Consider the following 55,816-nt stretch of genomic DNA (forward strand, 5'->3'; position numbering starts at 1 on the left):
GCCACCCCAGTGCAAACACGCAGGCCAAGGCCAACATGCCCCAGCGCCCGGCAGACAGCGCGCTGTAAATCCAATACGGCATGCCCCCCAGGCCGAAGAGGCAGGCCCATCGCCGAAGCGCGGCGGAACGGGATTGGGACAGCCAGACGGCAAGGGCTGCGGGGAGTGCGAAGGCGATCTGATCGATGCTCATGACTGCATCATACTGTACAAATAAACAGCATTGCACAGAAAAATCCAGACGCTTGCACAAGGCACGTCGACGGGACGGCCACACCCGCTGATTTGTTCGCATCTCATCTGGCAAGCAGCGTACAGACTGGACTTGAAGGATTCCGAATCCGCACCGGAGTTTGGGTAAAGCGCGGCCCTTGCATCGCTCAATACCAGCACCGCCGGCCATGAACCCGGAGTCACGGCTTATCCAGTTCCGCCCAGCCCGAAAGCGAGGGTGCACAGGATTTTGAAAACCCGCAGAACATACAGCGCCATACTGCGCAACGGCTCTTTACCCAAGGTTTACCTGACAGTTTGAACGCATTCGGGACGGGCAATGGTGGTCATAGGGGGAAATAATCGAAAGCATGCAAACCGGTTCTTAAAAAACAGTTAATATTCGCGCTTCAATCCATGAAAGGCAAACTACCGTGAGCAACACATACAAAGAACTTCTGGCGCAGCGCGAAGCACTTGAGGCCCAGATCCAGACAGCACGCAAGCAAGAAGTCAGTGATGTGATCGCCAAGATTCGCGGTCTGGTTCAGGATTACGGCCTGACAGCCGACGACATTTTCACGGCACGCCGCGCCTCCTCCACCGTGGCTCCCAAGTTCCGCAATCCAGAGACAGGTGACACCTGGACCGGACGCGGCAAGCCGCCCGCCTGGATCAAGGACAAGGATCGCGCCCAGTTCGCCATCTGAAGCCCTGGATAAACGCCTCCATGAAAACAGCCTGCAGTCACTTGCAGGCTTTTTTCATTCTGGCCCCACCTGGAACGTGCACCTGAATTGGCGTGCCTGCACTTCTGCAGGGCGGCATTGCCCTGGCCTGGCCCCGTGCAATCGCGGCAAGCACGCGCACATGCCCTTAGACATGCACTGTGGATGGATGCCGTGGTTCAATCAGTCGGCCTGATCTGCATCTTGAAATTTCTCGCTGTAGAGACCGGCCCCCGACGTTCGGCCTTACATGACAAAACAGATCTCCGCCCCGGACAGTGCCCCCACCGCACGCCGTCCTGACAAGCTACCGACCGCCTTTGGAACGACACCTGTCGCAGATGCACTCTTGCGGCCCCATCTGCCATTTTCAGGACAGCAGATTCTGTTCATCTCGTCATGCGACGACCAGCACGCCCATCTGCTCCCTTTGCTCAAGGAGTGGGGTCTGGTGACCACGGCATGCCGCCATCCCACCGCGATTCGCCAGGATCGGCTACAGAAGTTCCACGTTGTCGTGCTATGCGGGCCGAAGACCTCATGGAATCCCAAGGACGAAAACCGCCTGGTGGCAGGAGCAGCACGCATCATCGAATGTGAAGCCAGCCATCCCATGCAGCCCAGAGTGATCAATGCCCGCATCATCGCGGTATCCTGGCATTCACCGCAGGGGATTCTTGATGCGCTGACGATGGCGATCCATTCAACGCATCCCAACCCCGACAGCCTCCTGCCGACTGACGAAGTCGTCCATTTCGAGAAAATTGCGCCACCCATCAGAAATGCCTTCCTGGAATCTGCGCGCTCTTCTCTGGCAACCATCAAATCCAGCCCAAACTGCAAAGATGTGCAAAGAGAGCTTCACAACCTGTCTGGCTCACTGAGATTCTTTGATCTGGTCGAGTTGTCAATACGGTGCGCCGACCTGGAAAGCCGCATGGGCCATGATGGGCTGGCATATCACAGACATTCGCTCTCGCTGCTGGAGCTCCAGCTTGAAGCAGTCATCCAGGACATACAGGCACTGAAGGCGGAATGAACATGCATCATTGAGATCTCGATGATGTCACCCACCCACATTCCAAGGCATATTTCATAAGGTCTATGTCTCGCTCTATGCCGAGTTTTTGCATGGCCTTGACTTTTTGCGTGCTGATGGTCTTCTTGCTCCTGTTGAGCTTGGCTGCAATTTCATCAATGCGCAGGCCAGCAGCGTACAACCGGACTACCTCGGACTCCTTGGGGCTCAGCTCAGCAGGTACTCTTCTCTCCCCCTGCACTCCGCCCAACCCGCCTGCACCACCTCTTTCCAGCCGCTCGGCGATGGCTGGCGAAAAATAAACTCCGCCAGTGAATGCCGCGTGGATCGCGGGAACAAGATGCAGCACCGGATCGGCCTTGCTGACAATACTGATGTTCGAGACACGACCCAGAGCCTGCAGTATTGCCGAGTTATCCAGCATGGTCAGGACCACCAGACCCAATTTTGGGAATCTTCTCGATATATATCCGAATAGATGCAGTCCATCTCCATATTGCCCGGTCGGCATGGAGTAATCGGATACAAGCACATCAAAACCTCCCTCTTCCAGTTTTTTAATCAGATCGGTTGAATTTGAAACACTCCCATTCAATGCAATTTCTGACTCACCAGACAATTCATGCCTGACACCTGATATTATCCCAGGATGATCGTCCGCCAACAATACGGATATTTTCAGGTATTTTTTATAGTCCATGGCGCGTAAATATGAATAACCTGACACCAGCCGGCTTTCAACCTTTCTCACAAATCTTTCAGAACGTCCATGAAATTCACGAGCTCCCCATCGACCGCTCGAAAATCTCGCGCATTGACAAGAGAAGAAATCCTATCAAGCGCCTGGACTATGTCATTGAACCCTGCCACTGCAAATGCCCCCTTCATGGCATGAATTTCCCTATGCACAGCCACGAGATCTCTTTTTTCCAAGGATTTCTTCAAGGAGATCAAGGATGCTTGTGTTGTTGAGACAAGAATGTCACGGTAGCCAGAAATCTTGCTTGTTCTTGCCGGCAATGCATCCACTTGGCAAACCCCGGACTTGCCGATATTTCTATCAATGAATTCCTTGATGCTTTTCAGGGAGGCTGGTTTGACGATGATGTCAGATATGCCGAATTTGGCACATTTATCCCTTTCATGCTTGCCTGCGTTTGCCGTTATTGCCCCCACTCTAATCCCGGGGTAATCCTTACGGATGTGCTGTGCAAGCACATAACCGTTCATGCCGGGCATCTGCAGGTCGGTTAGAACCAGGTCATAGGCCAGCTGTGCCAGCATGCTCAAGGCAGATTCCCCTCCTTCTGCAGAATCGGCCTCATACCCAATGATCCTCAGCTGATCCAGCAACAGCATTCTGTTAACAGGGTGGTCATCCACCACCAGAATCCTTGCCGAGAAATCCTCTCGTTCGTCCTCCGAAAGCAGGACATCGCCATCCTCCCAAGCGACAGCGGATGATGCGGGCTGCGCATGGTATGCGGGCAGCACCAGCTCGAAAATGCTGCCTTTTCCAAGGACACTTGAAAACCGGATCTCCCCTCCCATGAGGTGGGCCATCCGCTGGCACAGCGTCAGCCCAAGTCCGGTTCCTCCAAACTTCGTGGCGATTTCCGAGCCGGCCTGCTTGAACGCATCGAAGATGAACGCATGCTGCGAATGATGAATACCTATTCCAGTATCGGATACCTTGATGTTCAGCTCGCCGGATCTGTCGGATGCATATACCTCTATTTTTCCACTCTTGGTGAACTTCAAGGCATTGCTGAGAAGATTGTTGAGTATTTGCTTGATGCGCTCAGCATCGCCAAGATATCCAGACTTCAGCGAATCATCGATGGTCAGGGAAAATTCAATTTTTGCCTCTGTCACCAAGGGTTTATAGATGGATGCCACCTGCCTGATCACAGACTTGAGATCGAATCCGGCCATCTCGACACTCATCTGACCAGACTCGACCTTCGAGAAATCGAGGACATCATTCAACAGAGACAAAAGAGAATGTGAGGAATTCGAAATGATGTCCAGCCGTGTTTTCTGCTCCATGGACAGAATGCTTCTTCCCAGTATTTCCAGATTCCCCAGTATCGCATTGAGTGGAGTGCGTATCTCGTGGCTCATTACGGCGAGAAAAGATGATTTTTCATGGTTTGCCTCTTCCGCAGCCTTCTTTGCATCCTCCAGGCTTCTTTGGACCTGCTTGTGAGCCGTGATATCGGCAAACCCGCACAACAGCACGTTCCGACCTTGGTATTTTGCCTTCACCATGATCATGGACAGCTCTGCAATGGTTCCATCGTTGGAAATCACCACCTCGCTGGACACGGGCACATAGTCACTTTTCCCGCCACCAAGATATTTCTCCACATAAACTCTGTGGAAATAGCCGATCAATAGCTCGCCAGGGACTGGGCCACGCAGTACTGCACTCTCCTTGTATTTGAACATCATGCTGTTCTCCAACAGCATCTTTTTCTCCTTGAAATCAAGAAGACCAAGTCCGTAAGGAGCCATGGCAATGATGGTTCGACTCAGCTGCTCGGTATCGAAAACATTCTTTGCCTTTTCATAGATTGGAATAAATACCTTTTCGTAGAAATATATCAAAAAGCACCAGAACAAGACAATGAATATCAACGAAAGAATCAAATATACGAACGATTTTCCCTTTAGAAAAACCGCATCCTTCCACGAAAACACGTGGAGCAGAATCATGTTTGTATTCGATATCCTGGAGTAGTAATGAAAAAAACCATCCTTGTATACAGTACCATACTTGAACAGAAGATAGCGACTCACCAGGTTGCCTTGGAATTTCGATGATTCAATATCAAAGAAATCCGCTTTGCTGTAGCCCTCTGGTTCAACACCCAGGGCAACGCTTCCCTGGGAGTCCATGATCAGAAAGGAACTTCTATCCTCACCTTGCTGCATCAGATTCTCAATATGCTGGGTAGGCATGTCACTCACCACGGTGAGAAATGGCTTACCCCTATGGAATGCAGAAACAACAACCTGGAACGACATTTCACCCGTCAGAATACTTTTGGTCGGGGGAAGCCAAATGGGGTGGCGCACTTGTCCGGAATGAAGTGGAACGCCTTTGTCTTTCGGCAGCCCGGCAATCTGTTGCTGAAGCTCCAAGAGCATCCGTTCCCGCTCAGGCTCATCTGGAATCTGAGGCAGGAGAGCACCGATGAACCCGCCATCCGGACTGAAGGCATATACAGATATGGCTCTTCCATCCTGAAGAAAACTCGAGTTTGCCAGGTATGCAAGCTCCTCCAGCATATCCCTGTATCGCCTGCATGCAGGCTTGTCGCCCTTATCCTCGAGCAAAACCACCGGACTCACACCCGTGATCATAGCGCCCGGCCTGCCAACTCCCGCCGGTTGCGATATATGCGCTTGCCCCCAAAGCAATTCTGATGCGATTATTCCACGCATCATGATGACCTGCTTTGTTTCTATCTCCACCAGAATTCTAGTTCTCTTGTTCTGAAAAATTGACCTTCTTTCCTCCATGAAATCATTGAACTCGAACGATGCCGCAAATAACGCGACAATGATCACAAGGAAAGAAAAGATCAGCCCCCCACCAAAAAGCAGTCTCTTGTTATATCTGGCCAGAAGCAGAAGATCTTCCTTTTCTGCAATTTCTTTTTTATGGATTTCCATCTGGACATCGATATACAGCCATTGCTCAGGCCAATGATCGCCTCATGTAGTCGATAAAATCTTTGCAGGAAAGTGCTCTGGAATACAAGAATCCCTGGGCGACATCGGCATCCATCCTCCTGATCATTCCCAGATCATCAACGTCCTCCACTCCCTCAACAACCACCTGTGCCCGAACATCTTTCGCAAGCGACACCGCTTTGCTCAGCACTCTCTTTGCATGGGCCTGGTTTCTTGCAGCATGCAGCAAAGCCTTGTCAATCTTGATCTGGTTGAAAGGAACGCTAAGCAGGCGCCCTAGGGTCGAGCCGCCCACGCCAAAGTCATCCATTGCGCACTGAAAGCCACTCATTCGTAAATTCGCAATGACACCGCCCAGGGACTTGTCGAGATCATCCGCCCCATCTTCCGTCACCTCAAAACCGATATTTTCAGGGGAGACACCTGCATCCCTGATCACGCGCAATGCCGAATCCATCCACTCCCAGGATGCCGCCAGGGAGGCGGATACATTGATGCTGCAGATGAACTGCCCTGAAGGTGCTGCCGATTTGATGAAAGAGATGGACTGCAGGAGCATTTGGAGAGTGAGCTCATGCATCAATCCATGGTCTCCGATGGCCTTCATGAACGCAGCAGGTGGCAACAGTTCCGTGGCCGAAATAGGCCACCGGGCCAAGGCTTCCGCCCCGATGATCCTGCCCGAGCCTGCATGATGCAAGGGTTGAAAATGGGCAACGATTTCGCCGCTGTGCAAAGCGTTCGTCAACCTTGCTCTCGGGATCGGCAAGATCGTCCTGGGCTGACCCTCCGTCTTGGTCCGCCCCAGGATACGCAGCAGGAAATCCCCGTTGACCGGCACCTCTCTTGCCATTCTGGAGCGAGATATTGCACAGACGATGTTGAGTGCCAGGCTCCGGGCATAGTCAGCGACCGCATGGAATATTCTTGGTTCGCAGCTGCTGACAAGGATGATGGGAACATCCACTTCAGACAGTGCCAGATCATTGAGGAACCTCATCAGCTTTTCGCCGATGAAATCCATATCCACAAAGGCCGCATCCGCATTGAATTTCTTCAGTTCCGCCAGAAGCTCATCCGTATTGCTGATCCATTGAATGCCGTGAAAAATTCCTTGCTGTTTGCAACATTGCTGTATCCAATATGGGGCCATCGGATCGTTTGTGCCAACGATCATTCTTTTGCCATGACCGGGACTATTTTCTGGCATCAATCCATCCCATCTCTATTCCATAGCGAATGAGGTCAATGTCCTTGCGGATGCCCAGTTTATTCATGACCGCCACCTTGTGCGTACTGACCGTCTTGATGCTGCGATAGAGTTTTTTCGCTATTTCAGACACTGTCATTCCAGAAATGAAAAGCAGCAGAACTTCCTCTTCACGCTTTGACAGTTCTATCGATGTTCGTACCGCCCCGAGCCATTCGCCGCCAAGCAGTTTGCTTGCGCTCGGCGAAATGAATTGACCATCTGTGTATGCCGCATAGATCGCCGGCACCAGGCTCCCCAAAGAATCTGTTTTATGGACTATCCTGTAGATCCCCTGATTGGCAAGCGACTTGATGATCCCAATATTCTCAATCATGGTCAGCATCACGATCTTGACGCCGGGAAATCGTCGCCGGATGACATTCAGCATGACCAGGCCGTCGCCATAGGTTCCGCCGGGCATTGAGTAATCAGTCACCAGCACATCGCATTCGTTCTGCCTGAGAAAATTGATGATTTCCGTGGAGTTTTTCGCTCGACCCACAATCTCTATCTCATTTTTTTCCTCCAAAACACTTTCTATGCCTGCCAGAACTGCCGGATGGTCATCGGCAATCAGTATCCGCAAGACGAAATTTTTCATGACTCAAAAAAAATAGCAAGAAGAACATTCCTATTCTAGGCAGTGGCGCACTAGGATTTAATTGGATTAATCTGATTTTTCCACTTCAAAATCTAAGATTTGTCTGATTTTTTGACCCAATTGCTGCGAATTCGGGCGTCAGTCCTAGGGAGCACTCCTAGAATTCAACAGATAGTTGAATCGGTGGTTGAATGCGTTGCAGGCCAAGCATCCGGACCAGACGGGAGTCTGTGGATGAGATGCACGCGCCCGGGCAGGAGCCCGCGACCGATGCCGGGGTGGGGCTGAAGCGACCTCACCCCATGGCCGAGCGCGTGAAGAGACCGCCAAATCCCGGCACAATCCGTGGATGCGAATCCTTCACACCATGCTGCGCGTTGGCAATTTCCAGCGTTCCATCGATTTCTACACACAGGTTCTTGGCATGCAGCTGCTGCGAACCTCAGAGAACCCCGAGTACAAGTACTCGCTGGCCTTCCTGGGCTTCGAGGGCGGCAACCCTGGCCAGGCCGAGATCGAGCTGACCTACAACTGGGGTACGGAGTCCTACGACATGGGCACGGCCTACGGCCATATCGCCATTGGCGTGCCTGATGCCTATGCCGCCTGCGAGAAGATCAAGGCGTCCGGCGGCAACGTGACGCGCGAGGCCGGCCCCGTCAAGGGCGGCACCACGGTGATTGCCTTTGTGACGGATCCGGACGGCTACAAGATAGAACTCATACAGGAGAACTCACGCGCCCATGCCGGCGTGCAGCCAGCTGGCGGCGAGAAGTTCGATCCCCTGCGCAATTCCTGATCCACGCAGCCCCAAAAACAAAGGCCCGGAGCGTTCATCGCTCCGGGCCTTTGTTTTTAGCTGCGGCTGCTGCCAGCCGCACTGCTGATCCGGTTCAATCCACCAGGATCACTTCCACCCGGCGGGCCTGGGCATTGCTGCCATCGGCCTGCAGTTGTTCGGGCTTCTTGAGTTCGACCTTTTCCTCGGCCACGCCCAGTGCCGACAGGGCAGCCTGGACTGCCAGGGCGCGCTTCTTGGCCAGTTCGGCGTTGAGTTCGGCGCTGCCGGTGGCGTCGTGGTATCCAGAGATCACGGCGCGCTTGCCGCCCTGCACACCAGCCACCACATCGGCCAGCGCTTCATTGGCGCCAGCAGCCAGCTCGGCCTTGGCCGATGCGAAGTAGAACTTGACCACGCCGTTTTCGACAACGACACGCGCCACGTCTTCCTCCAGGACCACAGGCGCCATCGCCGGCACAGGTGTGGCGCCGGTTGTCGTCTTTGCAGGGCCATGCGCAATACCGCGCTGGTAGACCACGACACCCACGACCGTGGAGACGACGAGCGCAATCAGCGCAAACAAAAAGCCCAGGGCAAAACGTTGTTGGCTGTCGTCGTCGGATTGACTGAAGGACATGAAGCACTCTCCGTGAATGAACTGTTGAAGGAAACCAGAAAGACTGCGAAAAACCGGCCGATTGTAGAGGGCCGCCGCCAACGGCCCTGCGCACCGCCCAAGCCCCGTGATGCCACCCGGCACGAACTGTGGCGCCGCAGAGACAAAAGGCCGGCCGTGCAAGGGCAACGCAGGCGCTTGTGCACCGTTTGGGCCGACAGGCGTTAAAACGTCATTGTTCCTTCACGCCACAGCGCCCATGTCCGCCCTGCCAGAATTCTCATTTGCCCGCCGAGAGTCCCAGCCCATGCTGGACGAGGCGCTGCACCGATGGGGCGGAAGCGACGACCTCTGGATCTTTGGCTACGGCTCGCTGATCTGGCGGCCGGATTTCGATTTCTGCGAACGCCGCACGGCCCGTGTCTTTGGCTGGCACCGGGCATTGAAGATGTGGAGCACCATCAACCGCGGCACGCCCCAGAATCCTGGATTGGTCTTTGGCATGCTGTCCGGCGGCAGTTGCCAGGGCATGGTGTTCCGCATTCCCCGGCACCACGGCCATGACGTCATGAGAAAGCTGTGGCAGCGCGAGATGGCCAATGCCGTCTATGACCCCCGCTGGCTGCCCTGCCGCACCGGCCAGGGCACGGTGCAGGCGCTGGCGTTCACGCTGTCCCGTCAAAGCCCCAATCACACGGGCGAGCTGGCGCCCGAAGACTATCGCCGCATCTTCAGCGAGGCCAAGGGCATCTATGGCAGCACGCATGACTATGCGCGCGCAACCTTCGATGAGCTCAAGCGCCTCGGCATCCGGGACCGCGCCTTGCAGCGCCTGCTCAGCTACGCGGGCCAGCCTGAAGCGGGTGCGCAAGCCGCGCGCTGACGCTTTGATGCGATTGATACGCTGATGCGCGCAGGCGCACAACGCTGCCCTCTCCGACATATCCACCGTATTGCACGCTGCAAGATGGCGGCTGCGCGCAATGCGCCTCACAACTTTTCCAGCACGGATATCAACCAGGAGATTGCCACCATGCGTTTGAACGCTTCCCCATCCACCCCGTCCACCGCCGTGAAGCTGCTGATGGCAACCGGCATGGTGCTGGCCCTTGGGGCCTGCGGCAGCCAGGCCAAGCCTCCTGCCGCAGCCGCAGCGTCCACCCCGGCAGCCGTCACCGCAGCCCCTGCCGCCCGCAACGTGGCCATGGCCCAGCTGCAGCCCACGCAAGGCAGCAAGGTCAGCGGCAGCCTGCAGTTCACTGCCCAGGCCGATGGCAGCGTGCGCGTTCAGGGCTCGGTTCAGGGGCTGGCGCCCAACAGCGAGCATGGCTTTCATGTCCATGAGAAAGGCGATTGCTCCAGCCCTGATGGCCTGAGCGCGGGCGGCCATTTCAACCCCACCGGCCACGCCCATGGCCGCTTCGATTCCGCTGTCCACCACGCAGGGGATCTGCCCAGCCTGCGGTCCGACGCGCAAGGCATGGCCAGCATAGATTTCGTTTCGCGCGGCCTGGCACTGGATCAGAGTCCCAACAGCGTGGTGGGCCGCGGCCTGATCGTGCACAAGGACCCTGACGACTACACCACGCAGCCCACCGGCAATTCCGGGGCGCGCCTGGCCTGTGCGGTGATCACGCGCGGATGATGTGCTCGGCCGGGTCTGCGTTCAGCGCAGGCAGTCGCGCAGCCACGCCGCGCACTGCTCGGCGCGCGCGCCCGGCCATTGGACGCTGACCGTGGTATCGCCACGGCGCAGCTCGACATGAATGGTGTCGGCAGCGCCCGCGCTGCCCTCACCGCTCAAGCTGCCGATTAGCCGTCCCCACCAGCCACGGCCCCGCAGGTCTTGGGCCGTGGAGGAGAGCTCCGAAGCTGGCGCTGGTGCTGGCGAATTCCGGGCTTGCACCACCGTTTCCCCGGCTGGCTCGGAGGCCGGCGCGGGCGCGACAGGTGCAGGCGCCTGCATGGTCGCCTTGCCCGCAGCGGGCTCCCCTCCCCCGCCTTCGAGCCGCGCGGCCAGACTGTTACCGAACTCCTCCCATATTCGGTCGGCCTTGGTCTTCATCACGCTCAGGCCGAAGGCGCCCAGACGGCCCAGCAGGTCCACGTCGATCTTGATGCGCAGTTCGGTGCCTCCATCCGGCGTGGCGCTCAGGAAGATTTCACTGCGCTGCTTGAGCGAGCTGGCCACCGAGGTGTCTTCTCCCGTTCCTTCCACGCGCAGATACTCGGGAGCGCGTTGCTCGACGATGCGTGTGCGCAGCTTGAATCTGGCGCTGATGAAGGAGATCTTCTGGTGCATCACCGCCACGTATTCGGTAGGGCTGACCACTTCGATGGACTGCATGCCCGGCACGGCACCTCCCATGACCTGGGGATCGAGCAACAAGGCCCATACCCGCTCTCGCGAGGCCGAAACAGTCAGGGTTTTCTCAATTTCCATGCATTTTCTCCGCGGCCACAAGGACCGATTCCACGATCTGGGTGTAGCCCGTGCAACGGCACAGGTTGCCGTTGAGGCCATGGCGAACTTCGTCCGTGCCGGGAAGGGGGTTGCGCCCCAGCAGATCGCAGGCGGCCATGATGAAGCCCGGTGTGCAGTAGCCGCACTGCAGGCCGCCGCATTGCATGAAGCTTTGCTGCAGCGGGTGCAGCCGTTGTGACGGGTCTGCGCCCGCACCCCCAGCAATACGGTCGGCCAGGCCTTCGATGGTGGTGAGCGCGCGGCCCTGGACCTGCACGGCCAGCAGCAGGCAGGACTTCACCACTTCGCCATCCAGCAGCACCGAGCAGGCGCCGCACACGCCCGTCTCGCAGCCGCGCTTGGTGCCCGTCAGGTGCAGGTCATCACGCAGAAAATCCGACAGCAGCCGGCGCGCAGGCACGTCCACGCTGCAGGGCTCGCCGTTGACGGTGCATTCGATGCGATGTCGGCTCATGCCAGCTCTCCTTGTTCCAGGGCCAGGTCCAGGCCAAACAGTTCGGCCACGGTGCGCCGCACGTTGACGCGCACCATTTCTCGGCGGAAATCCGCCGAGCCGCGCAGGTCCGAAACCGGTGTGATGTCGGCCGCGACGATGTCACCCGCCTCGGCCGCCAAGGCCCAGGTGAGGGCACGGCCTTCAAGAAAGCCCTCGGCGCGCCGCTGGCGCACGGGTATGGGCGTAGAGGCGCCCACGACGAGACGCGCGTCGCGGCAGATGCCCCCGGCGGTGTGCGCCACCAGGGCCACGCTGGCCAGCGGCCGGTGTTCGGCCGCTGTGCGCAGAAAGCGCGTGTACACACCGCTGCGCCGGTCGTCTCCTTGCCCCATGGGCGGCACGCGGATCTCGCTGACGATCTCGTCGCCTTCCAGCGCCGTGGCGTAGTAGTCGACCAGGAAGTCCTCGATGTCCAACAGGCGCTCGCCTCTTGCGCTGGCCAGCACGATCTGGGCGCCCAATGCCATCAGGCAGCCGGGCGGGTCGGTGGAGGGGTCGGCATAGCAGAGATTGCCACCCACCGTGCCCTGATTGCGCACCTGCGGGTTGGCCATGCGCTGCGCCATGCCGGCCAGGACAGGATAGTGATGCGACACCAGCGGCGAGGCCGCCAGTTCGGCATGGCGCACCAGGGCGCCGATACGCAGGCCACGCACCGGGTCGAAGTCCAGGCCGCGCAACGCATCGATGCCAGCCAGCGAGACCAGGTGCGTGGGCGCGAGCATGCGCTGGCGCATGCCCAGCATCAAGGCCGTGCCGCCGGCGATCACGCGGCAGTCCTCGCCCAGTTCGGCCAGCAACCGGCTGGCCTCCGCCACCGAGGTGGGCTCCAGGAAGTCGAAGTCATGCATGACGGCCCTCCTCGGCGCGTGCGCGCAGCGCCGCCAGGATTTTTTCGGGCGTGATCGGCAGATCGCATATGCGCACGCCGATGGCGTCGTACACGGCGTTGGCGATGGCAGGCGCTCCCGGCAGGATGGCGGTTTCGCTGGCCCCTTTGGCGCCATAGGGGCCGTTGGGGTCGTTGGACTCGACAAAGCCGCCGCGCAGCAAGGGCACGGCGTCGGCCGTTGGCATGGTGTAGTCGGCGAAGTTGCCGTTGGCCAGGCGCCCGCCTTCCAGGTGCAGTTGCTCGTAAAGGGCCCAGCCCATGGCCTGGACGGTGGCCCCGTTGGTCTGCCCATGGATGGCGACGGGGTTCAGCGCCTTGCCGCAGTCGTCGGCCACATAGCTGTCAAGCACCCGGACCTGGCCGGTTTCCGTATCGACCTCGACCTCCACTGCCTGGGCCGCGAAGGAATAGGCCGGCGCGATGTTGCCGTGCAGCTGGGCGTCGTGCATCTGCGTCTGGGCATCCCAGGTGTGGCTGACCTGTATGCCCTCGCCGCCATGGCGCCAGATGTGCTGGCGAGCGAGCTCGGCCATGCCTGCCGCACGGTCGGTGCCGCGCACGCGCACCTGACCATCGGCCAGCTCCAGGTCGTCGACCTGCGCCTCCAGCACGACGGCGGCCAGGGTCAGCAGCTTGCTGCGGGCCGCCTGCGCGGCACCTATGGCGGCATTGCCTGCAGCCATGGTCACGCGCGAGGCCAGCGAGCCTATGGCGAAGGGCGTGCTGTCCGTGTCGGGTGCGGCCACGCGGACCTGCGACAACGGCAGCGTGAGTTCATGGGCGACGATCTGGCTGAGCATGGTGGCCGCGCCCTGGCCCATGTCGCACTCGCCACTGAGCACAAGCACCTGGCCATCCTCATGGATGCGCACCACCACGGTGGAGCCGTCCCAGTTGCCCATGGTGCGGTTGCCGCTGACATGCATGGCCGCAGCCATGCCCACGCCCCTGCGGCGGGCGCCAAGGGCCTGGCGGGGGCGGGCGCGCTTGCCGCGCCAGTCGATGGCATCGGTGGCCTGGTCTATGCACTCCTTGAGGCCGGCGCTGCCGATCTTCCAGCCATGCACTGTCACGTCGCCGGCTTGCACTGCATTGAGCTTGTGGACTTCGGCCGGATCCAGCCCCAGCTGCTCGGCCATGATGTGGATGTGGCTGTTGAGCGCGAACAGCATCTGCGTACCGCCAAAGCCGCGGAACGCGCCGTGCGGCGGGTTGTTGGTATAGACCAGGGTGGCGTGCGATCGGACGTTGCCCTGCCTGTGCATGTTGTCGCTGCGCATGGCACTGACGTGCATGACCTCGGCCGACAGACCCGCATAGGCACCGCACTCGGCAACGATGTGCACCTGCTTGGCGAGGATGCGGCCATCACGCGCCATGCCCAGCTTGAGCGTGATGCGCTCGGGGACGCTGGAGCAGCAGGCCAGGAAGTCCTCCAGCCGGTTGTTGACCAGGCGCACGGGCCGCCCGGTGCGCAGGGCCAGCAGGCCCGCCACGAGCTGGTTGTCGTCCTCGACGATCTTGCCGCCAAAGCCGCCGCCCGTGGTGGCCTGCACCACGCGGATGGCGGACACCGGCAGCTCCAGCGCCGCCGCCAGCCGGGCACGCGCCAGGAAAACCGACTGCGTGGAGGTCTGTACCAACAGGCGGCCATCGGCGTCTATGGAGGCCAGGGTTGCCATGGGTTCCAGGTAGCCCGGGTACTGCGCATGCGTGGTGTACGTGGCTTCATGAACCAGATCAGCTGCGGCGAATCCGGCATCGGCATCGCCGCGCTCGAAGCGGATCTCGTGGGCGATGTTGCCCCGGCCCGGATGAACGCCGGGCGCTTCTTCATCCAGGGCTTCCTCGGGCGACAGGATGGCGGGCAGTTCTTCGTACTCGACCTCGATCAGGTCCAGCGCATCGCGGGCGATCTCTTCTGTGGCGGCAGCCACGGCTGCCACCTCTTCCCCCGCAAAGCGCACCAGGCCGTCGGCCAGGATGCGCCGCTCCTTGTGGCTCACGCCCCAGGGCGTGCGCGGTGCATCTGCCCCGGTCAGCACGGCTTTCACACCGGGCAGCGCACGCGCTGCAGCAATGTCGATGCGCACGATGCGCGCATGCGGATAGGGGCTGCGCAACAGCTTGGCATGCAGCATGCCCGGCAGCTTGAGGTCGCCCGCGTACTGGGCACGACCTAGTACCTTGGACAGCGCCGTGACCTGGGCCGTCTCGCGGCCCAGCGTGGAATTCGAGGTATTCATGTCATTCAGCGGTGATGCCGAGTTCGCGGATCACCCTGCCCAGGCGCTCGTAGTCGGCAGCGTTGACATCGGCCAGCACCTGCGGCGACCCGCCCACGGGCACGGCACCGAAGGTGGCCATCTTTGCCGCCACCTCCGGCATCCTGAGGATCTCGTTGAGATGGGTGTTCAAGGTCTGCACCACGGCGGTCGGCGTGCCCTTGGGCGCGAAGAAGCCATTCCAGGCACCCGCGGCGATGTCCCTGTAGCCCAGTTCCGCCAGCGAAGGCACATCGGGCAGCAGGGGCGAACGCTTCGGGTCGGTCACGGCCAGCGCGCGCAGCTTGCCCGCCTGGATGTACTGGGCCACCGGCCCCAGCGTGACGTAGGCCAGTCCTACATGGCCCGCTGCCACATCGTTGACGGCCGGTGCCACGCCGCGATAGGGCACATGCTGAATGCTCACTCCGGCAGCGCGGTTCAGCCACTCGGCACCTATGTGCATGGGCGAGCCTGCGCCGGGACTGGCGTAGCTGAGCGTCTTGCCGGCCTTGGCCGCAGCCACCATGTCGGCCACGCTTTTGAATCCCGTGGAGGGATGGGCCACGAGCAGCACGGCCTGGCTGGCGGTCTGCACCACGGGGGTGAAACCTTTCAAGGGGTCATAGGTCGCGGCAGGAGGAAGCCTCATCACCATGGGGGCGATGGTGAAGGGGTTGGGCGTGAACAGCAGCGTGTAGCCATCGGGCACGGCCCGCGCAACCAGGTTGTTGCCCACGGTGCCGCCCGCCCCGGGCCGGTTGTCCACCACCACGGGCTGGCGCAGACGCACCGTGAGCTTTTCGGCGAACAGGCGCGCCATGGCGTCCGTGTCACCACCTGCGGGATAGGCGACCACCACGGTGATCGGCCTGGCGGGGTAGTCCTGTGCAAATGCCGGACCACAGACAGCGGTGGCAAAAGCCAATGCTGCAATGGTCAGGCCTTGCCGACGATGGGGGGTCATCACTGGCTCCTTTGAAAGCGCGGACATGCATCGGTCAGATACGGGCATGGCAGCTGGGGCTGGCTATGGGGTGAATTCATAAAATTCACCCATGAAACATTGATCCTCAAAAGAATCAATGACGATTTTCTCCGGCAAGTTGATGAATCAACTTACTGAAAACACCGATTGACCTCTATTGATTTCTCTAAAGAAATTCCACAAGACAAACGTCAGGCAGCCTGTGAAACAATTGATGGGAACATGTCCATCCCACCTTCTCCTCTCCCTGTGCCCAGCACGCCCGCAGGCAATCCCTGGACCCACCTTGACGAGGCAGGCAGCAGCCTGACCGTCGATGCCTTTCTGACCACGCTGATGAGCCAGGTGGGCAATGCGCTGCGGCGCACCATCACCGTGCCCTATGCCGATACGGCGGGCTTGACGGTTTCGGAGTGGCGGCTGTTGGCCCTTGTCGCGCATGCAGGCGAGTTGCCGTTCAGCGCGCTGGTGGTGCAATCCACTTCGGACAAGGCCCTGGTGAGCCGGGCGCTGCGGCTGCTCGAGGAACGCGGCCTGGTGGCCCTGCTGGCGCAAGGCTCCACTCCACGCAAGAAGATCCTGTGCTCCATCACGCCTGCGGGCCGGCAGTTGCATGACGAGGTGATGCCCGTGGCCCGACAACACCAGGCCGCTGCTCTGCTAGCGCTGACGCAGGAGGAACGGGAGGTGATGTATCGGGCCTTGCTCAAACTGCGCGGTTATTGCCAAGGCAGCCAAGCCGACCCAGCGACCGAAGGCGGCCCCGCTACGGCAGACGGCGAAGCCTGAATTCAGCCCACTTCAGGCCGGTTCTGCAGCAACACCTCAGCGCGCGCCAGATCGTCCAGCGTATCGATGTCGGTGAGCACACCAGCATCGTCCACATCGACCTGAACCACATGTCCGGCTTTGCGCAGCGCCTTCAGCACAGGCGCCCCGCCCTTCTCTCCGCTCAACGCCATGAGCGCCGCGCCGCATGCGGCGCCGAAACCCACGGGATGTCCACGCTCGCCTTGATGGACAGGCTGGGCGGCTCGGGCACCCGCATGCAATGCATCGGCCACTTTCAGCAAGGTCTGTGGACTCACCAGCGGCAGATCGGCCGGCAAGACCAGCCAGCCTGGCGCATCGGCTGTGGCACGCACGGCCGCAGACAGCGAATCGCCCATACCGGGGTGGCCCGCATCTTCCAGATGCCAGGGCAGGCCGCTGGCGCGGACGGCGGCCAGTGTGTGTTCCAGCACGGTGCTGCCGCCCAGCGGCGCAGCGAGCTTGTGCATAGTGCCGCCCGACGCGCGGAAACGCTCGCCACGGCCCGAGGCGAGGATGAGCACGCAAGGCCGGCCTTTGAAGTCTCTGAGCATGCGCAACTCTAGCGCAGCAAATGGGAGGTCGGGCGCAGGCACAATGCAGGCCATGAGCAGCATTTCCACCTCGATCGCCGATCTGCGCAAAAGCTACGAGCGCGCGGAACTCAGCGAATCGGCCTCCCTGGCCGATCCGCTGCAGCAGTTTGACCAATGGCTGCAGGAAGCCCTGAGCGCCCAGGTGCCCGAGCCCAATGCCATGACGCTGGCCACCGTGGGCGGCGACCTGCGGCCCAGCACACGCATCGTGCTCATCAAGGGCTATGACGAGCGCGGCCTGGTCTGGTACACGAACTACGACAGCCGCAAGGGCCAGCAACTGGCGGGCAACCCCTTTGCCGCGCTGCAGTTTCACTGGGTGGAGCTGGAGCGCGTGGTGCGCATCGAAGGTCGGGTGGAAAAGGTCAGCGAGGCCGAAAGCGACGCCTACTTCAACAGCCGTCCGCTGGACTCTCGCATTGGCGCCTGGGCCAGCCCGCAAAGCCAGGTCATCAGCGGGCGCAGCGTGCTGGTGGCCAATGCGGCCAAGTACGGCGCGCAGTTCCTGCTGAACCCGCCACGCCCGCCGCATTGGGGTGGATTCAGGCTGGTGCCCGAGCGCTGGGAATTCTGGCAAGGCCGCAAGAGCCGGTTGCACGACCGCCTTTGCTACCAGCTTGAAGCTGGAACCTGGCTGCGCCAGCGCCTGGCGCCCTGATCCCCTCGATTGCTGGCGCTGCTGAAACCCATCAGCCCGGCAGGCGCTGGGCCAGCCACAGCATCAGCGGCACGGTAAGCAAGGCCAGCGCAGTGGACACCGCGATGCTGGCGGACACCTCCTCCTGCATCACGCCATAGCGCTGCGTGAACAGGAACACGTTGGCCCCCACGGGCAATGCAGCCGCCGTGAACATCACGGCCACGGGCAGGCCACCCAGGCCGAAGGCCCAGGCCAGCGCAAGCATCAGCAGCGGATGCACCAGGTTCTTGACCAGCGCGATGCCAGCAGCCTCTCGCAAGTTCTGGCCCACCCTGGTGTAGGCCAGTGTCACGCCGACCAACAGCAGCGCCATGGGGCCCAGCGCCTGGCCCAGGACCTGCAGGGACCGGTCCACCGCTTCGGGCAGCACCAGCCCAGTCTGAGCGAACAGCAAGCCAGCGAGTATGGGCAGCGGCACAGGATGCACGATGCCGTTGCGCACGGCCTGCAGCACCGTGCGCCACATGGGGCGCGGTGCGCTTTGGCCGCAGCGCTGGCGTTCGTGGGCCTCGGCCAGCTCGAACACGATGGTGGCTGCGGTCAGCAGGATCAGCGCATGCAGCGAGACCAGGGTGAACAACGTGACAAGCCCTTCCTCCCCGTAGACCAGCCCCACCAGCGGCACGCCGATCATGACGGTGTTGCTGAACATATTGGCCAGCCCCCGCGCGGCCGAGCGCGTGGAAAAACCGCCCAGCACCATGGACACCACGAAGATCAGAGCAGTCGCCAGGAAATACAGGGCCACGGGCTGAAAGTCCAGCTCCTGTACCCGCACCGCACCCATGGTGCGAAACAGCAGCGCCGGCGTAAGCACCAGAAACACAAGGTTGGACAAATCCTTGATGGCTGTGGCACGCACCCAGGCCAGCCGGGCGGCAAGAAAGCCTGCTCCTATGCAAAGAATGACAGGGATGAGGGAGGCAAAGACGGGAGAGTTCACTGAAGCAGGACCGGGAAGCTGCGCCTGCGCAGGCTTGCGGCGCGCGCAGATTATGCGCCGCAGACCCGGCCCTGCCTCGTTCAGGCGTCGTCCCGGGCCTCGAAGGCCCGGCCAGCCTCCACGGACGTGCCAAGGCTCAGATTCATGCCGAACAGCCCCCTTTTCTGGCGACTTGTCGCCACTGACATTCATCAGCCGATAACAAGGTTGCCACTCAACTTCATGTAAGTTACATTGAACATCCCTATTGGTTGATTCGTTTTGCTCTCGACGCCCATGACTTCATCACCATCCCAGGCACCCGCTGCCGGCAAGCCGCCGTCCACTGTCCCCGACGGACTGGCCCTGTTCCGGCATTGGCTGGAAACCGAGGGCGCCAAGGGCTGGGATGCCCTGGACACGGCGCCCGACAGCGGCTACGAAAAGGTATGGCGTGCCTGGCTGCGCAGCCTGGGCGATGCGGGCATGCCAGCCAGAGAAAGTTCCCCCTCCCCCACCACGCCGAAAGGCAAAGTCAATGCAAAGGCCCGCGCCTGGCAACAGGCCACCGCCGTGGATGTCCAGAATTTCCTGCGCCCGCGCGAAGGCCAGTTGTCGGGCCACCAGCCCGGCCGCCGCATCAGCGAGGTCACGCGCAGGCGCTACTGGCGCCTGCTGGAACGCATCTACGACCATGCGCTGGACCACGGCTGGGTCAGCGCCAATCCCGCCGCAGGGTTGGCTCCGCAGGAGCGCCCCCCTGCCGAAGACGGCCAGGGCCATTGCCTTCCCGCTCCGCTGTGGAATGCCCTGCCCCGCCACATTCCGGTGGCAGATGGCTTTCAGTCAGCGCGCGACCGCGCCATCTTGCTGCTGCTGTACGAACTGGCGCTGGCGCCCGAGGAGGTGCGCGGCCTGTGCTGGCGCGATGTGCAATGCGCAGGACCAGGCGATGGCCTCCCCTGTCAATTGCATATCGATGGCGCACGCGCCGCGCAGCAGCGCACGCTGGATCTGTCGGAAACGGTGGTGAAGGCGCTGCAGGACTGGAAAGGTTTCAGCGCCGGCCAGCGCGGGCCGGAGGCCGTTCAACCCGATGCCACGGTCTTTTATTCGCGCGAGGGGCAGCCGCTGTCGGTGCGCGTGCTGTTCCATGTGGCCTCGCAGCTGATACAGCGTGCCCATGCGGCCCAGCCCGCTTCTGCCCAGAAGGCGCCGCTGCATCGGGTCGGGCCGCAGGTGCTGCGCAACACGGCCATCGTGCAGTGGTTGCGCGCGGGCCGTGCCGAGACCGAAGTGGTGCAGCGGATAGGCGTCGACAGCGCGCGCGCCCTGCGCCATCTGCAGCATTACCTGTAGCAGACGGCGCGAGGAGCGCAGCGCGGGCAACCCGCCTTAGAACGACACCTTGACGCCCACGGTGATATTGCGCCCCATCAGCGGCGCAGCGTTCTTGATGAACGATGTGTGGGCGAAGGCAAGGCGGTTGGTCAGGTTGTTGCCCTTGATGAAGAACTGCCAGGGCGTGCCACCCGAGGTGCGCAGCGTGTAGCTGGCCGAGAGGTTGAGCATGCCGTAGCCGTCCGTCTCGGTCTCGTAGGCGGTGACGCGGTTCTGGCGCAGCACCTGCACCCACTCGGCCTGGGCATCCCAGCCCTTGTAGAAGGTGTCCACGCGCAGGCCTACGCGCGCCGCGGGAATGCGCGGCAAGGCGGAGCCGTCTTCCAGCCGCGCACGCACGGCGTCACCGAACAGGGTCACGCCCCACTGGCGCGACAGCTTCTGGCGCACCTGGCCCTCCACGCCGGTGAAGCGTGCGTCGGCCTGGGTGTACTGCAGCAGTTGCAGGCCGTCATGCTCGTCCAGCGTGGCGCCGTAGATGTAGCCCTTGACGCGATGGTGGAAGGCATTGACGCTGAACGTGGTGTCCCCCGAGGTCTTGCGCAGGCCTATGTCCAGTGCCTGGGAGCGTTCACGCTTGAGGTCGGGATTGCCGCGCTCATAGGTGGAAGTCGCCATATGCAGGCCGTTGGCGTACAGCTCCTCGGCCGTGGGCAGGCGGTTGCCCTGCGTCAGCGAGGCCGACAGGCTGTAGCCCGGGGTGAACTTCCACACCGAGCCCAGCGAGAACGATGTGCCGCTGTGGCTGCGCGAGATGCCGCTTTGCTGGGCATCCACGGTCTGGCGCTCATGGCGCAGCGCAGCCTGCCAGCGCCAGTCCTGCCAGCGGTATTCCTCCAGCAGGTAGATGCTGTTGCGGCGGGTTTCGGTGGGCTGCACATAGGCCTCCTCCCCCTCGGCACTGAATTTGCGCTGCACGGTCTGCAGGCCGATGACGCCGCGCCAGCCGGCGATGGGCTCCAGCTCGGCCTCCACGCGCAGGTCATGGGCGCGGTTCTTGAAGGTGGTCGAGACCTGGCCGTCCTCGATCTCGTCATGGCGGTAGTCGGTCCAGCCGCCGCGCACGCGCAACGCCGCAATGCCTGCCGTCGGATTGCGCCATTCGCCGCGCAGATCCCAGCGCTCGCTGTTGAGGTCGACCACCGGCACGCTGCCATGGTCGTGATCGTGTTCTTCGTCGCCATGGTCATGTCCGTCCTCGTCGCCGTGGTCATGGCCGCCGCAGTGCAGATGGTCGCCATGGGTGTGGCAGCCCTCGAAGCTGTGGTTGTGGCCCGGCAGGCCATAGCGCGCGGTCTGGCGCGTGTAGGCCAGGCCCAGGTAGCCTTGCGTGCCGATCCAGGACAGGCCCAGGCTGCCCGTATCCGTGCGGTTGAAGCTGCCGCCCACGCGCCCCTGCGACTGGCCGTTGGGCGCCCAGCCGCTGCCCACGCGGTAGTCGCCGGCATCGCGCGCCATGCCCTCGGCATGGATGGCCAACTGGCCCGCGCCGCCCGTCAGCGAGAACGCGCCGGCCGTCTCGCCCGCGCCCGTGCTGCCGCGCAGCTGGGCCGAGCCCGTGATACCGTTCTTGGGAATGGACGTGGGGATCTTGTCGTCCAGGATGTTGACCACGCCGCCCATGGCACCGCCGCCGCCGTAGATCAGCGCCGAAGGGCCGCGCAGCACTTCGATCTGCGTGGCCAGCATGGGCTCGCTGGCCACGGCATGGTCGGGGCTGATGGTGGAGGCGTCATGCAGCTCCGAGCCATCGCTGAGGATCTGCACGCGCGGGCCGTCCATGCCGCGGATGATGGGGCGGCTTGCGCCCGCACCGAAATGGCTGGCGTGGATGCCGGGCTCGCCGTCCAGCGTCTCGCCCAGCGTGGCGGCCTGGCGCAGCGTCAGCACATCGCCTTCCAGCACCGTGGCTGGCGTGGACATATCGGCCGAGGTCAGGCCCAGGCCGCTGGCCTTGACCGTCACCTCATTGAGCACAGGCGTGTCGCTGCGCGGGGCATCCGCCTGGGCGCCGGTGGCAGTTCCGGGCGCGGCGGCGACTCCAGCCTCCGCATGCTCTGCTGCCATGGCCAGCCCTGCCATCGCGGGGCCGAGCACGCCCGCCAGCAGCAGTTGCTGCAGCAGCGGGCGCAGCTTCATCCTCTCCCCCTGCACCTTGGCGTCCTGGTGGTATTGCTTTGTTGTCACTCTCATCACTGGTCTTCCCGGCAGCGGCCGGCCACGGCCCCGGGGACGCGGGAATGCGGGCGCTGCAAAAAATGGCGTCGGAAACGGACAACCGGGGTGCGCCATGCGGGCGCACGCAGCCATCCGATCGGATATGCATTCAGGATCTGTCCAACCTGGGCACAGCGCCTCTTGCGTGCAATGCAGGAAGGCGCGCGCAAACAGCTTCAATGGGAGGGCGCATGCAGCGCCGCCGCCCAAGGTTCAAGCCGCCAGGCGGGCAGTGATGGGATGCGGGGGACCACGCGCATCGAAGAAAGCCGCCAGCACGCGGCCATCGCGCACGATGGGCGGCTGGGCGGGCTCGGCCTGTTCGCCCCAGAAAGGCGGCAGCGCCACGGCGGGCGGTGGCCCCGCCATGCCTTCGTGCAACTGGTCCAGCAGTTGGCAGTCCGCCGGGCCGTGGCCCGAGAACAGCGCATGCACCCAGTCGACGGGTGCAGCGCAGGAGGTGGCCACCACCTCGACCGGGCCATGGGCCGTGGCCGAGGCCAGGCCGCCAGCATGCACCACACGGTGCATCTGGCCCAGCAACGGCGCCAGTGCGATGGACCAGACCAGCAACCAGGCCAAAAGCCAACCCCGATTCGGCACGGCACCGCGCAACGCAAGCCGTGAGGCGGGCGCAGGCGAGTGGCGACTCGGGAGTTTGAAGGGCATGGATGAATCAGGAGCGGGTCAGGCAGCGCAGAGTGTATGCGCCAATTGGCGGGGCAGGTTCCAGCATCCCGTCACAAAGACGGGCGACTGCTCACAGCAGTGCACGGCGGGCAATGCCGCGCTCAATGCGCATGGCGCATGCCGCAGAACTTGCCCAGCGCCAGGCCCTTGCAGTCGGCCTGCAGCTGCTTGTGGCATTGCGCATGGTCACGCCCTGCCGCCAGACACTGTGCGGCGGCCTCGTGGGCCTTGGCCATCGAGCGGTGGCGCTCCATGTCGGCACGGGCATGGGCATCCAGTTGCACCGGGCCACCCTGTGCCTTGGCGTCCGCCGGGGTCTTGGCATGGTCATGGTCTTGGCCGTGATCGTGCGCCTGGGCCGCAGCGGCCAGAAAGACAGCGGCCAGGATCAGGGAAACGGAACGGAAGGGGGAAAAAGTCATGCGAGATCCTGAAGGGCTATGCAAGAGAAAAAGGGGAAGACGGCCACCTCACACGGACGGATCATTCCGGGAGTGCCCGGGGCCGCTGCAGACCTGGCACCGCCCCGTCACCGACACATCGATGGCCTGGCCCTGCAGGCCGCTGGCTGCCAGCGCCTGCCGCAATTGCAGCAAGGCGGCCTGCAGTTGCTCACCGCCCTCGCCTGCCTCGCCGCCCAGACGAAAGGCGCTGTGGCAATCCGCACACTCGAAGTGCGCAGCGGCGTCGCCTTCGCAGGCCGCGCCCTGAAGGGGCCTGCCGTACCGGGCCACGCGTGCCGCATCCACGCTGCGGCGCAACACGCCGGCTGCGGCCAGCCGGTCCAGCAGCCGGTAGACGGTGACGCGGTTGACCTGCACGCCCTGGGCATGCAGGGCGGCTTCCACATCCGCCTCGCTCAACAGCGCATCGGCGCGCGCCTCCCACAGCGCCAGCACGGCCCGCGTGGCGCGGGTCGAACGCATGCCGCAAGGCAAGAGCAAGGGGGAGGGAGTCGGCGATGACATGGGCAATGCAAGAGCGGGCTGCAGAGCGCGACAGGACACCGTTATCGCAACCGGGTTGCATTATGCCCGCAAATCACAACCGCTTACACAACCCGCCCACCTGGGCTCATTGCTTGACCCAGCGCGCAAAGGCACCCCGGAATTTCTGCACCTTGGGCCCCACCACGAAGGCGCAGTAGCCCTGGCTGGGATGGTTCAGGAAGTAGTCCTGGTGATAGTCCTCTGCGGGCCAGTAGCTGGCCAGGGGCTGGACCTCGGTCACGATGGGAGCGTCATACGCGCCCGCCTGGGCCAGCTCGGAGATCAGCGTACGTGCGACCTCCGCCTGATGGTCATTCGTGGTGTAGATCGCGCTGCGGTACTGCGTGCCCACGTCGTTGCCCTGGCGGTTGAGCGTGGTCGGATCGTGCGTGCCGAAGAACACGGTCAACAGGTCGCGCAGCGGAATCACAGCAGGGTCGAACTGCACGCGGATGACCTCGGCATGGCCGGTCTGCCCGGTGCAGATGTCTTCGTAGCTGGGATCGTCCAGATCGCCATTGGCGTAGCCGCTTTGCACGTCGCTCACGCCGCGCACGCGGTCGAAAACGGCTTCGGTGCACCAGAAACAGCCGCCGCCCAGATAAATGGTTTCAGTCGTCATATGCGCCTTTTCTGTGAGAAATCGAAAAAATGACCACACGCAATGCATGCAGGCCGTTGTGCCTACAGGTTAGCCCATGCACAAGCCAGGTGACGACGAACGGTTCTGCGGTTACGATAACTAACCCATCAGTCATTAATTTTCCGTGACCGACTCCCCCGCCTCTTCACCCGCCCCCGCCGAGCCTTCCGGAAAGCGCAGCCGCCGCAAGCACGAGCGTCCGGGCGAGCTGCTGGAAGCCGCGCTCGACCTCTTCGTGGAAAAGGGCTACGCCGCCACCCGCGTCGAAGAGGTCGCCGCCCGGGCCGGGGTTTCCAAGGGCACGCTGTTCCTCTATTTCGCGAGCAAGCAGGAGCTTTTCAAGGCCGTGGTGCGCCACAGCATCGCGGGCCGCTTCGGCGAGTGGAGCGAGGAACTCGACAACTACTGCGCACCGTCCACCGATCTGCTGCGCTACTGCTTCAAGTCCTGGTGGGAGCGCATCGGCAGCACCAAGGCGTCGGGCATCACCAAGCTCATGCTCAGCGAGGCGGGTAATTTTCCCGAGCTTTCGCAGTTCTATCACCAGGAGGTGGTTCTTCCAGGCCATGAACTGATCCGGCGCATCCTGCAGCGCGGCGTGGAGCGCGGCGAGTTCCGGCCCATGGATCTGGACCTGTCCGTGCACTGCGTGGTCGCCCCGATGATGTTCCTGATGATCTGGAAGCATTCGCTGGGCGGCTGCCTGCCGCACGGCGACTTCGATCCCGAGCGGTTTCTGGAATCCCAGATCGACTACCTGCTGCATGGCATGTGCCAGCCCCTTGCAGCCACCACACCACCCTCCTCCCCGCCCACACCATGAAGCGTCGCACCGGCTGGCTGATCGGCCTGGCCTTACTGATCGCCATCGGCGCCAGCGCATGGCGCGCCGCATCCACCCGGCACAGCAAGCAAGCCGCCATTGCCGCGGCCACCCAGCCGCGCGAGATGCCCGTGCGCGTGGGCCCGCAGGAGGTGGTGCAGCTGCAGCCGCGCCAGTTGCAATTGACCGTGCCCGTCAGCGGCGTGGTGCAGGCCGTGCGCAGCGCCGTGGTCAAGGCCTATGTGGCCGGCGAGCTGCGCGGCCTGCAGGTGCGCGAGGGCGACAGCGTGCGCAAGGGCCAGGAACTGGCCCGCGTGGATGCCACCGAGGTCGAGGCCCGCTGGCGCCAGACCCGCCAGCAGGCCGACGCGGCCCAGGCACAGCTGCAGCTGGCCCAGCGCCAGCACGACAACAACCAGGCCCTGGTCACCCAGGGCTTCATCTCGACCACGGCACTGGCCACGTCCCAATCCAATCTTGACGCCGCCCGCGCCAACCTGGCCGCCGCCCAGGCCGCCGCCGATGTGGCACGCAAGAGCGTGACCGACAGCGTGCTGCGCAGCCCCATGGACGGGCAGGTCGCCCAGCGTCTGGTGCAGGACGGCGAGCGCGTGGGCGTGGAAACACGGGTACTGGAGATCGTCGATCCCTCCGAGCTCGAGGTGGTGGCCCAGCTCGCGCCCGCCGATTCGGTGCGTGTGCAGGTCGGCCAGCAGGCCCTGTTGCAGGTCCAGGGCGCGGGCGACGATGTGGCCGCCGTGCCCGCGCGCGTGGTACGCATCAACCCCAGCGCCCAGGCAGGTTCGCGCAGCGTGGCCGTCTATCTGCGTGTGCAGGCTGCACCGGTCAACGCAGGCGCCGCCGGCAGATCCATCCCCATCGTGCGCCCGGGCCTGTACCTGCAGGGCAGCATCGTCACGGGGCAGACCGAACAGCTGGCCGTGCCCCTGACCGCCGTGCGCACCGACCAGCCCCAGCCCTATGTGCAGTTGCTGCAGCCTGCGGGCGAGTCCGAACCGGACAAAACCCTGCTGCGCGTGCAGCACCGCCCGGTCACGCTGGGCAGCCAGAGCGCGCAGGATGGGGCCACCTGGATTGCCGTGTCCACCGGCCTGCAGGCCGGTGACAGGGTGCTGGCCGGCAGTGTGGGCGGCCTGCGCGCAGGCACGGCGGTGAAGATGCAGCAAATGCAGCAGGCCCCGCAGCCCCAGGCTGCGCCAGCCCCCGGAGCCCGCTGACCATGTGGTTCACGCGCGTCAGCCTGGCCAACCCTGTGTTCGCCACCATGCTCATGCTGGCCCTCATGGTGCTGGGTGTGTTTTCCTACCAGCGACTCAAGGTGGACCAGTTCCCGAATGTGGACTTCCCCGTGGTCGTGGTCACGGTGGACTATCCGGGCGCCTCGCCCGAGATCGTGGAGTCCGAGGTCACCAAGAAGATCGAGGAAGGCGTCAACTCCATTGCCGGCATCAACGCGCTGACCTCGCGCAGCTATGAAAGCACCAGCGTCGTCATCATCGAATTCCAGCTGCATGTCGATGGCCGCCGCGCTGCCGAAGACGTGCGCGAGAAGGTGGCCTCGGTGCGCCCCACCCTGCGCGACGAGGTCAAGGAGCCGCGCGTGCTGCGCTTCGATCCGGCCAGCTCGCCCATCTGGTCCGTGGCCGTGCTGCCCCAGGCCGATGCCGGCGCCAAGGCGCCCGATGCCGTCGCGCTGACCAGCTGGGCCGACCAGGTCCTCAAGAAGCGGCTGGAGAACGTGCGCGGCGTGGGCGCCGTCAACCTGGTGGGCGCTACACCGCGCGAAATCAACATCTACCTGCAGCCCGAGGCGCTGGAAGCCTATGCCATCACGCCCGACCAGATCGTGAACGCCGTGCGCAGCGAGAACCAGGACCTGCCGCTGGGCGCCATCCGCTCGCGCGAGCAGGAGCGCGTGGTGCAGATCGACGCACGCATGAAGCGCCCGCAGGACTTCGAGCGCATCATCGTCGCCCAGCGCGGCGGCGCTCCCGTGCGGCTGGGCCAGCTGGCCCGCGTGCAGGACGGCGCGGGCGAACTGGAGACCGTGGCCCTGTACAACAGCAGCCGCACCCTGCTGCTGTCCGTGCAGAAGGCCCAGGACGAGAACACCATCGAAGTCGTGGACGGCCTGAACGCCACGCTGCGCGAGATCGCCGCCGAAGTGCCTGCCGGCGTGCGGCTGGAGCCGATTGCCGACAGCGCCCGCCCCATCCGCGTGGCCGTCAACAACGTGCGCCAGACGCTGATCGAGGGCGCGGCACTGACGGTGCTCATCGTCTTCCTGTTCCTGAACTCCTGGCGCTCCACGGTGATCACGGGGCTGACGCTGCCCATTGCGCTGATCGGCACCTTTTTGTTCATGTACTGGTTCGGCTTCTCCATCAACATGATCACGCTGATGGCGCTGTCGCTGTGCGTGGGCCTGCTGATCGACGACGCCATCGTGGTGCGCGAGAACATCGTGCGCCATGTGCAGATGGGCAAGGACGCGCATGCGGCCGCGCTCGACGGCACGCAGGAGATCGGCCTGGCCGTGCTGGCCACCACGCTGTCCATCGTGGCGGTGTTCCTGCCCATCGGCTTCATGGGCGGCATCATCGGCAAGTTCTTCCACGAATTCGGCATCACCATCGTGGCGGCCGTGATGATCTCCATGTTCGTGAGCTTCACGCTGGACCCCATGCTGTCCAGCGTCTGGCACGACCCGACCATACACGCCCATGGCGAGCAGCGCGGCCGCAGCCTCTACGACCGCACGCTGGGCCGGGTCACGGCCTGGTTCGAGCGCGCCACCGACTCGCTGTCCCACTTCTACCAGGACGTGCTGGGCTGGGCGCTGCGCCACAAGATCGCCACGCTAGCGGCGGCGCTGGCCATCTTCGTGGCCAGCATCTTCCTGGTGCCGCTGCTGGGCACGGAATTCGTGCCCAAGGCCGATTTCTCCGAGACCACGGTGAGCTTCAACACGCCCGTGGGCTCGTCCATCGAGGCCACGGAGGCCAAGGCCCGCCAGGTCGATGCCATCATCCGCGCCCTGCCCGAGGTCCGCTACACGCTGGCCACCATCAACACCGGCACGGCCCAGGGCAAGATATACGCCAGCATCTACATACGCCTGCTGGACCGCCATTTGCGCCAGCGCAGCGGTGACGAACTGTCGGGCGTGCTGCGCGAGCAGCTGCAAAGCGTGCCCGGCATCACCGTCACCCATGTGGGCCAGCGCGAGCCCGTGGGCGGGCAAAAGCAGGTCGAATTCTCGCTACAGGGCCCGGACCTGGGCGAGCTGGAGCGCCTGAACCGCGTGGTGATGGAACGCCTGCGCGGCATTCCCGGACTGGTGGACCTGGACAGCAGCCTCAAGCCCGACAAGCCCGTGATCGACATCACCGTGCGGCGCGATGCGGCCGCCGACCTGGGCCTGTCGGTAGGCTCCATGGCCGCCGCGCTGCGCACCTGGGTGGCCGGCCAGACCGTGGGCAACTGGCGCGCCAGCGACGACCAGACCTATGACGTCAAGGTACGCCTGGCGCCCGAATCACGCAGCACGCCCCAGGACCTGGAGCGCCTGCCCTTCGCCCTGCCCTCCACCTCCGGCGACGGCAACATGCGCATCGTGCGGCTGAACCAGGTGGCCACCGTCACGCCCGGCACCGGCCCCAGCCAGATCAACCGCCGCGACATGACGCGCGAGGTCGCCTTCAGCGGCAACGTCTACCTGCGCTCCAGCGGCGAGGTCTCGGCCGACATCCGCAAGGCCCTGGCCGACATCGCCCTGCCGCCCGGCTACCGCACGCAGTTCAGCGGCGCCACCAAGAGCATGAACGAGTCCTTCGGCTATGCCGTGTCCGCCCTGGCGCTGGCCATCATCTTCATCTACATGATCCTGGCCAGCCAGTTCAAGAGCTTCCTGCAGCCGCTGGCGCTGATGACCTCGCTGCCGCTGACGCTGATCGGCGTGGTGCTGGCACTGATGATGTTCGGCTCGGCCCTGTCCATGTTCTCCATCATCGGCGTGGTCATGCTCATGGGACTGGTCACCAAGAACGCCATCTTGCTGGTGGACTTCGCCATCCGTGCGCGCGGGCCGCACAGCGACCCGGACACCGGCCAGATCCGCGACGGCCTGCCGCGCGAGCAGGCCCTGCTGCTGGCGGCGCGCGTGCGGCTGCGCCCCATCCTGATGACCACGCTGGCCATGATCTTCGGCATGGTGCCCCTGGCCTTCGCGCTCAGCGAGGGCTCCGAGCAGCGTGCGCCCATGGGCCAGTCGGTGATCGGCGGCGTGGTGACTTCCTCCCTGCTGACCCTGGTGGTCGTGCCCGTGGTCTATTGCTACCTCGATGACTTCTCCCAGTGGCTGCGGCGCCTGTGGAACGGCAACCAGCACGATGCGGCCCCCGGCCAGGGCGCCGCCAGCGCCCCCACCCTGCCGCGAGACTCGTAGAATCAAAGGTTTGTCCTGACAAGTCTTTCTCCGGAGATACCCCATGAGCCTGCCCCTGAACAGCCTGCCCGAACACCACAGCGCCCAAGCGCACGCGCGCTACAACATGATCGAGCAACAGATCCGCCCCTGGAACGTGCTTGATGAAGAAGTGCTGGCGCTGCTGGGCAAGGTGCACCGCGAGAATTTCGTGCCGCCCGAGCATGCCGGCCTGGCCTTCATGGACCTGGAAATCCCCCTGGTCGCCCCGGCCGAGGAAGCCGCCGCCAAGGGCTGGTGCATGCTGGCCCCGCGCATCGAGGCGCGCATGCTGCAGGACCTGAAGATCAAGCCCACCGACCGCGTGCTGGAAATCGGCGCCGGCTCGGGCTACATGGCCGCCCTGCTGGCCGCCCAGGCCAAGGAAGTCGTGACGCTGGAAATCGTGCCCGAGCTGGCCGAGATGGCCCGCGAAAACCTGCTGGGCGCCGGCATCACCAATGCCGAGGTCAAGCTGGCCGATGGCGCCACGGCAGCGGCTGCCCTGGGCCAGTTCGACGCCATCGTGCTCAGCGGCTCGGTCGCCCAGGTGCCGCAGGCCCTGCTGGCCCAGCTCAACGACGGCGGCCGCCTGGCGGCCATCGTCGGCCAGCTGCCCATGATGCGTTTCACGCTGGTGCGCAAGAACGGCCACCAGTTCGAGACGAGCCAGCCCTGGGACGTGGTGACCGCCCGCCTGGCCAATTTCGAAGAGCCTTCGCGCTTCACGTTCTGAAACCCGCTGCAGCGGCCGATGCCCGCAGGACCATGGCCGCTGCCGCAACCCCATTCCATTCCGCAAGGATCTTTCCGATGCTTCCCCAAGTGCCTCCCGCGCAACTCAACGATTGGCTGACCCAGCACTCCAGCGGCTCCGATGCCCTGCCCCTGGTGCTGGACGTGCGCGAGCCCTGGGAAGTGGCCCAGGCCAGCGTACGCCCCGAGGGCTTCGAGCTGCGCTGCATCCCCATGGGCGAGATTCCCTCGCGCCTGCAGGAACTCGATCCGGATCACCCCACAGCCTGCCTGTGCCATCACGGCGCACGCAGCATGCATGTCGCTGCCTTCCTGATGAACAACGGCTTCGAGACCGTGGCCAATATCAGCGGAGGCATCGATGCCTGGTCGCGCGAGCGCGACCCAGGCGTGCCGCGCTACTGAGCGGCAAGACGCAAAAGAAACCCGGGACACGGCCAACCCGCCGTCCCCGGTGCTTCGTGACGACTGTGTTTTGATTCGAGGACCTCTATGCCCCTGCTTCGGCCCCTTGCCCCTGTCGCTTACGCCCCGCCCCGCCCACACGCCTGGCCCCTTCGCCAGATTGCCTTGCTGCTGTGTGCCTGCGGCATGGGGACCGCTCTGGCCCAGTCCACCGTCCCTGCCGCCCCGGCATCGGGCCTGCCTGCCGTGACAGCCTCATCGGCCACGGGCCAGAGCCTGTCGGAGTTGGTCGCCAAGGCACGCGGCTACGACGCCCAGTGGCAGGCCCAGCAAGCCGACGCCCAGGCCGCCGCCAGCCGTGCCGAGCAGGCGCGCTCGGGCCTTCTGCCCAGCGTGGGCCTGCAGGCGGGCGCCAACACATCGCATGTGGAAGTCAGCGTGCTGCCGGGGAGCTTTCGCTCGCCCCAGCAGAACCTGCAGCTCAGCGCCCAGCAGCCGCTGTACCGCCCGGCCAACAAGATCGCCTACGACCAGGGCCAGCGCGGCGTGGACGTGGCGCGCGCCCAGTTGGACAGCGGCGAGCAGAACCTGCTGGTTCGCGTGGCCCAGGCCTACTTCGATGTCCTCGGTGCCCAGGACAGCCTGGCCGTGGTCAAGGCACAGAAGGCAGCCATTGCACAGCAGCTGGAATTCGCCAAGCGCAACTTCGAGGTCGGCACGGCCACCATCACCGACTCGCGCGAAGCCCAGGCCCGGTTCGACCTGGCCGGTGCCCAGGAAATCGCCGCCGAGAACGACCTGCGCGTCAAGCGCCTGGTGCTGGACCAGATCGTCGGCGCCGTGGGCACCGTGCCCCGCCCGCTGGCCCAGCCGCTGCAGTTGCCGGCCCTGATGCCCGCCGATGCCCAGGCCTGGGTGGACACCGCACTGCAAGGCCAGCCCCAGCTGCGCCAGGCCCGCCTGGCGCTGGACATCGCCCAGCTGGAAACGAAGAAAGCCGAGGCCGGCCACAAGCCCACCGTGGACCTGCAGGCCGGCTACGTGGTCAACCGCTATCCCAACGGTTCGGTCACCCCGCAGATCGGCACCAGCTACCGCACCAATGCCGCCAGCGTGGGCGTGGTCATGAACCTGCCGCTGTTCGCCGGCTTTGCCGTGCAAAACCGCATCAAGGAAACCCTGGCGCTGGAAGACAAGGCGCGGGCACAGCTGGACGACGCCCAGCGCAACGTGGAGCAGAGCACGCGCACGGCCTTCTTCGGCGTGCAGTCGGGCCAGGCCCAGGTCAAGGCGCTAGAGGCCGCGCTGGCGTCCAGCCAGAGCGCGCTGGACGCCAACAAGCTTGGCTACGAGGTCGGCGTGCGCATCAACATCGACGTGCTCAACGCACAGAGCCAGCTCTACCAGACCCAGCGCGACCTGGCCCTGGCGCGCTACCAGGTGCTGCTGGGCCAGCTCAAGCTGCGCCAGGCCGCCGGCACGCTCAGCGACGACGACCTGCGCGCCATCGATGCGCTGTCGCTCCGCGCGCCAGCCCCTTGAATCCCTGAAGCGCCCGCACGGCCGGCAGTGCCCCGGGCTGATGCCCGGCCGCCGCGGGCCGCGCGCCTGGCGCCGCAGCCCTGTGCTCTGGCAAAGCCGAGGCACGCAAACCCGCCACGACCAGAATCCAGGCAGCCAGCGCGCACAGCACCGCCAGGCGGCTCAGCAAGGAACAGCGGGAGAGTCTTGGCATGCGCGCCTTGCCTTCTTCGGAGTTGTCGAGCGGGCCACTGTGGCAAACCCGCCTGAAGACCTGCCCCGGCTTTCCTGAAGGGATGCTGAAGCGCATCGTCCCCGCCTTGACCGATACTCGCGGCAGCCCTCCCGCAGGCGCCGGTCCGCGGCATGGGAGCGGCACAGGAAACACACGATGAGACTGCTGCTGGTGGAGGACGATCTGGATCTGGGCAATGGCGTGCGCATCGCATTGGGCGATCACGCCATGGACGTGGTCTGGGTGCGCCGCCTGTCCGATGCGCTGCGCACGCTGGAGCAGCAAAGCTTCGAGATGGTGCTGCTGGACCTGGGCCTGCCCGATGGCGACGGCATCAGCCTGCTGGCGCGCCTGCGCCGCGAATGGCGCCGCCTGCCCGTGCTGATCCTGAGCGCACGCGACAGCCTGCATGACCGGCTGCACGGCCTGGACAGCGGCGCCGATGACTATCTGGTCAAACCCTTTGCCCTTGCCGAACTGGTGTCACGCGTGCGCGCCCTGGCGCGCCGCAGCTATGGGCAGGGCGACGGAACGCTGCATCTGCGCGGCCTGTCGCTGCACGAGCCCACGCGCCGTGTCAGCGTTGCAGGCCAGAACGTCGAGCTGTCCCGCTGCGAATTCGACCTGCTGGCCCTGCTGCTGCGGCGCATGGACCGCGTGGTCACGCGCAGCGGCATCGAGGAGGAAGTCATCCCGGGCGGCAGCGCCAACGGCAGCAATGCGCTGGAGGTCCATGTCTCCAACCTGCGCCGCAAGATCGGGCCGGGCTTCATACGCACGGTGCGCGGCATTGGCTATGTCATCGACTCGCAGCCGATGGCTCCCCTGTCCTGACCATGACATCGCAGACCGTGCAGGGGCAGCAGGCCAGCCCGAGATGGCGCCGCTGGCTGCGGCCCACACTGGGCCGGCGGATGCTGCTGGCCCAGATGGGCGTGCTCACCGCGATCTGGACCGCGTTGCTGGTGGCAGCCATCTACATGGCCCACTTCCACAATGAATTGCTGGTCAGCAAGCCTGTCTACGAACTTGTCATGGCTGTGACCGAGGACCTGGCCGACCTTCCGGACCGCCAGCAGCACAGCCTGGCCGCGCTGGACACGGCCCTGCGCCATGAATACAGCGATGGAGACGACGACATCCGCTTCACGCCCACGCTGCTGGTCTGGCAGCGCGGCCAGCTCCTGTACCGCTCGCCCACGCCGGCACCCACGCTGCGCAACCGCGTGCTGGACACGGTCGAGGACATAGATTTCGAAGGGCAGACCTGGCGCATGAGCACGCTGCGCTCGGCCTCGGGCCAGACCGAAGTCACGCTGATGCTGCCGTCCTTCAAGGAACTGCTGATCACCCTCAACACCCGCAGCTACTACCTGCTGCCACTGCTGATCAGCCTGCCCTTCCTGGCCTTTCCGGCCTGGTGGTCGGTGCGCGCGGCGCTGCGCCCGCTGCGCCGCGTGGGCGACGAGCTGGCCACACGCGGCCCCGACGACCTCAGCGCGCTCACCTATGCGCCGCCACACGCCGAGCTGCGGCCGCTGGTGCAGGACATCAACGCCCTGCTGGCCCGCGTGCGCTCCAGCAGCGAGCGCGAGCGCAACCTCATCGCCGATGCAGCCCACGAACTGCGCACGCCGCTGGCAGCCATGCACGTCAACGTCGAGGCCCTGCTGCGCCTTGGCAGCGAACCGCGCCAGCAGGAACTCATGGACAGCCTGCTGCGCAGCAACCAGCGCGCCAGCCGCATGGTGGCCCAGCTGCTGCAGCTCATGCGCAGCGAGACCGAAGCGCCCGGCATGGCCATGCAGCCGTTGCGCCTGGACCTGCTGCTGGAAGACCGGCTCGCCGCACTCGACGCCCTGGCCTGCCGCCGCCCGGTGGAACTGGCCCTGGAAGCCAGCGAGCCACTGAGCGTGATGGGCGAACGCGAAGGCCTGGTCTCGCTGATCGACAACCTCGTGGACAACGCCATCAAATACAGCCCAGCGCACGCCACCATCAGCGTGCGCCTGCAGCGCCAGGGCGACCAGGCCGTGCTCCAGGTGCGCGACCGTGGCCCGGGCATTGCCGAGGCCTGGCGCCAGCGTGTCTTCGACCGCTTCTTCCGCGTACCCGACCAGAGCCAAAGCGGCAGCGGCCTGGGCCTGGCCATCGCCAGGACCGTGACCGAGCGGCACGGCGGCAGCATCGAGCTGCTCAGTGCGGAGGATGGAGGGCTGCTGGCGAGTGTGAGCCTGCCCGTGCTGCAGGAAGGATCGGGCCCTTGATGCGTGCATGGGCCCAGGATTGCAGAGCCAACAGTCCAGGAACTAGACTGGGCCTGTAACCCGTGAGCGAAGGAGTGCAATCATGAAATCCTGGCCTGTACAAGATGCCCAAGACCACTTCAACGAGCTTCTCGAAGCCTGCCTGACCGATGGTCCGCAAGTGTTGACCCGGCGTGGCGCGGACACTGCCGTGCTCGTTCCTATGCAAGAGTGGCGCCGTCTGCATCCCGCTGCCGAACCTGCTTCGCTCAAGGAACTGCTGCTCTCGGAAGCGGGCCGCGCAGACCTGCTGATCCCGCCGCGCGGCCAGGCGCACCGCAGGCCCATCGAGCCCGCCAACTGAGTGCGCCAGAAATGTATTTGCTGGACACCAACATCATTTCAGAGCTGCGGCGCCCCAGGCCCCACGGAGCCATCCTGGCCTGGCTTCAAGCCCTGCCTGAGCCGGAGCTCCATCTGTCCGCGGTCAGCCTGGGCGAAATCCAGGCGGGCATCGAGCTGACCCGGCAACAGGATGCTGAGAAGGCCCGGGAAATCGAACGCTGGGCAGATCTGGTCTCCGCCTCCTACAACGTGCTGCCGATGGATGCCGAGAGCTTTCGGATCTGGGCCAGGCTGATGCACGGGCGCTCCGATGCGCTGTATGAGGACGCAATGATTGCAGCCACGGCCATCCGCCACAGGCTGGTCGTGGCCACACGCAACATTCGAGACTTCGCGGATTTTGGTGTGGCGCTTGTCAACCCCTTTGAGTCGCCCTTTCGCTGAACGGGCACAAGCCCCTTTGGTGCGTAGTCTTGCCTGCCCGCGCCCCTTGCACAGGAGGATCAGGAGAGCGGCTGCACCAGCCCGGCCACCGCCTGCGCCGTGGCCCGTGCGGCCCCACGGTGCTGGTCCAGAAAGCCGCGCGCCTGGGCCACGGCATGGGCGTGGGACTGGCGGTCCCCGGCCAGGTCCACGGCCAGGCGCAGCCCGTGCTCCAGGTCGGGTGCGCGCAGCGCGGCGCCGGCCTCGCAGGCCAGGTCCGAGGCCTCGCTGAAGTTGAAGGTGTGCGGCCCCAGCACCACGGGGCAGTCGCAGGCCAGGGCCTCGATGAGGTTCTGGCCACCCAGCGGCGCAAAGCTGCCGCCCATGAGCGTGGCGTCGGCCAGGCCGTAGTACAGGGCCATCTCGCCCAGCGAATCACCCAGCCAGATGTCGATGTCATCCGCCGCAGCTCCGCAGGGCGGACCACCCACCCACTGGCTGCGGCGCGAGACATGCAGGCCGCCGCCAGCCAGCAGCGCCGCCACTTCGTCAAAGCGCTGCGGATGGCGCGGCACGACCAGCCATTGCACGGCCCGGCCCACAGGCCCCAGCGTGCGCAGGGCGGACAGCAGCATGGCCTCCTCGCCCTCCCGGCTGCTGGCCAGCAGCACCACAGGGCGGGACAGGCCGGACTTCCATTGCCGGGCGCGCTCCAGCAGCGCAGCGTCCGGACGCGCATCGAATTTCAGGTTGCCGAGCACGCCGCGCACGGGCGCACCCAGCAGGCGCAGGCGCTGCGCATCGTCCTCGGTCTGCGCCCAGGCGGCGGCCAGGGCGGCATAGGTGGGCCGCGCCAGCGGCGCCACGCGCAGTGCCTGGCCCAGCGATTTGTCGCTGAGCCGCGCATTGGCCAGCGCCAGCGGCACGCCCTCTTCGCGGCAGATGGCGACCAGGTTGGGCCAGACCTCGGTTTCCATGAGCACGCCGACTGCGGGCCTGAACTGCTGCACGAAGCGGCGCACGGCCGCCGGCGTATCCCAGGGCTGCCAGACCTGCAGGTCGCCGGACTGCAGCAGCCGGCGGCCTTCTGTGCGGCCTGTGGCCGTGCCATGGGTCAGCAGCAGGCGCATGCCGGGCAGGCGCTCGCGCAGCGCGGTCAGCAAGATGGCGGCAGCGCGCGTCTCGCCCAGCGATACGGCATGAATCCAGATCCACAGGCCGCGTCCGTCCTGCCCCAGCGTGGCCGGCTGGTAGCGGCCAAAGCGCTCGGGAATGTGCTCGGCATAGACGGGCTCGGCCTCGGCGCGGCGCAGCAGCTTGCGTCGCAGCAGCGGCTGCGCCGCCCAGGTCACGGCGCTGTACAGCGCGCGCGCCCAGGACGTGGGAGAGCGGGAAGTCATCGCCTGGCGCGCAAATCAGTGCGCGGCACCGCCAACCTGCGCGCCGGGCTTGACGCGCTCCAGCAGCGCCAGCATCTGCGTCTCGATGCGCGACAGCGCCTCCTGGGTCTGGCCCTCGAAGCGCAGCACCAGCACGGGCGTGGTGTTGCTGGCGCGGATCAGGCCGAAGCCGTCGGCCCAGTCCACGCGCAGGCCGTCGATGGTGCTGACCTGGGCCGGTGCGGCAAAGGTCTCGGCGGCCAGGGCCTGCAGTTCGGCGGCCAGGCGATGGGGCTCGCCCTCGGCGCAGGCCACATTCAGTTCCGGGGTGGAAAAGCTGGTGGGCAGCGCGTTGAGCAAGGCGCTGGGGTCGGCCTCGCGGCTGACGATCTCCAGCAGGCGGCAGCCCGCGTAGGTGCCGTCATCGAAGCCATACCAGCGCTCCTTGAAGAAGATGTGGCCGCTCATCTCGCCGCCCAGCGGCGCGTCCAGTTCCTTCATGCGGGCCTTGACCAGGGAGTGCCCGGTCTTGAACATCACGGGCTCGCCCCCGGCCTCGCGGATGGCGGGCGCCAGGCGCTGCGTGCATTTGACGTCGTAGACGATGCTGCCGCCCGGCACGCGCGAGAGCACGTCCTTGGCAAACAGCATCATCTGGCGGTCGGGGAAGATGTTCTGGCCGTCCTTGGTGACGATGCCCAGGCGGTCGCCGTCACCGTCGAAGGCCAGGCCCAACTCGGCGTCCGAGGTGCGCAGCGCCTCGATCACGTCGCGCAGGTTCTCGGGCTTGCTGGGATCGGGATGGTGGTTGGGGAATTCACCGTCCACTTCGGAGAACAGTTCGATCACCTCGCAGCCCAGGGCGCGGAAGATGCCGGGCGCCGAGGCCCCGGCCACGCCGTTGCCGCAGTCCACCACGATCTTGATGGGGCGCGCCAGCTTCACATCACCCACGATGCGCGCCTGGTAGTCGGCCTGCACATCGGCGCGGCGCACGCTGCCGGTGCCCGTGATCGTCCAGTCATCGCTTTCGACGCGGCGGCGCAGGGCCTGGATTTCCTCGCCATAGATGGCGCGGCCGGCCAGCACCATCTTGAAACCATTGTAGTCCTTGGGATTGTGGCTGCCCGTGACCTGGATGCCCGAGCGCGCCAGCGTGCTGGCTGCGTAGTACAGCATGGGCGTGGTGGCCAGGCCGATGTCGATCACCTCGATGCCGACCTCGGTCAGCCCGGCGATCAGCGCCGCGGACAGCGAGGGGCCCGACAGGCGGCCATCGCGTCCCACGGCCACCACGGTCTCGCCGGCCGCCAGGGCCGCCATGCCGAAGGCGCGGCCCACGCCGAGCGCCACCTCCTCGTTGAGCGTGGACGGCACGATGCCGCGGATGTCATAGGCTTTGAAGATGGAAGATGCGACCTGCACGTCGAAAACGCTTTCTCGTCGGTTGAAAACAGGGCGCCGCAGCCTGGGGACCTGGCCCGGCTGCGGCCCAAGGCGCGATTGTAGGCGCGGCAGGCTTGTAGGCGCGGCAGGCAGGGGCGCCGCCGCACATCACCCCGGCTGCAAGCGGCTGCGGCGCGTGCCCTGCCTCACAGCTGCTGCTGCACCTGGGCGAGCGCGGCCGGATCTTCCATGGTGCTGAGGTCGCCCGGGTCGCGCCCCTCGGCCACGGCCTGCATGGCACGGCGCAGCAGCTTGCCGCTGCGCGTCTTGGGCAACGCACTGACGAAGACCACGCGCGAGGGCCGGGCCACGGCGCCCAGGCGCGCATCGACCAGCTTCATCACGTCGGCCTCCAGCGCCGCGCGCTCGGCCTCGCCTTCCAGCGCCGTGCGCGGCACGGCAAAGGCCAGCGCCGCCTGGCCCTTGAGCGCATCGGCCACGCCGACCACGGCGACTTCGGCCACATGGGGGTGGGCGGAGATGCATTCCTCGATCTCGCGCGTGCCCAGGCGGTGGCCGGCCACGTTGATCACGTCGTCGGTACGGCCCAGGATGAAGAAGTAGCCGTCCTCGTCGCGTATGCCCCAGTCGAAGGTGCTGTAGATCATGCGGCCCGGAATGCTCTTCCAGTAGGTGTTGACGAAGCGCTGGTCGTCACGCCAGACGGTCTGCATGCAGCCCGGCGGCAGCGGTCCCTCGATGGCCAGCACGCCCTTTTGCCCGGCGCCGCGCAACTCCTCGCCCGTGGCCTCGTCGATCAGCTTGACGTCATAGCCATAGACGGCCTTGCCCGGGCTGCCAAAGCGCGTGGTCTGCTGCTCCACGCCGTTGCACAGCGTGAGGATGGGCCAGCCGGTCTCGGTCTGCCAGTAGTTATCGATGATGGGCTTGCCCAGGGCCTGGCTGATCCACTGCGCCGTGGGCTCGTCCAGCGGCTCGCCGGCCAGCCACAGCGCCTTGAGGCTGGAGATATCGTGGCGGTGCAGGTACTCGGCATCGTGCTTCTTGAGCACGCGGATGGCCGTGGGCGCCGAGAACATGTGGGTGACCCGGTACTTCTCCACGATGCTCCACCAGATGCCCGCGTCTGGGCGTATGGGCAGGCCCTCGTAGAGCACGGTGGCCATGCCCGCGATCAGGGGCCCATAGATGATGTAACTGTGCCCCACGACCCAGCCGATGTCGCTGGTGCAGAAAAAGGTCTGGCCCGCCTCGGCCCCGAAGATCAGCGGCATGCTGGCAGCCAGCGCCACCGTGTAGCCGCCCGTGTCGCGCTGCACGCCCTTGGGGCGCCCCGTGGTGCCGCTGGTGTAGAGCGTGTAGCTGGGGTCGGTGGATTCCACCCAGGTGCAGGCGACCTGGGCGTCGGCGTGCAGGGCACGCAGGCTGGTCCAGTCGTGGTCGCGGCCGGCGCGCATGGGTGCAGGCGCCAGGCCACGGTCCACGATGAGCACGGCAGCTGGCTTGTGGCTGGCCAGTTGCAGGGCCTCGTCCAGCAAAGGCTTGTAGGCCACGACGCGCCCGCCACGCGAGCCCGCGTCGGCACTGATGATGACCTTGGGCTCGGCATCGTCGATGCGCGAGGCCAGCGCCGCCGACGCAAAGCCGCCGAACACCACCGAATGGATGGCACCCAGCCGCGCGCAGGCCAGCATGGCAAAGGCCGCCTCGGCAATCATGGGCATGTAGATCTGGACGCGGTCGCCCTTTTGCACGCCCAGCGACTGCAGCACGGCGGCCATGCGCTGCACCTCGGCATGCAGTTCGCGGTAGGTATAGACCTTCTCGGTGCCGGTCTCGGTGGAGATGGCGATCAGCGCATTCTGGTCGGCGCGCTCGGCCAGGTGCCGGTCCACGGCGTTGTGGCAAAGATTGGTCTGGCCGCCCACGAACCACCTGGCGAACGGCGAGTTGTCATAGTCGCAGATGCGCTGGGGCGGCACATGCCAGTCGATGCGGCCGGCCTGCTCGGCCCAGAAGGCATCGCGCTCCTGGATGGAGCGGCGGTGGAAATCGTCGAAACGCGGGGCCATTGTCTGTCTCCTGTCGTTGTCATGGATTGGCGGCTTCTGAATTCATAATTATTCATAATGCGCTTGCCCAAAGCTGACAAATCCTGCACAGCGACCCGGGCCGGCCCCCTCCGTCCCATTCGTCTTTCATGGCCCCGCCTTGCGACGGGCGTAAAAAAAAGGCGCCGTGCAGGCGCCTCGACGGAAAACCATCGCTTCAGCCGCTTACTTGACCAGGGCCAGCAGATCCTTGAAGGCCGGGTGCTCGCAGCTGCGCAGCCACTCGAAGGCCACCATCTCCGTGGTCACCAGTTCGGCACCCGCGCCGGCCAGGCGATCGAAGGCAGCATCGCGGTTGCGCTCGGTGCGCGAGCTGCAGGCATCGGTGACGACCCAGACGTCGAACTCGTCTTCCAGCAGTTCCAGCGCCGTCTGCAGCAGGCAGACATGGGCTTCGCAGCCGGCAATCACCACCATGCTGCGCTCGGGCGCCTGCTGCTGGGGCTTTTGCAGGTGCTTGGGCAGGCTGCGCGCATTGCCGCCCTGGGGACGTGCAGGCGGACGCAGCCACTCGCCCAGTCCTTCGGACACGGCGCTGAAATGCATCTTGGACAGTGTCCTGTCGCACAGCGCGCGCAGTTGGGCATCGTTGGCACCCAGGCGCGAGGGGTTCTGTTCGGTGCCGAACACCGGCACTTCCACCAGATGCGCCAGACGAGCCAGTTTCACGGCATTGGCCAGGACTGCCGGGCCCTCGAAGATGGCCGGCATCAGGCGCTCCTGGTAATCGACGAGTACAAGCTGGGAGTCGGAGGCTTCAAGCAGCATGGCGGATCTTTCTTGGAATACGAGGCGGCGCGGGCCGCCCTTCTTATCGGAAAACAGGACAGCCCGCTATTGTCGCAGCTTGGGGGCCATCACCGCCGGGCGCCGGCGATTCCTGAGGTGGCTCAAAAACCCGGGCCTTCGGGGGTCTTATCGAATTTGTCCTACGTTTTTGCGTGGTAATCTCGCGCCCCATGTCCCGATGGCTTATCGCACTCCTGTTCGTCAGCGCCACTGCACACGCGGCTCCGCCCGAGCTGCGTGACGACGATATGAACCAGCTGCTGGTCAACCGCAGCCTCATCTCGCAGCTGCGCGAAGCCCGCCACCACATGGCGGAGCGCACTTCCGACTTCGTCAAGGAAGCACGACAGAGCGTCGCCGAAAAGACCTCCGACCTGGTCGTGACCGCCATGGGCTTCATCGGCGTTCCCTACCGTCGCGGCGGCAACAGTGCCGAGACCGGCTTCGACTGCAGCGGCTTTGTCCGTGCCATCTACTCCGAGACCCTGGGCAAGGTCCTGCCGCGTCGCGCTGACCAGCAGGCACAGGCCACGGAAAAAATCGACAAGAACGAACTCAAGCCCGGCGATCTGGTGTTCTTCAACACCATGCGCCGCGCCTTCAGCCACGTCGGCATCTATGTCGGCGACGGCAACTTCATTCATGCCCCCCGCACCGGTGCACAGGTGCGCGTGGAAAGCATGCAAAGCGCCTACTGGGCCCGCCGCTTCGATGGCGCCCGTCGCGTGCAGGACTCCGACGGCCTGGGCCTGGATGCCAGCAAGGCTGCCTTGGCCATGCAGATGCAGGCAAGCCAGCTGCAGTAACCACGGCGGGCTGTCTGCCCTCCCCCAGTCCAGGCGCCTGCAGATGCAGGCGTTTTGTTTTTCAGGGCACTGCACTGCCTTCGTCCCAGGTTGAGACGCTGTCCGACAGGGCCGGCATGCGCCGGGCCCTAGAGTCGCGGCATGGAAGCTTCAGTTCGGAGAAAAGCATGATGTCCTTGATTGGCACCCTCATCGTTGGCCTGGTCGTTGGCCTGCTGGCGCGCGCACTCAAACCCGGCGACGACAGCCTTGGCTGGATCATGACCATCCTGCTTGGTGTGGCAGGATCGTTTCTTGCCAGCTATGTCGGTGTCGCCATGGGCTGGTATGAAGCCGGTCAGCCCGCTGGCTGGATCGCCTCCATCGTTGGCGCCATCGTCATCCTCTTCATCTACAGCCTGGTGCGCAGCAAGAGCGCACGCTGACCGCACCGGCGCCAGCCGCCTCCTCCGGCTGGCGCATTCTCCTGATCGACATCTGCCCCGGACCCACTGGCACGCATGATCTTTCGCACATCGGACAAGACCCCTCCCCCTCCACCACCGCGCCACGATGTGGCGCAGGCCGCAGAGAGCGCGCGCAAGCTGCTGCACCGGCGTGCGCTGGTGGGAGCCGCAGCCAGCAGCCTGCCGATCCCGGGGCTGGACTGGCTGGTTGACGCAGCCCTGCTGGCGCGCCTGCTGCCGCGCATCAACCGTGAGTTCGGCCTCACGCCCGAACAGCTGGACAGGCTGGACCCCGGCAAGCGCGAGCAGGTGCAAAAGGCCGTGGCCATGGTCGGCTCGGTACTGATCGGCAAGCTGATCACGCGCGACATGGTGGTGCGCCTGGCACGCGCTGCCGGCATGCGCATGACGGCAACCCAAGCGGCAAAGTACGTGCCGCTGGCCGGCCAGGCTGCAGCGGCCGCCCTGGGCTACGCCACGCTGCGCTACCTGGGAGAGCGCCACATCCAGGACTGCATTCGCGTGGTCGAGCAGGCGGAGCTCGACATTCCCTCGCATCTGCCCACGCAGCTGGAACGCACGGCCCGCAAGGTCGAGCAGACCGGCAAGCAATTGCATGAGCACGGCAAGGGCAAAGGCAAGGGCAAAGGCAAGGGCGAGGGCGAGGGCGAGCCCGGGGCCCAGCCATCCGGCAAGCGCCCGCGCTTTTGGCGCCAGCCGGACCGCGGCCCCTGGGGCCGCTCCCAGTAAATGGCGATCAGCCCAGGTCCGAGGCGCGGTGGCGCTCCGGCACCTGGGTGGCCTCGTCTCCCCAGGTGCGATTGACGCGGCGGCCGCGCACCACCGCCGGCCGTTGGGCAATCTCGCGGGCCCAGCGCATCACATGCGTGTACTCATGGGCCGCCAGGAACTCGGCCGCGCCGTACACCTCGTTGAGCACCAGTGCGCCATACCAGGGCCAGATGGCGATGTCGGCAATGCTGTAGTGCTCTCCCGCAATGAAGGCGTGCTCGGCCAGCTGGCGATTGAGCACGTCCAGCTGGCGCTTGGTTTCCATGGTGAACCGGTTGATCGGGTACTCGAACTTTTCGGGAGCATAGGCATAGAAATGACCGAAGCCGCCGCCCAGGTAAGGCGCCGATCCCATCTGCCAGAACAGCCAGTTCAGCGTCTCGGTGCGTGCAGCGGGCTCGGCAGGCAGCAGCGCGCCAAACTTCTCGGCCAGGTACAGCAGGATGGAGCCCGACTCGAACACGCGCACCGGCGGCTCCACGCTGCGGTCCACCAGCGCGGGAATCTTGGAATTGGGGTTGACCTCGACAAAGCCGCTGGAGAACTGGTCGCCATCGCTGATGCGGATCAGCCAGGCGTCGTACTCGGCGCCGCCATGGCCCAGCGCCAGCAGCTCCTCCAGCATGATGGTGACCTTCACGCCGTTGGGCGTGGCCAGCGAATACAGCTGCAGAGGCTGCTGCCCCACCGGCAGTGTCTTGTCGTGGGTCGGCCCGGCGACCGGGCGGTTGATGTTGGCGAAGGTGCCGCCCGAGGGCGCAGGCTGCCATACGGCGGGCGGGACATAGGTGGAGCGGTCGGACATGCAGGATTCCTGTGGTTCGCGGGCATGGGAAAGGCGCCCGGCTGAAGGCCATTGTCCAGCCCCTGACACACTCCTGCCGCCGCGCGCAGAACGCCGCCACGGCGTCCGGGGATTTGCCACAATCGTTGCATGACTGCAGCCCCCACACCCTCCGCCCGCCAGTTCTGGCTCATGAAGAACGAGCCCGACGAATACTCCATAGACCATGCGCTGGCCGCGCCGCAGGCCACCATTGCCTGGGACGGGGTGCGCAACTACCAGGCGCGCAACTTCATGCGTGATGCCATGCAGGTCGGCGACGGGGTGCTGTACTGGCATTCCAGCTGCGCCGAGCCCGGCATCTACGGCATCGCCCGCATTGCCGGCAATCTGCGCACCGACGCCTCGCAGTTCGACCCGGCCAGCCCGTACTACGACCCCAAGTCTTCTCCCGACAAGCCGCGCTGGCTCACGCTGGACGTGCAGGCGCTGCGCAAGACACGCACGCTGCAGATTGCCGAGCTGCGCGCGCATCCTGAACTGGCGCAGATGCGTGTGCTGCAAAAGGGCAATCGGTTGTCGATCACGCCGGTCACGCCCGAGGAATGGAGCTTCATCGAAGGCCTGCTCAGGCACGGCTGAACACGCCTCGCACGGGCTGCTTTCTTACAAGCAAGAAGCCTCTTTCCTGCACTCCTGCCCTGCATCGGCCGCTATGCTTTTGGGCATTTGCGAACCTGGATTTCGCAAGCTGGAGGGACCATCTTCGTGCGCTGGCGAAAATCAAAAGCAAAAACAACCACTGGACCACTCAAGAGCGGCATGGCCGCGGCGCCAGGCCGCCTGCGGCTGGCGCTGCGCGATGCCATCGCCGCCTCGCTGGGCGCCATGCTGGCCTGGGAACTGTCCCACTACCTGCTGGGCCACCCCAGACCCGTCTTTGCCGCCGTCACCGCCCTGGTCTGCCTGGCGCCCGGCCTGCCCAGCCATCTCAAGCAAACCTGGGGCCTGGTGCTGGGCTGCGCCATCGGCATCATCGTCGGCGAACTGGCCTGGCTGCTGCCCGACACCATTCCCCTGCTGCGGCTGAGCCTGGCCTCGCTGGTCGCGCTGTCGCTGGCCGCCATGCTGGGGCAGCCGCCTGTGGTTCCGATACAGGCCGGCGTTTCCGTGGTGCTGGTCCTCAGCATGGGGCCCAGCGCGGCGGGCGAAACCCGGCTGGTCGACGTGCTGGTCGGCGCAGGCGTGGGCCTGATGTTCAGCCAGGTCATCTTCACGGCCAATCCGCTGCGTGCCGTATCACGTTCGGCAAGCGCGTTGCTGGGCCAGCTGGCCGACGGGCTGGACGCCACGCTGCGTGCCACCGCCACCCACGACACACCCGACGCCACCGTGGCACTGGGCCAGCTCACGCGCAGCAGCGATGCGCTGAGCGCGCTGCGCACCGCCATGGCGGAGGCGCAAAGCGCCAGCCGCTGGTCCGTGCGCGGACGCCTGGGTGGCGCGGCACTGCAGACCGTCACGGCGCGCTACGACCGCCATGCCGTGCGCCTGTACGCCAGCGCGCTGCTGCTGGGCGAAAGCCTGGTGCGCGGAATGTCGCATGACAGCGGCCTCATGCCGCGCGCCATCGTCCTGCACTGTGAATGGCTGATCGAAGCCTGCCGGCAACTGGCCGCCAATGGCAACGTGGTGGCCCTGCAGCCCGACGACGCCCTGGCCAGGTTGGCCGCCTCGGCCCCCCAGGCGCCCACCCAACCGCTGCCTGAGGCCTGGCTGCCCGCGCTGGACCACGCACGACAGATGGAAGAGGCCCTGAAGGCGCTCACAGGTTCGCGCGACGCGTGATCAGGCGGCAGCGCGTTCGCGCTGCCTTGCAGGCGCCGCGCTGATGCGGGCAATGGCGCCGGCCAGCCACCAGCCGATGGCGCACATGGCCGCCGTCACCACCCAGGTCCACTGCCATCCGCCCGCCTGCACTGCCACGGCCGCCACCAGAGGCGGCCCTGCAAACTGGCCCACGCTGGACCATTGCTGCATGAAGCCCACCGTGGTCGAAACAGTGGACTCATCGGGGGCAAGCCGCACGGCCATGGAAAACAGCGTGCCCGGAATCAGTCCCCCCGCTGCCGAGAACACAACTACCGCAGCAAAGCGCAGCCACAGAGGTGCCAACGGCTGGCCTTGCCATTGCACATAGGCCAGCAGCGCGCACAACGCCATGCAGCCGAAGCCCAGGCGCAGCGCCCGCGATGCGCTCCAGCCGCCTTGCAGCAGACGGCCCGATGCCACATTGCCCACCATGTTGGCCAGCGCCACCACGGCCGTCAGCGTGCCCGACAACGCCGCTCCCAGGCCCGCCTCGGCATAGACCGTGGGAAGAAAGCCGATGACGGCCATCCACTGTCCCGAATACACGGCAAAGCCCAGCGCCACGCACCAGGGGCCAGGGCTGCGCAAAGTCAGCGCCAGGCGCGGACGCCACCCCCCACCAGCCGCCGACGTGCCAACGGGTGCCTTCGGGCCGTCTGCCGGCACGCCGTACCACACGGCGGCGCAAGCCAGGGCAGAGACCAGCCCCAGAAGCAGCCACCACAGCGGCCAGGAAGCCCAGGCCATCACCCAGGGACCCAGCAGCAAGCCGATGGCACTGCCCAGCGGCATGTAGGTGCCCCACCAGCCCATGCGCGCGCTCAGATCGTGCGGCGCCACGCAGCGGCGAATCAGGCCTGGCCCGGGCATGGCGACCAGCAGAAAGCCCAGTCCTTCCACGGCGCGCAGGGCCAGCAACGGTGCAAAACCCGTGGCGATGGCGCCCAGTGCGCTGGCACCCGCCATCAACAGCAGGCCCGCCAGCATGCTGCGCCGCAGTCCCCAGCGGTCAGCCCCCAGGCCCACCACCAAGCCCAGCAGCATGCCGGCCACCTGCACGGTGGAAAGCAGAAAGCCGGCCTGCAGCAGGGACACGCCCAGCTGCTGCTGCAGCACCGGCACGGCCGGCGGCAGCTTGCCTACATGCAGGGCCGCGCTGACGCCGGCCATCACGACGATCCATGAGGGATGCACCCCCTGCCTTGTTGTTTCCATTGGATGCGGTTTCCTGGGGGCACATGCCGTGCGCCCTGTGGGTGATGTGTGAAGTATCGAAAGCATAGGCCAAGCGGCGCCCGCAAGCAGCGCCCCTGGCATCTGCCCACCAACCGGCTTGCGGCAGCGGGCATCGGCAGCGCATTCGACATAGCCCGTGGCACTGGAACGCCCAGGTGAGGCGCTCCAGCTGCGCGGCCAGGCATTTCCGCTGCCCCAGAAACAGCTTGGCCTGCGAGGCACCCCATGGCACCTCGCAGGCCTTGCATGCCGGGCAGAGGCCGCATGCGCTGCGGCCTTTTGCCCGTCCTCCCCCACCGATTCCTGTCAGGCCTTCATGGCATCACAGCCTCAGCTTGGCACTGGCCAGCAACACACCGAAGCCCACCAACATGCCGCCAAAGGCCCGGTCTATCCAGTGCCGTACGGCCAGCAGCCGGGCACGAACCCGCTGCGCGGAAAAGCACAGCGCCACGATGCAAAACCAACCCACATGGGCCAGCGAGATGAACCCGCCGTACGCCAGTTGCGTGGCCAGAGATGTGTCCTGCCCCACGATCTGCAGGAACAGGCTCACCACAAACACCGTGGTCTTGGGATTGAGCGCATTCGTCAGAAAGCCCGTGCGCAGCGCCGCCATGTCGGACAGTACGGCAGCCGGCTGGCTGGCCATTTCTCCGTCCGGCCGGCTGCGCAGCATGTTCACGCCCAGATAGATCAGATAGGCTGCACCCAGCAGCTTGACCACATCGAACAGCCAGGTGGCCTGCTGCATCAGCAACCCCACACCAAGCAAGGTATAGCTGACATGGACCAGCACGCCCAGGCCTATGCCCAGCGCCGTGAGCATGCCCGCGCGGCGCGAGCGCAGCAGGCTGTTGCGCGTGACCATGGCGAAATCCGCCCCGGGGCTGATCACGGCCAGCAAGGTAATGGTGACTACAGCTATCCATTCGGTCATGCATTCTCCGTTCGACTCAGTGCAACGCGGGATAGTATTGGCCTTCCATGAAAATACATAACGATGTTTTCTGACACAGTTAGTGAACTCAATTCACAGACTCCCAGCAAGCGGCTGCCGTCGTTGCAGGCCCTGCGCTGCTTCGAAGCAGCCGCCCGGCGGGAGAACTTCAGCAAGGCGGCTGAAGAGTTGCATCTGACCCACGGCGCCATCAGCCGGGCCGTGCGCCTGCTGGAAGACGATCTGGGCGTGACCCTGTTTGACCGCCGCAGCCGCCGCGTCTTCCTGACCGACGCTGGGCGCCATCTCGCACAGGCCGTGCATGAAGGCCTGGAGCGCATGCGCCAGGCGACGCAGGAGTTGCGCGCACGCGCGCGGCATGCGCGCCGCTGGGTGCTGTCCTGCGAACCCACCTTGCTGATGCGCTGGCTGATTCCGCGCTGGCCACAGTTCCAGCAAATGCATCCCGAGCTGCAACTGCACCTGGTGGCCGGCGGTGGCCCGTTCTCGTTTGCGGACGGGATCGACCTGGCCATACGACGCGACGATTTCGCCCTTCCCGCAGGCTGCCATGCCGAAACGCTGTTCGCAGAGCGCATAGGCCCGGTCTGCCGGCCCGATCGCCTGGCGCAATGGTGCGACCGCCCCGCGCAAGAGCACACGCCCAGGCTGCGCGCCGATGCGCCCTTGCTGCAAAGCCGCACGCGCCCTGGCGCCTGGGCCACCTGGGCCGAGTACAGCGGCCAGCCCCAGCCCTCGGGACCGCAGCTGCAGTTCGAACATTTCTATTTCACGCTCCAGGCTGCCGTGGCCGGAATGGGCGTGGCCATAGGCCCCTGGCAACTGGTGCGCGACGACATTGCCAGCGGCGTGCTGGCGGCGCCCATGGGCTTTGTGGAGGATGGATCGCGCTATTGCCTGCTGTCCCCTGCCCCGCCTGCACCGAATGGCGTGCACGCGCAGTTGCTGCAGTGGCTGCGCTCCCAGGCCTGAGCCGGCCTGCGACCCGTACTACCCCCCAAAGCACAAAGGCAGCCGAAGCTGCCTTTGTGTCCTTGCCCGTTCCGAAGGCCGGGCGTTGCGCTTACTTGCGCTGCGGCGGCAGGTCCGTGCAGGAGCCGTGCGCCACCTCAGCCGCCATGCCCAGGCTCTCGCCCAGCGTGGGGTGAGGATGGATGGTCTTGCCGATGTCCACGGCGTCGGCACCCATTTCAATGGCCAGCGCGATTTCGCCGATCATGTCGCCTGCATGCGTGCCGACGATGCCGCCGCCCAGGATGCGGCCATGGCCATGCGCCTCGGGGCTGTCGTCGAACAGCAGCTTGGTGACGCCTTCGTCGCGGCCATTGGCAATGGCGCGGCCCGATGCCGTCCAGGGGAAGACCCCCTTCTTGACCTTGATGCCCTGGGCCTTGGCCTGGTCCTCGGTCAGGCCCACCCACGCCACTTCCGGGTCGGTGTAGGCCACGCTGGGGATCACACGGGCATTGAAGGCGCTGGCGGCCAGCTCCTTGTTGCCCTGCAGTTCACCGGCGATGACTTCGGCGGCCACATGGGCCTCGTGCACGGCCTTGTGCGCCAGCATGGGCTGGCCCACCACGTCGCCGATGGCGAAGATGTGGGGCACGTTGGTGCGCATCTGGATGTCGACTTCGATGAAACCGCGGTCCGTGACGGCCACGCCGGCCTTCTCGGCAGCGATCTTCTTGCCGTTGGGCGTGCGGCCCACGGCCTGCAGCACCAAGTCGTAGACCTGGGGCTCGGGCACGGTGATGCCGTCCTTGGCAGGCGCAAAGCTGACCTTGATGCCTTCGGGCGTGGCTTCGGCACCCACGGTCTTGGTGTTGACCATGATGTTGTCGAAGCGCGGCGCGTTCATCTTCTGCCAGACCTTGACCAGGTCGCGGTCGGCGCCCTGCATGAGGCCATCCATCATCTCCACCACGTCCAGGCGCGCGCCCAGCGTGGAGTAGACGGTGCCCATTTCCAGGCCGATGATGCCGCCACCCAGAATCAGCATGCGTTTGGGCACGCTGGCCAGGTCCAGCGCACCGGTGGAGTCCACCACGCGCGGGTCCTTGGGCATGAAGGGCAGGTGCACGGCCTGGCTGCCGGCGGCAATGATGGCGCGCTTGAACTGCACGATCTTCTTGCTGCCAGTCTTTTCCTGGCCATCGCCCGTGGTCTCTTCCACTTCCAGGTGGTTGGCGCCGACGAAGTTGCCGTAGCCGCGCACCACGGTGACCTTGCGCATCTTGGCCATCTGGCCCAGGCCGCCGGTCAGCTTGCCGATGACCTTGTCCTTGTGGCCGCGCAGCTGGTCGATGTTGACCTCGGGCGCGCCGAACTTGACGCCTGCCACTTCCAGATGCTTGACCTCGTCCACGACGGCCGCCACGTGCAGCAGCGCCTTCGAGGGAATGCAGCCCACGTTCAGGCAGACGCCGCCGAGGGTCTTGTAGCGCTCGACGAGGACCACGTTCAGGCCCAGGTCGGCTGCGCGGAAGGCGGCAGAGTAGCCGCCGGGGCCACCGCCAAGCACGACCACGTCGCAGTCATAGTCGGCCGCGCCACCAGCGTAGCTGGCTGCCGCAGGAGCAGGGGCCGGGGCCGCTGGAGCCGCAGCGGCAGCCTGGGGCGCAGCGGCCGCCTCGCCGGCAGCCTCCAGCGTCAGGACCACGGAGCCCTCGGCGACCTTGTCGCCGAGCTGCACCTTGAGTTCCTTGACCACGCCGGCGTGGCTGGAAGGAATCTCCATGGAAGCCTTGTCGGACTCCACGGTGATCAGGGACTGGTCCTTCGCCACGGTATCGCCGGGCTGGACCAGCAGTTCGATCACGCCCACTTCGGCGAAGTCGCCGATATCGGGCACCTTGATGTCGATGATTGCCATGTGTCGGGCCTCCGTTTACAGCAGGATGCGGCGGTAGTCCGCCAGCACTTGGCCCAGGAAGGCATTGAAGCGCGCGGCCGAGGCACCATCGATGACACGGTGGTCATAGGACAGCGACAGCGGCAGCGTCAGGCGCGGCACGAACTGCTTGCCGTCCCACACGGGCTTCATCTGGCCCTTGGACAGGCCGAGGATGGCCACTTCCGGGGCGTTGATGATGGGGGTGAAGTTCGTGCCGCCGATGCCGCCCAGCGACGAGATCGAGAAGCAGCCGCCCTGCATGTCGGCAGCGCCAAGCTTGCCGTCGCGGGCCTTCTTGGCCAGCTCGCCCATTTCCTGGCTGATCTGCAGGATGCCCTTCTTGTCGGCATCGCGCAGCACGGGCACCACCAGGCCATTGGGCGTGTCTGCCGCGAAGCCGATGTGGAAGTACTGCTTGTAGACAAGGGTGTCGCCGTCCAGCGAGGCGTTGAACTCCGGGAACTTCTTGAGCGCCGCGACCACCGCCTTGATCACGAAGGCCAGCATGGTCACCTTGACGCCGCTCTTCTCGTTCTCCTTGTTGGTGGAGACGCGGAAAGCTTCCAGGTCGGTGATGTCGGCCTCGTCGTTGTTGGTGACGTGGGGGATCATGACCCAGTTGCGCGACAGGTTGGCGCCGCTGATCTTCTTGATGCGCGACAGGTCCTTGCGCTCGACCGGGCCGAACTTGGCGAAGTCCACCTTGGGCCAGGGCAGCAGGTCCAGGCCGGCGCCGCCGCCGGAGCCGCCCTTGGGAGCCGCCGCAGCCTGGGCCTTGGTCTGCACGGCACCGGCCATGACGGACTTGGTGAAAGCCTGGATGTCGTCGGCCGTGATGCGGCCCTTGTTGCCCGAGCCCTTGACCTCGTCCAGCGGCACACCCAGTTCGCGGGCGAACTTGCGTACCGAGGGCGATGCATGGGGCAGCTTGCCCGTGGGCGCCACGGTGGGGTTGTGTGCAGGTGCAGCGGCAGGAGCCGATGCTGCAGCGGCAGCCACCGGAGCTGCAGCGGCCGGGGCAGCGGTTGCCGGTGCAGGGGCTGCAGCAGCAGGTGCCGGGGCCGCAGCCTGGGCTGCAGGCGCGGCAGCGCCCTGCACGCTCATCTGGCCGACCACGTCGCCCACATTGACCGTGTCGCCGATCTTGAGCGTCAGCGCCGTGATGGTGCCGGCCGCTGGCGACGGGATTTCCATCGAGGCCTTGTCGGATTCGACGGTGAACAGCGATTGCTCTGCCGTCACGGTGTCGCCGACCTTGACCAGCATCTCGATTACGGCCACGTCCTTGAAGTCGCCGATGTCGGGAATCTTGATGTCGATCTGCGTGGCGGCGCCCGAGGCCGCAGGCGCGGCAGCGGGAGCAGCGGCCGGCGCAGGCGCAGCAGATGCAGGCGCAGCCACGGGAGCCGGGGCAGCAGCTGCGGGTGCCGGTGCCGGTGCCGCAGCGTCTGCGGTCTCGATCACGGCAATGATGCTGCCTTGCTTGACCTTGTCGCCCAGGTTCACGCGCAGCTCCTTGAGCACGCCGGCGTGGCTGGACGGAATCTCCATCGATGCCTTGTCGGACTCGACGGTGATCAGCGATTGCTCGGCCTTGATCTGGTCGCCGGCCTTGACCAGCACTTCGATCACACCGACTTCATCGAAATCGCCGATGTCCGGAACTTGAATGTCTACCAATGCCATAGGTGTCTCCCGTTCTTACTCAGGCGTGCAGCGGGTTGATCTTGTCGGCCTTGATGCCGTACTTGGCGATCGCCTCGGCCACGGTGGTGGCGTTGATCTTGCCTTCTTCGGCCAGCGCGCGCAGTGCGGCGACCACGATGTAGTGGCGGTCCACCTCGAAGTGCTCGCGCAGCTTGCGGCGGAAGTCCGAACGGCCGAAGCCGTCGGTGCCCAGCACCTTGTAGGTGCGGCCCTTGGGCATGTAGGGGCGGATCTGCTCGGCGTAGGCCTTCATGTAGTCGGTGGATGCGATCACCGGGCCATTGTGCGACTGCAGCTGCTGCGTGACGAAGGGCACCTTCTGCGTTTCCAGCGGATGCAGCAGGTTCCAGCGGTCGGCTTCCTGGCCGTCGCGGGTAAGTTCGTTGAAGCTGGGGCAGCTCCACACGTCGGCGGCAATGCCCCAGTCGGCCAGCAGCAGTTCCTGGGCGAAGAAGGATTCGCGCAGGATGGTGCCCGATCCCAGCAGCTGCACGCGCAGGCCGCTTTCCGGCACCTTCTGGCCGGGCTTGCACAGGTACATGCCCTTGATGATCTGCTGCTCGGTGCCGGGCGTGAGGCCGGGCATGGCGTAGTTCTCGTTGAGCAGCGTGATGTAGTAGAAGACGTTTTCCTGCTCCTGCACCATGCGGCGCAGGCCGTCCTGCATGATCACGGCGACTTCGTGGGCGAAGGTCGGGTCGTAGCTCACGCAGTTGGGAATGGTGTTGGCCAGGATGTGGCTGTGGCCGTCTTCGTGCTGCAGTCCTTCGCCGTTCAGCGTGGTGCGGCCCGAGGTGCCGCCCAGCAGGAAACCGCGCGCCTGCATGTCGCCGGCCGCCCAGGCCAGGTCACCGATGCGCTGGAAGCCGAACATCGAGTAGTACACATAGAACGGGATCATGATCCGGTTGCTTGTGCTGTAGCTCGTGGCTGCCGCGATCCAGCTGCTCATGCCACCGGCTTCGTTGATGCCTTCCTGCAGGATCTGGCCGGCCTTGTCCTCGCGGTAGTACATCACCTGGTCCTTGTCGACCGGGGTGTACTGCTGTCCAGCGGGGTTGTAGATGCCGATCTGGCGGAACAGGCCTTCCATGCCGAAGGTACGTGCCTCGTCCACCAGGATGGGCACGACGCGCGGGCCGATTTCCTTGTCGCGCAGCAGCTGCGTCAGGAAACGCACATAGGCCTGCGTGGTCGAGATCTCACGGCCTTCGGGCGTGGCTTCGAGGATGGCCTTGAAGGTGTCCAGCGCAGGCGCCGTGAACTGCTCGCTGGCCTTGACGCGGCGGTGCGGCAGGTAGCCGCCCAGGGCCTTGCGGCGCTCGTGCAGGTAGCGCATTTCCGGCGTGTCGTCAGCCGGCTTGTAGAAAGGCAGGTCGGCGATCTGGCTGTCGGGAATCGGGATGTTGAAGCGGTCGCGGAAGGCCTTGATGTCCTCGTCGCCCAGCTTCTTGGTCTGGTGAACGGTGTTCTTGCCTTCACCGATCTTGCCCATGCCGAAGCCCTTGACGGTCTTGACCAGCAGCACGGTGGGTTGGCCCTTGTGCGAGTTGGCCGCATGGAAGGCCGCATAGACCTTCTGCGAATCGTGGCCGCCGCGGCGCAGGTTCCAGATCTCGTCGTCGCTCATGTGCTCGACCATCTTCAGCGCGCGCGGATCGCGGCCGAAGAAGTTCTTGCGCACGTAGGCGCCGTCATTGGCCTTGAACGACTGGTAGTCGCCGTCGTTGCACTCGGCCATGATCTTCTTAAGCACGCCGTCCTTGTCCTTGGCCAGCAGCTCGTCCCAGCCCTTGCCCCACAGCAGCTTGATGACGTTCCAGCCGGAGCCGCGGAACTCGCCCTCGAGTTCCTGGATGATCTTGCCGTTGCCGCGCACCGGACCGTCCAGGCGCTGCAGGTTGCAGTTGATCACGAAGATCAGGTTGTCCAGCTTTTCGCGGGCGGCCAGGGAGATCGCACCCAGCGACTCGACCTCGTCCATTTCCCCGTCGCCGCAGAAGACCCAGACCTTGCGGTTTTCGGTGTCGGCAATGCCGCGGGCGTGCAGGTACTTGAGGAAGCGCGCCTGGTAGATGGCCATCAGCGGGCCCAGGCCCATGGACACCGTGGGGAACTGCCAGAACTCGGGCATCAGCTTGGGGTGCGGGTAGCTCGACAGGCCCTTGCCGTCCACTTCCTGGCGGAAGTTCAGCAGCTGCTCTTCGGAGATGCGGCCTTCCAGATAGGCGCGGGCATAGATGCCGGGCGAGACGTGGCCCTGGATGTACAGGCAGTCGCCACCGTGGTTTTCGTTTTCGGCGTGCCAGAAGTGGTTGAAGCCGGCCGCAAACATGTTGGCCAGCGAAGCGAAGGAGCCGATGTGGCC

52 protein-coding genes (2 of these 52 running past the window's edge) are annotated in these 55,816 nt (G+C 65.0%); 24 read left to right on the plus strand and 28 right to left on the minus strand.

Features of this window, described 5'->3' with window-relative positions; genetic code table 11:
• On the minus strand, positions 1-193 hold the 5' portion of the coding sequence (locus AC5I49_RS25960) for a hypothetical protein (protein ID WP_016447059.1). It extends 95 nt beyond the left edge of the window; only the first 193 of its 288 coding nucleotides appear in the window; the start codon lies at positions 191-193; the stop codon falls past the left edge of the window.
• A 454-nt stretch (positions 194-647) separates the two neighbouring features.
• On the opposite strand from AC5I49_RS25960, the gene AC5I49_RS25965 reads away from it, so the two are divergent.
• Positions 648-923: an H-NS histone family protein gene (locus AC5I49_RS25965; RefSeq protein WP_016447060.1), complete on the plus strand. Its 276-nt coding sequence runs from the start codon at positions 648-650 to the stop codon at positions 921-923.
• A gap of 268 nt (positions 924-1,191) precedes the next feature.
• A complete protein-coding gene (locus tag AC5I49_RS25970) occupies positions 1,192-1,980 on the plus strand; it encodes an Hpt domain-containing protein (RefSeq protein ID WP_277848378.1) in 789 nt (262 codons plus the stop codon).
• 7 nt (positions 1,981-1,987) lie between these two features.
• Here AC5I49_RS25970 and AC5I49_RS25975 read toward each other — a convergent pair whose 3' ends face one another.
• Genes AC5I49_RS25975 through AC5I49_RS25990 form a run of 4 tightly spaced genes read right to left on the minus strand, consistent with a single transcriptional unit; the run spans position 1,988 to position 7,535 of the window.
• Entirely contained in the window at positions 1,988-2,680 is a 693-nt protein-coding gene (locus AC5I49_RS25975; RefSeq protein WP_016447062.1) for a response regulator, read from the minus strand.
• Between the two features lie 47 nt (positions 2,681-2,727).
• Entirely contained in the window at positions 2,728-5,661 is a 2,934-nt protein-coding gene (locus tag AC5I49_RS25980; RefSeq protein WP_495790110.1) for a hybrid sensor histidine kinase/response regulator, read from the minus strand.
• Positions 5,662-5,686: 25 nt separating this feature from the next.
• Positions 5,687-6,859 (minus strand): EAL domain-containing protein, encoded by a 1,173-nt coding sequence (locus AC5I49_RS25985; RefSeq protein ID WP_267178524.1) that lies wholly within the window; start codon positions 6,857-6,859, stop codon positions 5,687-5,689.
• A 19-nt stretch (positions 6,860-6,878) separates the two neighbouring features.
• Positions 6,879-7,535 (minus strand): response regulator, encoded by a 657-nt coding sequence (locus tag AC5I49_RS25990; protein ID WP_016447065.1) that lies wholly within the window; start codon positions 7,533-7,535, stop codon positions 6,879-6,881.
• 349 nt (positions 7,536-7,884) lie between these two features.
• Between AC5I49_RS25990 and gloA the strand changes: the two genes are divergently transcribed.
• Positions 7,885-8,334, plus strand: a complete 450-nt coding sequence (gene gloA / locus AC5I49_RS25995) for a lactoylglutathione lyase (RefSeq protein ID WP_026062330.1) — start codon at positions 7,885-7,887, stop codon at positions 8,332-8,334.
• A gap of 94 nt (positions 8,335-8,428) precedes the next feature.
• Here the strand turns inward: gloA and AC5I49_RS26000 are convergent, their stop codons facing one another.
• Entirely contained in the window at positions 8,429-8,953 is a 525-nt protein-coding gene (locus tag AC5I49_RS26000) for an OmpA family protein (protein ID WP_016447067.1), read from the minus strand.
• A gap of 238 nt (positions 8,954-9,191) precedes the next feature.
• Here AC5I49_RS26000 and AC5I49_RS26005 point away from each other — a divergent pair, with 238 nt between their 5' ends.
• Positions 9,192-9,815 carry a gamma-glutamylcyclotransferase gene (locus AC5I49_RS26005; protein WP_047473238.1) on the plus strand — a complete coding sequence of 208 codons (624 nt, stop codon included), beginning with the start codon at positions 9,192-9,194 and terminating at the stop codon, positions 9,813-9,815.
• Positions 9,816-9,965: 150 nt separating this feature from the next.
• Positions 9,966-10,577: a superoxide dismutase family protein gene (locus AC5I49_RS26010; protein WP_046985507.1), complete on the plus strand. Its 612-nt coding sequence runs from the start codon at positions 9,966-9,968 to the stop codon at positions 10,575-10,577.
• 21 nt (positions 10,578-10,598) lie between these two features.
• Here the strand turns inward: AC5I49_RS26010 and AC5I49_RS26015 are convergent, their stop codons facing one another.
• From AC5I49_RS26015 to AC5I49_RS26035, 5 genes are read right to left on the minus strand one after another with little or no spacing between them, the layout of a single operon-like run.
• Positions 10,599-11,375 carry an SRPBCC family protein gene (locus AC5I49_RS26015; protein WP_495790111.1) on the minus strand — a complete coding sequence of 259 codons (777 nt, stop codon included), beginning with the start codon at positions 11,373-11,375 and terminating at the stop codon, positions 10,599-10,601.
• On the minus strand, positions 11,365-11,871 hold the full coding sequence (locus tag AC5I49_RS26020; protein ID WP_252652093.1) for a (2Fe-2S)-binding protein: 507 nt from the start codon (positions 11,869-11,871) through the stop codon (positions 11,365-11,367). The genes AC5I49_RS26015 and AC5I49_RS26020 overlap by 11 nt, the downstream gene beginning before the upstream one ends.
• Complete coding sequence (locus AC5I49_RS26025; protein ID WP_016447072.1) at positions 11,868-12,764, minus strand: FAD binding domain-containing protein; 897 nt, start codon at positions 12,762-12,764, stop codon at positions 11,868-11,870. The genes AC5I49_RS26020 and AC5I49_RS26025 overlap by 4 nt, the downstream gene beginning before the upstream one ends.
• The gene (locus tag AC5I49_RS26030) at positions 12,757-15,051 is read right to left on the minus strand and encodes a xanthine dehydrogenase family protein molybdopterin-binding subunit (RefSeq protein ID WP_495790112.1); all 2,295 of its coding nucleotides are present in this window, start codon (positions 15,049-15,051) and stop codon (positions 12,757-12,759) included. Before AC5I49_RS26030 ends, AC5I49_RS26025 begins: the two co-directional genes overlap by 8 nt.
• A gap of 1 nt (position 15,052) precedes the next feature.
• Positions 15,053-16,036 (minus strand): Bug family tripartite tricarboxylate transporter substrate binding protein, encoded by a 984-nt coding sequence (locus AC5I49_RS26035; protein WP_495790113.1) that lies wholly within the window; start codon positions 16,034-16,036, stop codon positions 15,053-15,055.
• A gap of 243 nt (positions 16,037-16,279) precedes the next feature.
• Between AC5I49_RS26035 and AC5I49_RS26040 the strand changes: the two genes are divergently transcribed.
• On the plus strand, positions 16,280-16,846 hold the full coding sequence (locus tag AC5I49_RS26040; protein WP_013802266.1) for a MarR family winged helix-turn-helix transcriptional regulator: 567 nt from the start codon (positions 16,280-16,282) through the stop codon (positions 16,844-16,846).
• Between the two features lie 2 nt (positions 16,847-16,848).
• Here the strand turns inward: AC5I49_RS26040 and AC5I49_RS26045 are convergent, their stop codons facing one another.
• The gene (locus AC5I49_RS26045) at positions 16,849-17,421 is read right to left on the minus strand and encodes a nucleotidyltransferase family protein (protein WP_495790140.1); all 573 of its coding nucleotides are present in this window, start codon (positions 17,419-17,421) and stop codon (positions 16,849-16,851) included.
• 52 nt (positions 17,422-17,473) lie between these two features.
• Here AC5I49_RS26045 and pdxH point away from each other — a divergent pair, with 52 nt between their 5' ends.
• Positions 17,474-18,121, plus strand: coding sequence for a pyridoxamine 5'-phosphate oxidase (gene pdxH, locus AC5I49_RS26050; RefSeq protein ID WP_017405177.1), 648 nt, complete (start codon positions 17,474-17,476; stop codon positions 18,119-18,121).
• A gap of 31 nt (positions 18,122-18,152) precedes the next feature.
• Here pdxH and AC5I49_RS26055 read toward each other — a convergent pair whose 3' ends face one another.
• Positions 18,153-19,106 carry an AEC family transporter gene (locus AC5I49_RS26055; protein WP_267178530.1) on the minus strand — a complete coding sequence of 318 codons (954 nt, stop codon included), beginning with the start codon at positions 19,104-19,106 and terminating at the stop codon, positions 18,153-18,155.
• A 276-nt stretch (positions 19,107-19,382) separates the two neighbouring features.
• Here AC5I49_RS26055 and AC5I49_RS26060 point away from each other — a divergent pair, with 276 nt between their 5' ends.
• Positions 19,383-20,444 carry a tyrosine-type recombinase/integrase gene (locus tag AC5I49_RS26060; protein ID WP_495790114.1) on the plus strand — a complete coding sequence of 354 codons (1,062 nt, stop codon included), beginning with the start codon at positions 19,383-19,385 and terminating at the stop codon, positions 20,442-20,444.
• 36 nt (positions 20,445-20,480) lie between these two features.
• Here AC5I49_RS26060 and AC5I49_RS26065 read toward each other — a convergent pair whose 3' ends face one another.
• From AC5I49_RS26065 to msrA, 5 genes are all read right to left on the minus strand, one after another.
• Positions 20,481-22,679: a TonB-dependent receptor domain-containing protein gene (locus tag AC5I49_RS26065; RefSeq protein WP_495790115.1), complete on the minus strand. Its 2,199-nt coding sequence runs from the start codon at positions 22,677-22,679 to the stop codon at positions 20,481-20,483.
• A gap of 237 nt (positions 22,680-22,916) precedes the next feature.
• Complete coding sequence (locus tag AC5I49_RS26070; RefSeq protein ID WP_223275282.1) at positions 22,917-23,285, minus strand: hypothetical protein; 369 nt, start codon at positions 23,283-23,285, stop codon at positions 22,917-22,919.
• 209 nt (positions 23,286-23,494) lie between these two features.
• Positions 23,495-23,815 carry a hypothetical protein gene (locus tag AC5I49_RS26075; RefSeq protein WP_016447082.1) on the minus strand — a complete coding sequence of 107 codons (321 nt, stop codon included), beginning with the start codon at positions 23,813-23,815 and terminating at the stop codon, positions 23,495-23,497.
• Positions 23,816-23,863: 48 nt separating this feature from the next.
• Positions 23,864-24,319: a transcriptional repressor gene (locus AC5I49_RS26080; RefSeq protein ID WP_495790116.1), complete on the minus strand. Its 456-nt coding sequence runs from the start codon at positions 24,317-24,319 to the stop codon at positions 23,864-23,866.
• Between the two features lie 148 nt (positions 24,320-24,467).
• On the minus strand, positions 24,468-25,004 hold the full coding sequence (gene msrA, locus AC5I49_RS26085) for a peptide-methionine (S)-S-oxide reductase MsrA (RefSeq protein WP_016447084.1): 537 nt from the start codon (positions 25,002-25,004) through the stop codon (positions 24,468-24,470).
• A 145-nt stretch (positions 25,005-25,149) separates the two neighbouring features.
• Between msrA and AC5I49_RS26090 the strand changes: the two genes are divergently transcribed.
• The 10 genes from AC5I49_RS26090 (at position 25,150) to AC5I49_RS26135 (ending at position 36,286) form a co-directional block, all read left to right on the plus strand.
• A complete protein-coding gene (locus AC5I49_RS26090) occupies positions 25,150-25,848 on the plus strand; it encodes a TetR/AcrR family transcriptional regulator (RefSeq protein WP_016447085.1) in 699 nt (232 codons plus the stop codon).
• Positions 25,845-27,086 (plus strand): efflux RND transporter periplasmic adaptor subunit, encoded by a 1,242-nt coding sequence (locus AC5I49_RS26095; RefSeq protein ID WP_495790117.1) that lies wholly within the window; start codon positions 25,845-25,847, stop codon positions 27,084-27,086. Before AC5I49_RS26090 ends, AC5I49_RS26095 begins: the two co-directional genes overlap by 4 nt.
• 2 nt (positions 27,087-27,088) lie before the next feature.
• Positions 27,089-30,316, plus strand: coding sequence for an efflux RND transporter permease subunit (locus tag AC5I49_RS26100; protein ID WP_016447087.1), 3,228 nt, complete (start codon positions 27,089-27,091; stop codon positions 30,314-30,316).
• Between the two features lie 43 nt (positions 30,317-30,359).
• Complete coding sequence (locus tag AC5I49_RS26105) at positions 30,360-31,070, plus strand: protein-L-isoaspartate O-methyltransferase family protein (protein ID WP_016447088.1); 711 nt, start codon at positions 30,360-30,362, stop codon at positions 31,068-31,070.
• A 77-nt stretch (positions 31,071-31,147) separates the two neighbouring features.
• The gene (locus AC5I49_RS26110) at positions 31,148-31,495 is read left to right on the plus strand and encodes a rhodanese-like domain-containing protein (protein WP_016447089.1); all 348 of its coding nucleotides are present in this window, start codon (positions 31,148-31,150) and stop codon (positions 31,493-31,495) included.
• An 87-nt stretch (positions 31,496-31,582) separates the two neighbouring features.
• Positions 31,583-33,037, plus strand: a complete 1,455-nt coding sequence (locus AC5I49_RS26115) for a TolC family outer membrane protein (protein ID WP_016451715.1) — start codon at positions 31,583-31,585, stop codon at positions 33,035-33,037.
• Positions 33,038-33,407: 370 nt separating this feature from the next.
• Positions 33,408-34,085, plus strand: a complete 678-nt coding sequence (locus tag AC5I49_RS26120) for a response regulator (RefSeq protein ID WP_016447091.1) — start codon at positions 33,408-33,410, stop codon at positions 34,083-34,085.
• Between the two features lie 2 nt (positions 34,086-34,087).
• A complete protein-coding gene (locus AC5I49_RS26125; RefSeq protein WP_495790118.1) occupies positions 34,088-35,518 on the plus strand; it encodes a sensor histidine kinase in 1,431 nt (476 codons plus the stop codon).
• 82 nt (positions 35,519-35,600) lie between these two features.
• The gene (locus AC5I49_RS26130; protein WP_016451713.1) at positions 35,601-35,861 is read left to right on the plus strand and encodes a type II toxin-antitoxin system Phd/YefM family antitoxin; all 261 of its coding nucleotides are present in this window, start codon (positions 35,601-35,603) and stop codon (positions 35,859-35,861) included.
• Positions 35,862-35,872: 11 nt separating this feature from the next.
• Positions 35,873-36,286 carry a type II toxin-antitoxin system VapC family toxin gene (locus tag AC5I49_RS26135; protein ID WP_016451712.1) on the plus strand — a complete coding sequence of 138 codons (414 nt, stop codon included), beginning with the start codon at positions 35,873-35,875 and terminating at the stop codon, positions 36,284-36,286.
• A 59-nt stretch (positions 36,287-36,345) separates the two neighbouring features.
• Here the strand turns inward: AC5I49_RS26135 and AC5I49_RS26140 are convergent, their stop codons facing one another.
• From AC5I49_RS26140 to AC5I49_RS26155, 4 genes are all read right to left on the minus strand, one after another.
• Positions 36,346-37,665, minus strand: a complete 1,320-nt coding sequence (locus AC5I49_RS26140; protein ID WP_074921287.1) for a 3-deoxy-D-manno-octulosonic acid transferase — start codon at positions 37,663-37,665, stop codon at positions 36,346-36,348.
• A 15-nt stretch (positions 37,666-37,680) separates the two neighbouring features.
• On the minus strand, positions 37,681-39,069 hold the full coding sequence (locus AC5I49_RS26145) for a phosphomannomutase/phosphoglucomutase (protein ID WP_016447094.1): 1,389 nt from the start codon (positions 39,067-39,069) through the stop codon (positions 37,681-37,683).
• A gap of 167 nt (positions 39,070-39,236) precedes the next feature.
• A complete protein-coding gene (locus AC5I49_RS26150; RefSeq protein WP_495790119.1) occupies positions 39,237-41,123 on the minus strand; it encodes a propionate--CoA ligase in 1,887 nt (628 codons plus the stop codon).
• Between the two features lie 204 nt (positions 41,124-41,327).
• Positions 41,328-41,930: an isochorismatase family protein gene (locus AC5I49_RS26155; protein WP_016447096.1), complete on the minus strand. Its 603-nt coding sequence runs from the start codon at positions 41,928-41,930 to the stop codon at positions 41,328-41,330.
• A gap of 191 nt (positions 41,931-42,121) precedes the next feature.
• Between AC5I49_RS26155 and AC5I49_RS26160 the strand changes: the two genes are divergently transcribed.
• The 3 genes from AC5I49_RS26160 (at position 42,122) to AC5I49_RS26170 (ending at position 43,953) form a co-directional block, all read left to right on the plus strand.
• Entirely contained in the window at positions 42,122-42,757 is a 636-nt protein-coding gene (locus AC5I49_RS26160) for a C40 family peptidase (protein ID WP_016447097.1), read from the plus strand.
• A 167-nt stretch (positions 42,758-42,924) separates the two neighbouring features.
• The gene (locus AC5I49_RS26165) at positions 42,925-43,182 is read left to right on the plus strand and encodes a GlsB/YeaQ/YmgE family stress response membrane protein (RefSeq protein ID WP_012205794.1); all 258 of its coding nucleotides are present in this window, start codon (positions 42,925-42,927) and stop codon (positions 43,180-43,182) included.
• Positions 43,183-43,257: 75 nt separating this feature from the next.
• Entirely contained in the window at positions 43,258-43,953 is a 696-nt protein-coding gene (locus tag AC5I49_RS26170; protein WP_495790120.1) for a hypothetical protein, read from the plus strand.
• A gap of 7 nt (positions 43,954-43,960) precedes the next feature.
• On the opposite strand, the gene yghU is transcribed toward AC5I49_RS26170, so the two are convergent.
• Complete coding sequence (yghU, locus tag AC5I49_RS26175; protein ID WP_016447099.1) at positions 43,961-44,800, minus strand: glutathione-dependent disulfide-bond oxidoreductase; 840 nt, start codon at positions 44,798-44,800, stop codon at positions 43,961-43,963.
• Between the two features lie 129 nt (positions 44,801-44,929).
• Here yghU and AC5I49_RS26180 point away from each other — a divergent pair, with 129 nt between their 5' ends.
• Together AC5I49_RS26180 and AC5I49_RS26185 are read left to right on the plus strand one after the other, a co-directional pair.
• Positions 44,930-45,421, plus strand: a complete 492-nt coding sequence (locus tag AC5I49_RS26180; protein ID WP_016447100.1) for an EVE domain-containing protein — start codon at positions 44,930-44,932, stop codon at positions 45,419-45,421.
• Positions 45,422-45,601: 180 nt separating this feature from the next.
• Positions 45,602-46,627, plus strand: a complete 1,026-nt coding sequence (locus AC5I49_RS26185; protein WP_016447101.1) for an FUSC family protein — start codon at positions 45,602-45,604, stop codon at positions 46,625-46,627.
• On the opposite strand, the gene AC5I49_RS26190 is transcribed toward AC5I49_RS26185, so the two are convergent.
• Positions 46,628-47,866, minus strand: coding sequence for an MFS transporter (locus tag AC5I49_RS26190; protein WP_016447102.1), 1,239 nt, complete (start codon positions 47,864-47,866; stop codon positions 46,628-46,630).
• 343 nt (positions 47,867-48,209) lie between these two features.
• Positions 48,210-48,827, minus strand: coding sequence for a LysE family translocator (locus tag AC5I49_RS26195; RefSeq protein ID WP_495790121.1), 618 nt, complete (start codon positions 48,825-48,827; stop codon positions 48,210-48,212).
• A gap of 63 nt (positions 48,828-48,890) precedes the next feature.
• Here AC5I49_RS26195 and AC5I49_RS26200 point away from each other — a divergent pair, with 63 nt between their 5' ends.
• Positions 48,891-49,820: a LysR family transcriptional regulator gene (locus AC5I49_RS26200; RefSeq protein ID WP_016451704.1), complete on the plus strand. Its 930-nt coding sequence runs from the start codon at positions 48,891-48,893 to the stop codon at positions 49,818-49,820.
• Positions 49,821-49,911: 91 nt separating this feature from the next.
• Here AC5I49_RS26200 and lpdA read toward each other — a convergent pair whose 3' ends face one another.
• The 3 genes in view from lpdA to aceE are tightly spaced (at most 19 nt apart) and all read right to left on the minus strand, a layout consistent with a single transcriptional unit that may run on beyond the window.
• Positions 49,912-51,720, minus strand: coding sequence for a dihydrolipoyl dehydrogenase (gene lpdA, locus AC5I49_RS26205; protein ID WP_495790122.1), 1,809 nt, complete (start codon positions 51,718-51,720; stop codon positions 49,912-49,914).
• A 15-nt stretch (positions 51,721-51,735) separates the two neighbouring features.
• Positions 51,736-53,427 carry a dihydrolipoyllysine-residue acetyltransferase gene (gene aceF, locus AC5I49_RS26210; RefSeq protein ID WP_464186556.1) on the minus strand — a complete coding sequence of 564 codons (1,692 nt, stop codon included), beginning with the start codon at positions 53,425-53,427 and terminating at the stop codon, positions 51,736-51,738.
• Positions 53,428-53,446: 19 nt separating this feature from the next.
• Positions 53,447-55,816, minus strand: partial view of a pyruvate dehydrogenase (acetyl-transferring), homodimeric type gene (gene aceE / locus AC5I49_RS26215; protein WP_016447107.1) — the 3' portion only. The gene runs 348 nt beyond the window's last position; the window shows 2,370 of its 2,718 coding nt (coding positions 349-2,718); its start codon lies off the right edge, out of view — the gene reads right to left on this strand; the stop codon is at positions 53,447-53,449.

The organism is Delftia sp. (genome assembly GCF_059499305.1).

What these genes read in the sequence shown, in the direction of transcription:
- AC5I49_RS25970 (WP_277848378.1), top strand. Translation starts at nt 1,192, where the DNA reads ATGACAAAACAGATCTCCGCCCCGGACAGTGCCCCCACCGCACGCCGT.
- AC5I49_RS25975 (WP_016447062.1), bottom strand. Translation starts at nt 2,680, where the DNA reads ATGGACTATAAAAAATACCTGAAAATATCCGTATTGTTGGCGGACGAT.
- AC5I49_RS25980 (WP_495790110.1), bottom strand. Translation starts at nt 5,661, where the DNA reads ATGGAAATCCATAAAAAAGAAATTGCAGAAAAGGAAGATCTTCTGCTT.
- AC5I49_RS25985 (WP_267178524.1), bottom strand. Translation starts at nt 6,859, where the DNA reads ATGATCGTTGGCACAAACGATCCGATGGCCCCATATTGGATACAGCAA.
- AC5I49_RS25990 (WP_016447065.1), bottom strand. Translation starts at nt 7,535, where the DNA reads ATGAAAAATTTCGTCTTGCGGATACTGATTGCCGATGACCATCCGGCA.
- gloA (WP_026062330.1), top strand. Translation starts at nt 7,885, where the DNA reads ATGCGAATCCTTCACACCATGCTGCGCGTTGGCAATTTCCAGCGTTCC.
- AC5I49_RS26000 (WP_016447067.1), bottom strand. Translation starts at nt 8,953, where the DNA reads ATGTCCTTCAGTCAATCCGACGACGACAGCCAACAACGTTTTGCCCTG.
- AC5I49_RS26005 (WP_047473238.1), top strand. Translation starts at nt 9,192, where the DNA reads ATGTCCGCCCTGCCAGAATTCTCATTTGCCCGCCGAGAGTCCCAGCCC.
- AC5I49_RS26010 (WP_046985507.1), top strand. Translation starts at nt 9,966, where the DNA reads ATGCGTTTGAACGCTTCCCCATCCACCCCGTCCACCGCCGTGAAGCTG.
- AC5I49_RS26015 (WP_495790111.1), bottom strand. Translation starts at nt 11,375, where the DNA reads ATGGAAATTGAGAAAACCCTGACTGTTTCGGCCTCGCGAGAGCGGGTA.
- AC5I49_RS26020 (WP_252652093.1), bottom strand. Translation starts at nt 11,871, where the DNA reads ATGAGCCGACATCGCATCGAATGCACCGTCAACGGCGAGCCCTGCAGC.
- AC5I49_RS26025 (WP_016447072.1), bottom strand. Translation starts at nt 12,764, where the DNA reads ATGCATGACTTCGACTTCCTGGAGCCCACCTCGGTGGCGGAGGCCAGC.
- AC5I49_RS26030 (WP_495790112.1), bottom strand. Translation starts at nt 15,051, where the DNA reads ATGAATACCTCGAATTCCACGCTGGGCCGCGAGACGGCCCAGGTCACG.
- AC5I49_RS26035 (WP_495790113.1), bottom strand. Translation starts at nt 16,036, where the DNA reads ATGACCCCCCATCGTCGGCAAGGCCTGACCATTGCAGCATTGGCTTTT.
- AC5I49_RS26040 (WP_013802266.1), top strand. Translation starts at nt 16,280, where the DNA reads ATGTCCATCCCACCTTCTCCTCTCCCTGTGCCCAGCACGCCCGCAGGC.
- AC5I49_RS26045 (WP_495790140.1), bottom strand. Translation starts at nt 17,421, where the DNA reads ATGCTCAGAGACTTCAAAGGCCGGCCTTGCGTGCTCATCCTCGCCTCG.
- pdxH (WP_017405177.1), top strand. Translation starts at nt 17,474, where the DNA reads ATGAGCAGCATTTCCACCTCGATCGCCGATCTGCGCAAAAGCTACGAG.
- AC5I49_RS26060 (WP_495790114.1), top strand. Translation starts at nt 19,383, where the DNA reads ATGACTTCATCACCATCCCAGGCACCCGCTGCCGGCAAGCCGCCGTCC.
- AC5I49_RS26065 (WP_495790115.1), bottom strand. Translation starts at nt 22,679, where the DNA reads ATGAGAGTGACAACAAAGCAATACCACCAGGACGCCAAGGTGCAGGGG.
- AC5I49_RS26075 (WP_016447082.1), bottom strand. Translation starts at nt 23,815, where the DNA reads ATGACTTTTTCCCCCTTCCGTTCCGTTTCCCTGATCCTGGCCGCTGTC.
- AC5I49_RS26080 (WP_495790116.1), bottom strand. Translation starts at nt 24,319, where the DNA reads ATGCGTTCGACCCGCGCCACGCGGGCCGTGCTGGCGCTGTGGGAGGCG.
- msrA (WP_016447084.1), bottom strand. Translation starts at nt 25,004, where the DNA reads ATGACGACTGAAACCATTTATCTGGGCGGCGGCTGTTTCTGGTGCACC.
- AC5I49_RS26095 (WP_495790117.1), top strand. Translation starts at nt 25,845, where the DNA reads ATGAAGCGTCGCACCGGCTGGCTGATCGGCCTGGCCTTACTGATCGCC.
- AC5I49_RS26100 (WP_016447087.1), top strand. Translation starts at nt 27,089, where the DNA reads ATGTGGTTCACGCGCGTCAGCCTGGCCAACCCTGTGTTCGCCACCATG.
- AC5I49_RS26105 (WP_016447088.1), top strand. Translation starts at nt 30,360, where the DNA reads ATGAGCCTGCCCCTGAACAGCCTGCCCGAACACCACAGCGCCCAAGCG.
- AC5I49_RS26110 (WP_016447089.1), top strand. Translation starts at nt 31,148, where the DNA reads ATGCTTCCCCAAGTGCCTCCCGCGCAACTCAACGATTGGCTGACCCAG.
- AC5I49_RS26115 (WP_016451715.1), top strand. Translation starts at nt 31,583, where the DNA reads ATGCCCCTGCTTCGGCCCCTTGCCCCTGTCGCTTACGCCCCGCCCCGC.
- AC5I49_RS26120 (WP_016447091.1), top strand. Translation starts at nt 33,408, where the DNA reads ATGAGACTGCTGCTGGTGGAGGACGATCTGGATCTGGGCAATGGCGTG.
- AC5I49_RS26125 (WP_495790118.1), top strand. Translation starts at nt 34,088, where the DNA reads ATGACATCGCAGACCGTGCAGGGGCAGCAGGCCAGCCCGAGATGGCGC.
- AC5I49_RS26130 (WP_016451713.1), top strand. Translation starts at nt 35,601, where the DNA reads ATGAAATCCTGGCCTGTACAAGATGCCCAAGACCACTTCAACGAGCTT.
- AC5I49_RS26135 (WP_016451712.1), top strand. Translation starts at nt 35,873, where the DNA reads ATGTATTTGCTGGACACCAACATCATTTCAGAGCTGCGGCGCCCCAGG.
- AC5I49_RS26140 (WP_074921287.1), bottom strand. Translation starts at nt 37,665, where the DNA reads ATGACTTCCCGCTCTCCCACGTCCTGGGCGCGCGCGCTGTACAGCGCC.
- AC5I49_RS26150 (WP_495790119.1), bottom strand. Translation starts at nt 41,123, where the DNA reads ATGGCCCCGCGTTTCGACGATTTCCACCGCCGCTCCATCCAGGAGCGC.
- AC5I49_RS26155 (WP_016447096.1), bottom strand. Translation starts at nt 41,930, where the DNA reads ATGCTGCTTGAAGCCTCCGACTCCCAGCTTGTACTCGTCGATTACCAG.
- AC5I49_RS26160 (WP_016447097.1), top strand. Translation starts at nt 42,122, where the DNA reads ATGTCCCGATGGCTTATCGCACTCCTGTTCGTCAGCGCCACTGCACAC.
- AC5I49_RS26165 (WP_012205794.1), top strand. Translation starts at nt 42,925, where the DNA reads ATGATGTCCTTGATTGGCACCCTCATCGTTGGCCTGGTCGTTGGCCTG.
- AC5I49_RS26170 (WP_495790120.1), top strand. Translation starts at nt 43,258, where the DNA reads ATGATCTTTCGCACATCGGACAAGACCCCTCCCCCTCCACCACCGCGC.
- yghU (WP_016447099.1), bottom strand. Translation starts at nt 44,800, where the DNA reads ATGTCCGACCGCTCCACCTATGTCCCGCCCGCCGTATGGCAGCCTGCG.
- AC5I49_RS26180 (WP_016447100.1), top strand. Translation starts at nt 44,930, where the DNA reads ATGACTGCAGCCCCCACACCCTCCGCCCGCCAGTTCTGGCTCATGAAG.
- AC5I49_RS26185 (WP_016447101.1), top strand. Translation starts at nt 45,602, where the DNA reads ATGGCCGCGGCGCCAGGCCGCCTGCGGCTGGCGCTGCGCGATGCCATC.
- AC5I49_RS26190 (WP_016447102.1), bottom strand. Translation starts at nt 47,866, where the DNA reads ATGGAAACAACAAGGCAGGGGGTGCATCCCTCATGGATCGTCGTGATG.
- AC5I49_RS26195 (WP_495790121.1), bottom strand. Translation starts at nt 48,827, where the DNA reads ATGACCGAATGGATAGCTGTAGTCACCATTACCTTGCTGGCCGTGATC.
- AC5I49_RS26200 (WP_016451704.1), top strand. Translation starts at nt 48,891, where the DNA reads ATGTTTTCTGACACAGTTAGTGAACTCAATTCACAGACTCCCAGCAAG.
- lpdA (WP_495790122.1), bottom strand. Translation starts at nt 51,720, where the DNA reads ATGGCAATCATCGACATCAAGGTGCCCGATATCGGCGACTTCGCCGAA.
- aceF (WP_464186556.1), bottom strand. Translation starts at nt 53,427, where the DNA reads ATGGCATTGGTAGACATTCAAGTTCCGGACATCGGCGATTTCGATGAA.